This window comes from Nonomuraea sp. NPDC005983 (assembly GCF_040614375.1).
Classification (GTDB): domain Bacteria; phylum Actinomycetota; class Actinomycetes; order Streptosporangiales; family Streptosporangiaceae; genus Nonomuraea.
Genome location: NZ_JBEXUP010000052.1, coordinates 1 through 55,551, shown reverse-complemented (window position 1 = coordinate 55,551; position 55,551 = coordinate 1). Strand labels below are relative to the sequence as shown.

General features: G+C 68.5%; 59 protein-coding genes and 1 pseudogene (1 of these 60 only partly in view). 26 read left to right on the top strand and 34 right to left on the bottom strand.

Annotation, left to right across the window (positions count from 1 at the left end; all coding sequences use genetic code 11):
- Positions 1-39, top strand: partial view of an NADP-dependent oxidoreductase gene (locus ABZ297_RS23025; protein WP_355349597.1) — the end only. Its footprint begins 1,014 nt before the window's first position; 39 of the gene's 1,053 nt are visible here — the last part of the coding sequence; its start codon lies beyond the left edge, outside the window; the stop codon is at positions 37-39.
- A gap of 145 nt (positions 40-184) precedes the next feature.
- On the opposite strand, the gene ABZ297_RS23020 is transcribed toward ABZ297_RS23025, so the two are convergent.
- The 11 genes from ABZ297_RS23020 to ABZ297_RS22970 form a co-directional block, all read right to left on the bottom strand.
- Positions 185-874: an alpha/beta hydrolase gene (locus ABZ297_RS23020; protein WP_355349615.1), complete on the bottom strand. Its 690-nt coding sequence runs from the start codon at positions 872-874 to the stop codon at positions 185-187.
- Positions 875-1,048: 174 nt separating this feature from the next.
- Complete coding sequence (locus ABZ297_RS23015; protein WP_355349594.1) at positions 1,049-1,381, bottom strand: gamma-glutamylcyclotransferase family protein; 333 nt, start codon at positions 1,379-1,381, stop codon at positions 1,049-1,051.
- 218 nt (positions 1,382-1,599) lie between these two features.
- Positions 1,600-2,367: an HAD family hydrolase gene (locus ABZ297_RS23010; protein ID WP_355349591.1), complete on the bottom strand. Its 768-nt coding sequence runs from the start codon at positions 2,365-2,367 to the stop codon at positions 1,600-1,602.
- 918 nt (positions 2,368-3,285) lie between these two features.
- Positions 3,286-4,488 (bottom strand): alpha/beta hydrolase, encoded by a 1,203-nt coding sequence (locus tag ABZ297_RS23005; RefSeq protein WP_355349588.1) that lies wholly within the window; start codon positions 4,486-4,488, stop codon positions 3,286-3,288.
- 191 nt (positions 4,489-4,679) lie between these two features.
- The gene (locus ABZ297_RS23000) at positions 4,680-5,633 is read right to left on the bottom strand and encodes a LysR family transcriptional regulator (protein WP_355349585.1); all 954 of its coding nucleotides are present in this window, start codon (positions 5,631-5,633) and stop codon (positions 4,680-4,682) included.
- 179 nt (positions 5,634-5,812) lie between these two features.
- A complete protein-coding gene (locus ABZ297_RS22995) occupies positions 5,813-6,046 on the bottom strand; it encodes a hypothetical protein (protein WP_355349582.1) in 234 nt (77 codons plus the stop codon).
- 398 nt (positions 6,047-6,444) lie between these two features.
- A complete protein-coding gene (locus ABZ297_RS22990; RefSeq protein ID WP_355349579.1) occupies positions 6,445-6,996 on the bottom strand; it encodes a hypothetical protein in 552 nt (183 codons plus the stop codon).
- A 200-nt stretch (positions 6,997-7,196) separates the two neighbouring features.
- Positions 7,197-7,760: a hypothetical protein gene (locus tag ABZ297_RS22985; RefSeq protein WP_355349576.1), complete on the bottom strand. Its 564-nt coding sequence runs from the start codon at positions 7,758-7,760 to the stop codon at positions 7,197-7,199.
- A 483-nt stretch (positions 7,761-8,243) separates the two neighbouring features.
- A complete protein-coding gene (locus ABZ297_RS22980) occupies positions 8,244-8,843 on the bottom strand; it encodes a hypothetical protein (protein ID WP_355349573.1) in 600 nt (199 codons plus the stop codon).
- A gap of 333 nt (positions 8,844-9,176) precedes the next feature.
- Positions 9,177-9,653 (bottom strand): DUF1801 domain-containing protein, encoded by a 477-nt coding sequence (locus ABZ297_RS22975; RefSeq protein WP_355349571.1) that lies wholly within the window; start codon positions 9,651-9,653, stop codon positions 9,177-9,179.
- Between the two features lie 141 nt (positions 9,654-9,794).
- A complete protein-coding gene (locus ABZ297_RS22970) occupies positions 9,795-12,074 on the bottom strand; it encodes a helix-turn-helix domain-containing protein (protein ID WP_355349568.1) in 2,280 nt (759 codons plus the stop codon).
- A gap of 162 nt (positions 12,075-12,236) precedes the next feature.
- Between ABZ297_RS22970 and ABZ297_RS22965 the strand changes: the two genes are divergently transcribed.
- Positions 12,237-12,695 (top strand): carboxymuconolactone decarboxylase family protein, encoded by a 459-nt coding sequence (locus tag ABZ297_RS22965; protein WP_355349565.1) that lies wholly within the window; start codon positions 12,237-12,239, stop codon positions 12,693-12,695.
- Positions 12,696-13,023: 328 nt separating this feature from the next.
- On the opposite strand, the gene ABZ297_RS22960 is transcribed toward ABZ297_RS22965, so the two are convergent.
- The 3 genes from ABZ297_RS22960 to ABZ297_RS22950 all read right to left on the bottom strand — a co-directional run bounded on the left by ABZ297_RS22960 (position 13,024) and on the right by ABZ297_RS22950 (position 17,034).
- Positions 13,024-14,496: an Ig-like domain-containing protein gene (locus ABZ297_RS22960; RefSeq protein ID WP_355349562.1), complete on the bottom strand. Its 1,473-nt coding sequence runs from the start codon at positions 14,494-14,496 to the stop codon at positions 13,024-13,026.
- A gap of 366 nt (positions 14,497-14,862) precedes the next feature.
- Positions 14,863-16,200, bottom strand: a complete 1,338-nt coding sequence (locus ABZ297_RS22955) for a serine/threonine-protein kinase (RefSeq protein WP_355349612.1) — start codon at positions 16,198-16,200, stop codon at positions 14,863-14,865.
- A gap of 381 nt (positions 16,201-16,581) precedes the next feature.
- A complete protein-coding gene (locus ABZ297_RS22950) occupies positions 16,582-17,034 on the bottom strand; it encodes a MarR family transcriptional regulator (protein WP_355349559.1) in 453 nt (150 codons plus the stop codon).
- A gap of 62 nt (positions 17,035-17,096) precedes the next feature.
- Between ABZ297_RS22950 and ABZ297_RS22945 the strand changes: the two genes are divergently transcribed.
- Complete coding sequence (locus ABZ297_RS22945) at positions 17,097-18,221, top strand: FAD-dependent monooxygenase (protein WP_355349556.1); 1,125 nt, start codon at positions 17,097-17,099, stop codon at positions 18,219-18,221.
- Between the two features lie 55 nt (positions 18,222-18,276).
- On the opposite strand, the gene ABZ297_RS22940 is transcribed toward ABZ297_RS22945, so the two are convergent.
- A complete protein-coding gene (locus tag ABZ297_RS22940) occupies positions 18,277-18,708 on the bottom strand; it encodes a hypothetical protein (protein WP_355349553.1) in 432 nt (143 codons plus the stop codon).
- A gap of 254 nt (positions 18,709-18,962) precedes the next feature.
- Between ABZ297_RS22940 and ABZ297_RS22935 the strand changes: the two genes are divergently transcribed.
- The 5 genes from ABZ297_RS22935 (at position 18,963) to ABZ297_RS22915 (ending at position 22,581) form a co-directional block, all read left to right on the top strand.
- Complete coding sequence (locus ABZ297_RS22935; protein WP_355349609.1) at positions 18,963-19,133, top strand: PadR family transcriptional regulator; 171 nt, start codon at positions 18,963-18,965, stop codon at positions 19,131-19,133.
- A 2-nt stretch (positions 19,134-19,135) separates the two neighbouring features.
- A complete protein-coding gene (locus ABZ297_RS22930; protein WP_355349550.1) occupies positions 19,136-19,549 on the top strand; it encodes a DUF1048 domain-containing protein in 414 nt (137 codons plus the stop codon).
- A complete protein-coding gene (locus tag ABZ297_RS22925) occupies positions 19,549-20,373 on the top strand; it encodes an ATP-binding cassette domain-containing protein (RefSeq protein ID WP_355349547.1) in 825 nt (274 codons plus the stop codon). Before ABZ297_RS22930 ends, ABZ297_RS22925 begins: the two co-directional genes overlap by 1 nt.
- The gene (locus ABZ297_RS22920) at positions 20,370-21,131 is read left to right on the top strand and encodes an ABC transporter permease (RefSeq protein WP_355349544.1); all 762 of its coding nucleotides are present in this window, start codon (positions 20,370-20,372) and stop codon (positions 21,129-21,131) included. The genes ABZ297_RS22925 and ABZ297_RS22920 overlap by 4 nt, the downstream gene beginning before the upstream one ends.
- Before the next feature lie 253 nt (positions 21,132-21,384).
- Positions 21,385-22,581: a cytochrome P450 gene (locus ABZ297_RS22915; RefSeq protein ID WP_355349542.1), complete on the top strand. Its 1,197-nt coding sequence runs from the start codon at positions 21,385-21,387 to the stop codon at positions 22,579-22,581.
- Between the two features lie 163 nt (positions 22,582-22,744).
- Here ABZ297_RS22915 and ABZ297_RS22910 read toward each other — a convergent pair whose 3' ends face one another.
- Positions 22,745-23,731 (bottom strand): NAD-dependent epimerase/dehydratase family protein, encoded by a 987-nt coding sequence (locus ABZ297_RS22910; RefSeq protein ID WP_355349606.1) that lies wholly within the window; start codon positions 23,729-23,731, stop codon positions 22,745-22,747.
- A 345-nt stretch (positions 23,732-24,076) separates the two neighbouring features.
- Here ABZ297_RS22910 and ABZ297_RS22905 point away from each other — a divergent pair, with 345 nt between their 5' ends.
- From ABZ297_RS22905 to ABZ297_RS22885, 5 genes are all read left to right on the top strand, one after another.
- Positions 24,077-24,610, top strand: coding sequence for a sigma-70 family RNA polymerase sigma factor (locus tag ABZ297_RS22905; protein WP_355349539.1), 534 nt, complete (start codon positions 24,077-24,079; stop codon positions 24,608-24,610).
- Complete coding sequence (locus tag ABZ297_RS22900; RefSeq protein ID WP_355349536.1) at positions 24,607-25,776, top strand: CU044_5270 family protein; 1,170 nt, start codon at positions 24,607-24,609, stop codon at positions 25,774-25,776. The genes ABZ297_RS22905 and ABZ297_RS22900 overlap by 4 nt, the downstream gene beginning before the upstream one ends.
- Before the next feature lie 52 nt (positions 25,777-25,828).
- On the top strand, positions 25,829-26,908 hold the full coding sequence (locus ABZ297_RS22895; RefSeq protein ID WP_355349533.1) for a dihydrodipicolinate reductase: 1,080 nt from the start codon (positions 25,829-25,831) through the stop codon (positions 26,906-26,908).
- Entirely contained in the window at positions 26,905-27,414 is a 510-nt protein-coding gene (locus tag ABZ297_RS22890) for a carboxymuconolactone decarboxylase family protein (RefSeq protein ID WP_355349530.1), read from the top strand. The genes ABZ297_RS22895 and ABZ297_RS22890 overlap by 4 nt, the downstream gene beginning before the upstream one ends.
- A gap of 273 nt (positions 27,415-27,687) precedes the next feature.
- Complete coding sequence (locus ABZ297_RS22885) at positions 27,688-29,166, top strand: GMC oxidoreductase (protein WP_355349528.1); 1,479 nt, start codon at positions 27,688-27,690, stop codon at positions 29,164-29,166.
- 3 nt (positions 29,167-29,169) lie between these two features.
- Here the strand turns inward: ABZ297_RS22885 and ABZ297_RS22880 are convergent, their stop codons facing one another.
- Together ABZ297_RS22880 and ABZ297_RS22875 are read right to left on the bottom strand one after the other, a co-directional pair.
- Positions 29,170-29,649, bottom strand: coding sequence for a YcxB family protein (locus ABZ297_RS22880; protein ID WP_355349525.1), 480 nt, complete (start codon positions 29,647-29,649; stop codon positions 29,170-29,172).
- 201 nt (positions 29,650-29,850) lie between these two features.
- A complete protein-coding gene (locus ABZ297_RS22875; protein WP_355349522.1) occupies positions 29,851-31,827 on the bottom strand; it encodes a sugar transferase in 1,977 nt (658 codons plus the stop codon).
- Positions 31,828-32,122: 295 nt separating this feature from the next.
- Here ABZ297_RS22875 and ABZ297_RS22870 point away from each other — a divergent pair, with 295 nt between their 5' ends.
- Genes ABZ297_RS22870 through ABZ297_RS22860 form a run of 3 tightly spaced genes read left to right on the top strand, consistent with a single transcriptional unit; the run spans position 32,123 to position 34,143 of the window.
- A complete protein-coding gene (locus ABZ297_RS22870; protein WP_355349603.1) occupies positions 32,123-32,971 on the top strand; it encodes a S41 family peptidase in 849 nt (282 codons plus the stop codon).
- 14 nt (positions 32,972-32,985) lie between these two features.
- Positions 32,986-33,399, top strand: coding sequence for a DUF4190 domain-containing protein (locus tag ABZ297_RS22865; protein ID WP_355349519.1), 414 nt, complete (start codon positions 32,986-32,988; stop codon positions 33,397-33,399).
- Between the two features lie 18 nt (positions 33,400-33,417).
- Positions 33,418-34,143, top strand: a complete 726-nt coding sequence (locus ABZ297_RS22860) for a S8 family serine peptidase (protein WP_355349516.1) — start codon at positions 33,418-33,420, stop codon at positions 34,141-34,143.
- Here ABZ297_RS22860 and ABZ297_RS22855 read toward each other — a convergent pair.
- From ABZ297_RS22855 to ABZ297_RS22815, 9 genes are all read right to left on the bottom strand, one after another.
- Positions 34,029-34,457 (bottom strand): hypothetical protein, encoded by a 429-nt coding sequence (locus tag ABZ297_RS22855; RefSeq protein ID WP_355349513.1) that lies wholly within the window; start codon positions 34,455-34,457, stop codon positions 34,029-34,031. The two genes, ABZ297_RS22860 and ABZ297_RS22855, sit on opposite strands and share 115 nt — an antisense overlap.
- A 331-nt stretch (positions 34,458-34,788) precedes the next feature.
- Entirely contained in the window at positions 34,789-36,036 is a 1,248-nt protein-coding gene (fmdA, locus tag ABZ297_RS22850) for a formamidase (protein ID WP_355349510.1), read from the bottom strand.
- Positions 36,037-36,111: 75 nt separating this feature from the next.
- On the bottom strand, positions 36,112-36,768 hold the full coding sequence (locus ABZ297_RS22845; protein ID WP_355349507.1) for an AmiS/UreI family transporter: 657 nt from the start codon (positions 36,766-36,768) through the stop codon (positions 36,112-36,114).
- Positions 36,769-36,938: 170 nt separating this feature from the next.
- A complete protein-coding gene (locus ABZ297_RS22840) occupies positions 36,939-37,214 on the bottom strand; it encodes an FmdB family zinc ribbon protein (RefSeq protein WP_355349504.1) in 276 nt (91 codons plus the stop codon).
- Positions 37,215-37,640: 426 nt separating this feature from the next.
- A complete protein-coding gene (locus ABZ297_RS22835; protein ID WP_355349501.1) occupies positions 37,641-38,132 on the bottom strand; it encodes a hypothetical protein in 492 nt (163 codons plus the stop codon).
- A gap of 91 nt (positions 38,133-38,223) precedes the next feature.
- On the bottom strand, positions 38,224-39,312 hold the full coding sequence (locus tag ABZ297_RS22830) for a hypothetical protein (protein ID WP_355349498.1): 1,089 nt from the start codon (positions 39,310-39,312) through the stop codon (positions 38,224-38,226).
- A complete protein-coding gene (locus tag ABZ297_RS22825) occupies positions 39,309-39,641 on the bottom strand; it encodes a hypothetical protein (protein ID WP_355349495.1) in 333 nt (110 codons plus the stop codon). The genes ABZ297_RS22830 and ABZ297_RS22825 overlap by 4 nt, the downstream gene beginning before the upstream one ends.
- 33 nt (positions 39,642-39,674) lie before the next feature.
- Positions 39,675-40,058 carry a YbaB/EbfC family nucleoid-associated protein gene (locus ABZ297_RS22820; RefSeq protein ID WP_355349492.1) on the bottom strand — a complete coding sequence of 128 codons (384 nt, stop codon included), beginning with the start codon at positions 40,056-40,058 and terminating at the stop codon, positions 39,675-39,677.
- A 181-nt stretch (positions 40,059-40,239) separates the two neighbouring features.
- A complete protein-coding gene (locus tag ABZ297_RS22815) occupies positions 40,240-41,229 on the bottom strand; it encodes an LLM class flavin-dependent oxidoreductase (protein WP_355349489.1) in 990 nt (329 codons plus the stop codon).
- A 198-nt stretch (positions 41,230-41,427) separates the two neighbouring features.
- Here ABZ297_RS22815 and ABZ297_RS22810 point away from each other — a divergent pair, with 198 nt between their 5' ends.
- From ABZ297_RS22810 to ABZ297_RS22795, 4 genes are all read left to right on the top strand, one after another.
- Entirely contained in the window at positions 41,428-41,661 is a 234-nt protein-coding gene (locus ABZ297_RS22810; protein ID WP_355349486.1) for a hypothetical protein, read from the top strand.
- A 225-nt stretch (positions 41,662-41,886) separates the two neighbouring features.
- Complete coding sequence (locus ABZ297_RS22805; RefSeq protein WP_355349483.1) at positions 41,887-43,458, top strand: hypothetical protein; 1,572 nt, start codon at positions 41,887-41,889, stop codon at positions 43,456-43,458.
- A gap of 150 nt (positions 43,459-43,608) precedes the next feature.
- A complete protein-coding gene (locus tag ABZ297_RS22800; RefSeq protein WP_355349480.1) occupies positions 43,609-43,974 on the top strand; it encodes a DUF4345 family protein in 366 nt (121 codons plus the stop codon).
- Between the two features lie 93 nt (positions 43,975-44,067).
- A complete protein-coding gene (locus ABZ297_RS22795; protein WP_355349477.1) occupies positions 44,068-45,597 on the top strand; it encodes a hypothetical protein in 1,530 nt (509 codons plus the stop codon).
- A 9-nt stretch (positions 45,598-45,606) separates the two neighbouring features.
- Here ABZ297_RS22795 and ABZ297_RS22790 read toward each other — a convergent pair whose 3' ends face one another.
- The 4 genes from ABZ297_RS22790 to ABZ297_RS22775 all read right to left on the bottom strand — a co-directional run bounded on the left by ABZ297_RS22790 (position 45,607) and on the right by ABZ297_RS22775 (position 48,983).
- Entirely contained in the window at positions 45,607-46,845 is a 1,239-nt protein-coding gene (locus ABZ297_RS22790) for a histidine kinase (RefSeq protein ID WP_355349474.1), read from the bottom strand.
- Complete coding sequence (locus ABZ297_RS22785; RefSeq protein WP_355349472.1) at positions 46,842-47,507, bottom strand: response regulator transcription factor; 666 nt, start codon at positions 47,505-47,507, stop codon at positions 46,842-46,844. Before ABZ297_RS22785 ends, ABZ297_RS22790 begins: the two co-directional genes overlap by 4 nt.
- Positions 47,508-47,604: 97 nt before the next feature.
- Positions 47,605-48,324, bottom strand: coding sequence for a DUF998 domain-containing protein (locus ABZ297_RS22780; protein WP_355349469.1), 720 nt, complete (start codon positions 48,322-48,324; stop codon positions 47,605-47,607).
- A 179-nt stretch (positions 48,325-48,503) separates the two neighbouring features.
- The gene (locus tag ABZ297_RS22775; RefSeq protein WP_355349466.1) at positions 48,504-48,983 is read right to left on the bottom strand and encodes a MarR family transcriptional regulator; all 480 of its coding nucleotides are present in this window, start codon (positions 48,981-48,983) and stop codon (positions 48,504-48,506) included.
- Positions 48,984-49,020: 37 nt separating this feature from the next.
- Here ABZ297_RS22775 and pip point away from each other — a divergent pair, with 37 nt between their 5' ends.
- Positions 49,021-49,980: a prolyl aminopeptidase gene (pip, locus tag ABZ297_RS22770; RefSeq protein WP_355349463.1), complete on the top strand. Its 960-nt coding sequence runs from the start codon at positions 49,021-49,023 to the stop codon at positions 49,978-49,980.
- Positions 49,981-50,026: 46 nt separating this feature from the next.
- Here pip and ABZ297_RS22765 read toward each other — a convergent pair whose 3' ends face one another.
- Positions 50,027-50,359 carry a helix-turn-helix domain-containing protein gene (locus tag ABZ297_RS22765; protein WP_355349460.1) on the bottom strand — a complete coding sequence of 111 codons (333 nt, stop codon included), beginning with the start codon at positions 50,357-50,359 and terminating at the stop codon, positions 50,027-50,029.
- Between the two features lie 104 nt (positions 50,360-50,463).
- On the opposite strand from ABZ297_RS22765, the gene ABZ297_RS22760 reads away from it, so the two are divergent.
- The gene (locus ABZ297_RS22760) at positions 50,464-51,042 is read left to right on the top strand and encodes an NAD(P)H-dependent oxidoreductase (protein ID WP_355349457.1); all 579 of its coding nucleotides are present in this window, start codon (positions 50,464-50,466) and stop codon (positions 51,040-51,042) included.
- A 15-nt stretch (positions 51,043-51,057) separates the two neighbouring features.
- Positions 51,058-51,669, top strand: a complete 612-nt coding sequence (locus tag ABZ297_RS22755; RefSeq protein WP_355349454.1) for a cobalamin-dependent protein — start codon at positions 51,058-51,060, stop codon at positions 51,667-51,669.
- Here ABZ297_RS22755 and ABZ297_RS22750 read toward each other — a convergent pair.
- Complete coding sequence (locus ABZ297_RS22750) at positions 51,593-51,829, bottom strand: hypothetical protein (protein ID WP_355349452.1); 237 nt, start codon at positions 51,827-51,829, stop codon at positions 51,593-51,595. The two genes, ABZ297_RS22755 and ABZ297_RS22750, sit on opposite strands and share 77 nt — an antisense overlap.
- Before the next feature lie 380 nt (positions 51,830-52,209).
- Here ABZ297_RS22750 and ABZ297_RS22745 point away from each other — a divergent pair, with 380 nt between their 5' ends.
- On the top strand, positions 52,210-52,845 hold the full coding sequence (locus ABZ297_RS22745; protein ID WP_355349450.1) for an alpha/beta hydrolase: 636 nt from the start codon (positions 52,210-52,212) through the stop codon (positions 52,843-52,845).
- A 152-nt stretch (positions 52,846-52,997) separates the two neighbouring features.
- On the opposite strand, the gene ABZ297_RS22740 is transcribed toward ABZ297_RS22745, so the two are convergent.
- Complete coding sequence (locus ABZ297_RS22740; RefSeq protein WP_355349447.1) at positions 52,998-53,885, bottom strand: LysR family transcriptional regulator; 888 nt, start codon at positions 53,883-53,885, stop codon at positions 52,998-53,000.
- Between the two features lie 101 nt (positions 53,886-53,986).
- On the opposite strand from ABZ297_RS22740, the gene ABZ297_RS22735 reads away from it, so the two are divergent.
- Both ABZ297_RS22735 and ABZ297_RS22730 read left to right on the top strand, forming a co-directional pair.
- Complete coding sequence (locus ABZ297_RS22735) at positions 53,987-55,159, top strand: alpha/beta hydrolase (RefSeq protein WP_355349444.1); 1,173 nt, start codon at positions 53,987-53,989, stop codon at positions 55,157-55,159.
- A gap of 131 nt (positions 55,160-55,290) precedes the next feature.
- A pseudogene (locus ABZ297_RS22730) lies at positions 55,291-55,407 on the top strand (NmrA family NAD(P)-binding protein); the annotation flags it as partial.
- Between the last annotated feature and the right edge of the window lie 144 nt (positions 55,408-55,551).

The window sequence follows — 55,551 nt, the reverse complement described above, 5'->3', positions numbered from 1 at the left end:
GCAAACTTGGGCAAGCTACTTGTGCGGGTAGCAGATTGAGATGTCGCTTGGGAGGCCTCTTTAAAGGGCTATGAAGTGCTCCGCTTCGGTGGGTAGGACATAGTCGAGGCGTGGTCCGCTATCGAGAATATCAACCTCGGTAGCGGGTCGTACAGCTGTCCGCACCTTGGTGGGTCAAGGGCGCCTACGACGTCGCTACGCGATCCAATGCCGCGTAGTGAGGTGGAGGCCGGTCAGTAGCGTGGTGTCTATATGAGACACACTCATAAGGGCAGACCCAGCGGCCAACTACGGGACAGGTACGGGATGATCTTGCAAGCGATACTGCCTGTGCTAAGCATTCGTGCAGGTATTCGTAGTTGTAGGTGCCGGGGGCCGGGTACGGGGCCTTGGAGATGACCGTCAGCGGCATGCTGCCGAAGTGCGTGCGCTCGGCCTCCAGTGCCGTGACGACTCCTGTCCGGCCGAGGCCCTCCTGGACCTCCGCGCGGCGCTGCCCGCTGGTCAGTTCCAGGGCCAAGCCCAGCTCGACCATCTCGGGCGGGAGCTGGCGCCGCATCCGGCGCAGCAGGTCCGGTTCCTGGCCTCGCCGGATCGCCAGACGCAGCCGGGCGCGGATCAGGCCGCACGGCGTCAGGGCGTAGGTGAGGGCCTTCTGCCAGTGCCGCAGGGGCCCGTACTGCCACCGGCCGAACTCCTCGGCCATCCAGGTCATGCGCTCGGAGGGCGCGTCGACCAGCACCATCCCCGCGACCTGGTCGCGGTGGCGGGCCGCGTAGAGCCGGGCGATCTCCTCGCCCATCGAGTGGCCGACGATCAGGTAGGGGCCGGGCTCTCCGGACACCTCCAGGACCTCGTGCAGTTCGTCGGCCAGCGCCGAGGCGCCGCGCCACTCTCACCACGGCGCGGGCTGGCTCCAGCCGAGTCCCGCCCGGTCGTACTGCCACACCCGCTGGCCGGGCACCAGCCCCCGCCGGACGTTCACCAAGCCCAGACCGTTATCGGTCATGCCGGGCAGGATGACGACGAAGGTGGTTGATCCCTGGGCTCAGCTGAGCGCGTAAACCCAGGCAGTGCGCCCAGACCGCAGCGGTACCTCGACGCGGCGGTATGCATCCACCTCGTAGTCATCGGCCTGGGCCAACTGGTCGTCGGTGAGTGTGAAGACGGTGCCCATCACCTCTGCCTCAGGGCTGTTGTCGGTAATGAGAGCAGGGTGGATCGCTGATCCGCTGACCTCGATCACGTGAGGGTCCTCAATGATGACCTCGCCGAGACGGTGGCCGACGACGGCGTCGGCCTCGCCTGCAATTTCGGCTCCGAAAACCGTTCGCTGGACCTCGGGCTGCTGGAGTGTTCCGTACGAGAAGAGCAGGTGCATGATCCAAGTCAATCAGTTGCGTGTCCGCGACTAACGAGCGGCTCCGGGTGCGGGCGGCCACGGGATCAGGCACTCGCGATCGGCGGTTGGCGCAGCGTCCGGTTCAGCCTCGGGCGTCCCGGAACGGTTGGGCAGCAGGGTGGGACGGGCGCCCTGCCGCTTCGGCTGTGCGCCGTCCGCGCCCGTCTTCTTGGATTCGCAGCTGACCGGAGACCTACTCAGGCCGCGGGCGTCGCTGCGGCCAGCCTGGAGATCTCGGCGGCGACGGCGTCCGGGGCGGGCGCGACGGTGACACGGGCGACGCCGTCCAGGCTCGGGTGGGCACCGACACGGACCCCGTGCCGCGCGTTGCGCAGCAGGTCGATGTCGTTGATGTCGTTGCCGAAGGCGTTGTACTCGTCGATGCCCAGCGAGGTCAGGGCCTCCCACTTGTTCGTGGTGCCCTGGGTGAAGTCGATGATCGCCTCGTCGAGGTGATGGTTGACGGTCATCCCTAGCACGCGGCCGGCCTCGGCGAGGGCTGCCATGTCGGTCGCGTTGACCACGAGGAACTTCACGACAGAGGGAAGGTCGGCGAGGTCGACCCGACGGGCGAGGCGGCCTTGGTCGACGCGGCTGAGAATCGGGTGGTCGGCCGGCCCGGTGTAGGCGTAGTCCCAGGGGCCGTCGGCGAGGTAGCCCGCCTGGTACCGCTCGGCCTCGACCAGCAGCTTGTCGAGTTCGCTGGCACTGAACGCGGCGCGCGCCCGGACCTGGCCGCCGATCGAGACGAGGCTGCCGTTCCCGCCGATCAGCGTGGCGGCGGGGAAAGCCCCGTCGAGGACAGGCAGGAGGTCGCGGACCGGCCTGGCGGAGGCGAAGACCAGCTGGTGACCGGCGTGTTCACAGGCCTCGATGGCGGCGAGGATCCGGCTGTCGATCGCCCGTCCGTCGAAGCAGAGCGTGCCGTCGATGTCGAAGACCGTGGTGCGGGCGCTGGAAATCACGGTGAGATGGTATCGAGCCGACGCCGTACCGACCGACCTACCGCCCGCCGAGTGCGTGGCTCCCCACGGTTGCTTACAGGCACGCGAGGCACAAAGGAGACACGACCTATAGGCCACAGGAGCATGGCGGGTCGGCGCAGTGCAGGGGGCGACGTACGGCTTAGTCCGGTCGTTGTAGCGGAGTCGTTCGCGAGTGATGCGGTAGCGGGCGCACGTCTCGGGCTCGTCCGGTGAGCGGCGCGGGACGGGGACGGTCAGGGTGCCGATGTCCTGGTCGATGTGGGTGAGCAGGCCGTGGCAGGGCCCGCCGAGGCAGACGGCGTTGCGGTCGTGTCGCCCACTGCGTGAGTGTCGGCCTCATCTACCACCACCAGGTGGACAACGCCCGGCGCGTGCGGGTGGTCGCCGCGCAGCCGCATCGGCGAGCACCAGCTCCTGGCCGATGTCTTGGCGCATCGGCGCTATGCCATCACCGGGGACCGGCGCTGCCTGGAGGGCGTCCTGTGAAGGGAGTCCGCCCGGCGAGTGAGCTGCGGACCGGCTCCGTGCACGCCGGATGTGACGGTATGCCGTCGTGCCGTCAACACCGCCGCGACCTGCCCTCTCACCTCACCGGCCCCGGGCGGATGGCGTCAGCGCGTCCTGGCGGCGTCGAGGATCACGCAGCCGATACGAGCGTGGGGCGTATCCAGGAGTCCGAGGTGACGGGCGCTGCCTGGTACCCGCTCGCCGAGGCCGAGAGCCTTGTCGGGCACCGCATTGCGCGAGCGGTACCGGCCCGGATCCGTTGACCGGACCCGCGACTCATCCCCGAAACGCCTCAATCTCGATCTCGACCAGCATCCGCTTGTCGATCAGCCCCGCCACCCTGACGCCTGTGCACGCCGGCCTGACGTGCCCAAGCACCTCCGACAGCGTCTAAGGATTCTGGAAGGTGACTTCGGGGTTGGCGGGGGACGGACCGTCCAGCAGCGGCTGGTGTTCGCCGCGTAGGTGTTGGTCGAAGAAGGCGCCCACGTACGCCGTGGTGATCTCGCCGGACCGCTTTCCGGAGAGCGGCGCGGAGGGGTTGGTGATCCCGGCCTGCTCGCCCAGAATGGGCAGGTCGATGAAGGTGAAGTGGCCGGAGTCGGCAACGGTCAGCCAGCGCTTCCAGCCGTCCAGGCGTCTCCAGTCTCGCGCCCAGGTTGTGTCAGCGGAGTCGGGCGAGTGCTGGGCCTTGGTGCCGAGCATGAGGAACGGCCGTTCGCCGAGGCCGGAAGCCGGGACTGGTGCGAAGAACGTGCCGTCCATGTTCACCCCGGCGCGCACGCGGCGGTCGGTGGCCATGACGCTCGCCGCGGCGTTGCCACCGAGCGAGTGACCGGCGGCGCCGATCCGTCGCGGGTCGATCATCTTCCAGCGCTTCCAGACGGGTGCATGCCCGGCAGTGTGGGTCAGCTGGTCGATGACGAAGGAGATGTCGGCTGCCCGGCCGGCCGCGGCAATGCCCAGCAGCTTCTTCTCCGCCTCATCGGAGGGAGCCTTCTCCACCGTCTCGCATGCGACGCAGGTCAGGGTGCGGCCGCCTGGGAAAGCGGTGCCGAACGACTCGTAGGCGTGATCCACGAGCGCGACGACGTAGCCCTTGGAAGCGAGCTCCTCGGCGAGCGTGGTCAGCGTGGCGCGGCTGAGGGTGAAACCCGGGGACAGCACCACCAGGGGGTGCTTGCCGCCGACGGGACGGGCACCGACGCGTGCGTTCGTGCGGACGCCGGCGAGTTGTTCGGCCTTGAAGAGACTGTCGAGCTTCTGCCCTTTGAGCAGGAGACGGGCCTCGTCGGTGGTCATGTATGGAGCGGCGCTCCCGCCGACACGGGCCGGGTAGTACATCGACACCATCAGCTCACGCACGCTCGCTCCAGGCATCCACGGGTCGTGGCGCTTGCCGTCGACGAGATGCAGGGTGTCGCGCCCGACCTTGTACGGACCGGTGGGGTGCGGGATCGCGGGGCGCACGTCGGAATTGTCCGCAGCGGAGATCGCGGCTGCCGGAAACGACATCGAGGCCGCCGTCGCGACGGACAGAGGCAGGGTCAAGGTGAGGAGGACCGCAGCGGCGTTGCGGCGAGTTCTGATCATGAGCAGCACCGTAGAAGTGACCTCGCGGTGCTCGACATTCCCGAAAGCCAAGTCCGTGCTCTTACTTTCGTAAGGCCTCCCTGCCTCTCAAGCTCTGCACGTCTACCCGTACGCGGCTCTGCACAGGAAGCTGTACGCCGACAAACTGGCAAGAGTCCATCCCGGAGGCGGTCGTCCCCGTGACCATGTCCCTACCGCCTCAGCAGCGCCTCGTCGGTTTCGGGCAGCCAGGAGTGTGGCGGCCGGCACAGCCAGCGCCGCATCCTCCGGGTCTCCGTCACGGCCTGGAGTAGCGCGTCCAGACCTGGATGGCGCAGGCGCTCGGGGAAGACGAGGTTCTCCAGAGTGAGCGGCACGGGATCGACCAGGGGTCGCACCACGGCGCCGGGGATCCCTCCGATCTTCGCCGTGGCCAGCACGGGCTCTCGGTGCCGTTGCAGGTAGAGGCCCATTTCGTGGGATCCGACCGGCGGCGCGTGTGGCGTGGCCAGGGTGAGCCCGAACTCTTCTGCCAGGCGCTCGCCCAGGTCTGTCCACTCGGTGGTGGCGGGGTTGCCCGCCATGGCGTCCAGAGGGAAGTCGGTTAGCACGCTGAGCGGCACCTCCTCCAGTGCGGCCAGCGGATGGTCCTCGGGCACCAGTACGGCGAGCGGATCCAGCCGCACGGGCACCTGGGCCAGCCCCTTGCGCATGTAAGCGGGCAGCCCGGCGAGCCGGCCGAACGACACGTCGAGACGCCCCTCGCGCATGGCGGCGACCCCGGAGGCCAGCCCGCCGTGGAAGCGGGCGAGTATCTCCACTCCCGGCGCCAGCTCTCTGGCCCTGACCAGCGGCTGCGGCGGCTCGTGCCCCTGCATGTTGACGTCCACGAGCAGCGGCCTTCGAGCGCCGGAGACCTCCGCGACCAGCTCGTCGTGCAGCGCGAGCAGCCGCCTGGCCCCGGGCAGCAGCAGGGCTCCCGCCTGGGTCAGCTCCACCCGCCGGGTGGACCTGGTGAACAGCGCCGCCCCGAGCTGCTCCTCCAGCCGCCGCACGTGGCGGCTGAGCGCCTGCTGGGCCATGTACAGGCGGGTGGCGGCGCGGCCGAAGTGCAGCTCCTCGGCGACGGTCACGAACACCCTGAGTAGCCGGGGATGCAGGTCCACTCGGCAACATTAACAACAGATCCGCGTTAATCCCGACATTTCCGGTGTTGGACCCCGCGTCGCGATCTCCATCAGGCTGAACCTGTGATCCCCATGAAAGAGCTGATCAGCGGCGTGCCGCTGTCGCCCGCCCAGATCGGCGTCCTCCTGAGCCTGGTCCACCCGCCGGGGCTGACGGCTCAGAACGTCACGAGCGGGTCGCCCACGAAGCCGGCGATGAAGTTGACGAAGAAGAAGCCGAAGACCAGGAAGTCCAGCCCCAGCACGACGTAGTGCCAGGGCCGCGGGCGCATGGGCCGGGGCAGCCTGCTGTTCAGGTACATGAGCATGAACGGGTAGATCAGGGCGCCCAGGTTCGACATCTTGGCCGACCACTCCACCTGTCCAACGCGCAGCGCCAGATAGATGACCACCGCTTAATGATCTCCCTGCCGGTCTGCCGCAGGGGAGCGTGGTCGTCCCCGATCGTCCATAGACGAACATGGCACGTGGCATCAACGAAGAGACCCGACACTGGCGTCGAGCCTGGCCGGATGAGCACTTTCTTCACGTCTTGAACGCCGGACAAAGCGACGCGGGTAGATACCTCCAGGCCGGACGGGCTATCGCGCGTGAAGGCCGAATCCCCCGCAGGCCGGCTGCCATGGGCTCAAGCCCGGCCGTGCGCTGGCGTCCGAAGATCAATGACCAGGGCTGGCTCGGTGCACGCGAGGCCGAGCCTGCGCCTTCGTCTCCAGTCCGCTGCCGCTCCGCGGTGGGTCGACCATACGAGGTGGCCACAGGAGAGCGCTGCGGGACTGTAGCAACATGACTAGCCAGGCCAGACTCGTTCTTCCCTCGGGATGTTCCGACAGTTGCCCCCTGTCGGAGAGAATGAGATCTCGACCCAGTAACGTTTGGTGGACGGATCTTCTTGCGCATCCAAGGACCAGTAGTCGAACGCGAGCTCAAAATCTGCAGTGAATTCGCCGAGGTCTTTCGAAAAGCACGAGTTGGATGGCCACTTCTCTGTTGATCCGGGACGACGAACAAAATGTTCAGCCCCATCCTCGGTAAGGTGCCAGCCTGCCGCCTGCGCCTTCCGCTTGTAATAAGCAGTAATGTCGGTCGGTGGTCCGGTGAATTTATAAAGACGCCCAACCTCGGCAATACGGTTGTCATCCATGCAGGCTGCCGATACGTACGGTCCTTCATCGACGTCAGTGTTGTCCGGGGTGGCGCTAACGGGGGGAGTGTGCAGGACGGACTCACGCTGGACTGCTTTCCCCCAATCGCCCTCTGCTGGATCACCGATGCAATCCAGGCCCGTTACATGGGTGATGGCCGAGCATCCGGCGAGTGAGGCCGCCAATGTAATGATCACGGCTATTTGGGCTGATAAGCAGCGTCTGCTGCGGGAATGAGCTGGGCCCTGAGAATGCTGGACCATCGTTGCCTCAGTCTTGGAGGCAGGGCGCACAGTGGTGAGATGCAAGGGGTGGAATAGAGGCATGGATTGAGGGTAGATCATCATGGGACCGCCCCTGGAGAATGTTAGGGAACCGGCTGTGAGGTGTCGTCAGGTCAGACGGATCCGCACAGCCTATTGAGCTCCGCGACGTCTGTATTGATATCCGCGATCACCTGGTTGGGATCGCCGCCGGTCATGCCGGTCAAGCGGAAGTTCAGTTCCTGGAATTCGGCGGCCAGCCGACTGATCTTCGCCCCCACCACTCCTTGCGCGTCGAGGACTGCGCCCATCAGGTCGAGGTGCGTCTGCTGAGCCGCGGCTGCCTGGCTGCTGCGGGTGGTCCCGGCGTTTCGGCGGTACGCGGTCAGCGCCGCCGTCGCCTCGTCGCAGCCGCCGGGCCGGACCGGTGGCAGCAGTGCGGAGGAAACCGGGACCGCTCGCGTGGAGCTTGGCGTTGGTGGCTGGGGCGTGCTGGACTCAGGCGATGGACTCGGGGTCGGCGGCGCGGGCCGGGTGGTGACCGGATCTGGTGACGCTGACTGCGGGGCCGGGGTGGGGACTACCCCGTCGGACTGGGGCTGCGGAGGCGGGGCCGGCGGCGCCAGGTAGGCGACCAGCGCGACCACGGCGGCAACCGCAGCCGCCAGAGCGCTCACTGCCGCCCAGTTCAGGCGCAAGCCTGCTCCTCCGCCCGCCGTCGGCGGCTGCGCTGATCCGTTCCGCGTCATGCCCTCATCGTGGCGGAGCCGCCGAGCTCGGTCCAGAACGCCTCCTGCTGATGTTCTTGAACAGAACTCGCCTATAGAGGCGGGGGCGGCGAAGCGGCTTCGGCGGCCGGAAGGGGTCGGCGGGAAAACGACGACGCCCTGTAAAACCATGGCCGATGACCCTGGGCAGTGGAACACCCTTCACTTCGCGATCGAGGGCTTGGGCCAGGCAGACGTCCCGCCGCTTGTGAATGCGCTCGTTGCCGTAGAGGAGCGATTCCCCATCCTGGGACGCGGATGAGTGCTTCCGGGAGCCGCCTCAGGAGCCACCCGAACGGACGATCATGAACTTAGCCGGACGGATCTGAACGGCTGAAGCTCCGGCGAGCAGCAGCGCGAACGGCTCCGGCTGGGTCCGCTTCCCTGCCGGGTGGGACGACGGTGACAGGAAGATCAGGCAGGGGAGGCACTTGTGAGGCGATCTTGGATCATCCGCTGGCGCTCCGCTGGAAGGTGGCGGGCAGTCATTGCCGTCTGCAGAAGATCAGAATCGAATCCGTGGACGCTCATGTGGTCGAGGAGAGGTTCATAGCGATCAGGTCGATCCCGTAGAACCTCCGTGGCCAACCGGAGTTCCAGGCGAACCACGGGGACGCGATGAGAGCCGCACGTGACCACGACATAGTGCCGCCATGGGCCAGGGCCAACACATTCCATCCCGTCCGAGTCGACTTGCCACTCGACGGTGCTGATCTCTAGCTGCACTCCGTTGATCTCGTACCTGGCGAAGTACTGCGCAGCCTCTGGGAGCCAGGATGCCGGGTAAAGGCACGGAAACGCTGAGAGGGCCGTGGCAAAGGTGTCCACATCCTCTCGTCGGGTCATCAAGAGGTCGATGTCCCCAGCCGGGAGACGGACACCCTGCAGGAGAGCAGCGCTGGTGCCACCCACCCGATAATCGAGGTCGGTGTCTACGGCTCTCAGGGCCGTAAGTGCCGTGTCCAGCGTGGTTGTGACGTCCGTCAGCCGCAGGGATGGTTCGCCGTCGCCCATGGGGCCAGAGTATCGATCATGGCACGAGACCTGAAGTCCCACAGGCTCAACTGGGAGCCATCCGCGTGTACGGTGGCGGATTTCTGCGAACGGCGGTATTGCCGGAGCGGATGAAGGGCTTACAGCACCGTGACGGCAACGTTGACGGCAACGTCCACTGACCGTGGCGGGTGCCGGTGGGCCCTTCTGCCAGGGACGTCGCCATTCCGCGTGGACGGCGCCGGTTGCCCAGCGCCGGATGTAGATCCGGTCCATGAGCGATGACGTCACCCAGCTACCCAACCCCAGGTCAACGCTCCACGGACCGACGTTCCGGCAACCTACACCGGCTCCTCAGCCCGCCGCCCTCTTCACGAGCTCGCCGATCCGTGCCTCGTCCTCGGCGGTCAACGTCGTCAGGGCGAAGGCGCTCGGCCACATGGTGCCGTCGTCGAGGTGCGCCGTGTCGTTGAAGCCGAACGTCGAGTACCTCGTCTTGAACTTCTGCGCGGGCTGGAAGAAGCAGACGATCTTGCCGTCCCTGGCATAGGCCGGCATTCCGTACCACAGCTTCGGCGACAGCGCCGGCGCGTTGGCCTTGACGATGGCGTGGAGCCGCTCGCCGGTGGAGCGGTCCAGCTCCGACATCTCGGCGAGCTTCGCGAGCACCTCGCTCTCCCCGTCCGCCTTGGCCGAGCGCGAGCCGCGGCGGGCGGTCGCCTTCAGCTCCCGGGAGCGCTCCTTCATCGCGGCCCGCTCCTCATCGGTGAACCCCTCGTACTTCTTGTCGGCCTCGGTGGTGGTCTTGGCGGGCTGCTTGGTGGCGCTCATGGCGGGCTTCCTTCCGTGTGGGTGATCCTCATGCCGAGGATCGTTTCCGTTCGTCGGTGCGTTCTGACAGGAGTTATCCGACCATTGGCGCGTCAAGGCCGGCACCGTCCGTGGGACACGGTGGGACACCGGGAACGCGGTCTAGCTGCGGAAACGAGAGCCCGTTCCATGGTCGCGGGCTGGGACGCCACCCACGGTGACTTGATACGCCGCACGCGCGAGCTTCTCGTCGTGCGGCCGCCCGAGCTTGCGCGCCAGTTCGATGGTGCGCTCATGCAACGCCAGTGCCTCGTCGTAACGGCCCGCCGCGCGGCACGTCTCGGCGTACGTGGGCAGGAAGTCGATCTCCAGTTGCGCCTCGGCCAGCGGTTCCAGCAGATCGAAGGCGTGTCGATGGTGTTCGAGCGCCTCGTCGAGTGAACCCATGATGCGCAGCGCGACACCGAGATAGTTGTGACACCATGCCTTGTTGTGCTGAACCTCGGCGAGCCGCAACGCCTCATGCAGTGCTTGTAGCGACTCTGCTGGGTTGTCTGATGCCAGTGCGACACCGAGCGTGACCAGCCCGGTTATCTGGGCAGGCCCCTCGGCCAGAGTGAGTGATGCGCGGGCGAGTTCGGCGGCTTCGCTGCGCCGTCCGAGGTGGAGGGTCACCCATCCGTCGAAGGCCAGCGCCTGAGACTGCCCGGAGCGATGCCCGGTCTTCTCGAACAGCGTGCGCGCCAGCCGGAATTGAGCCTGTGCCACTTCGAAGTCGCCGAGATCCCGGCGGACGAAGCCGGTGCGCAGCGCCAGCGCACCGGCCAGCTCGTCATCGTCCACATCGGACTGTGCGGCTAGTTCGTAGGCGGTGAGCGCCTCGGCGAGACGTCCAGCGGCAGCGCGGGCGAAACCGAGATCCACGAGCAGTGAGGCGCGGTGCTGGTCGCGCCCGAGACGTTCCGCGGCGGCTGCGGCCGCTTCGAGCAGGCGTACCTGGTCGTCGGTTCCGCGATGCCGGAGGAACCAGACTCGCATGGCCTGCGGCAGCTCAGTCACCACATCGTCCGCGCCGAGCCGAACGGCGGTGTCGAAGCAGGCGATCAGGTTGGCGTACTCGGTGTCGAACCAGGCCATGGCCTTGGCCGGATCGCCCGGCACGGTCTCCTTGCGGTGCGCCAGGGGCAGCGTCCGAGCGTAGGCGGTCGCCTGCTCCAGATAGTGGTTCACGACACGGTGCACGGCGGCATCCGCCTGCGGCTCCTCAACGGCGGCGATGTCTGCCGCGTACTGCCGGATCAGGTCGTGCAGCCGGTACCGTCCAGGTGAGGGCTCCTGGACCAGATGCGCGTCCACCAGCTCTTCCAGTACCGCATTGACGCGGTTCGGCGTCATGTCGGCAAGCGCGCCCGCCGCTGGTGCGTCGAAGTCGTCGCCGGGCAGCACGCCCAGCAGCCGGAACATGTGGCGCTGGACCGCGTCGAGCTGCTGTAGCGACATGCCGAACACGGAGTCGAAGCGACTGGCGTTGTCGCGCAGCCGCTCGGCCAGCACCGCCACCGTCCAACCTGGACGGTGCCGTAGCCGCGCGCCCGCCATCCGCAGCGCCAACGGAAGGCCACCGCACTGCCGCAGCACCTGGGCGACCGCCTCCCCTTCGGTCAGGTCTACCCCGGCCGCCCGGCCGAACAGCGACTCCGCGTCCGCAGGGGGGAGCGCCTCAAGGGACACCGGCGGCACCCCGTCCAGGCTCACCAGCCGATTGCGACTGGTGACCAGCACCGCGGACTTACCCGCGCCAGGAAGGAGCGGACGCACGTGCTCCGCGTCGACCGCGTTGTCGAGCACGACGAGCGCTCGACGCCGGGACAGTTCCGACCGCCAGAGGGCCGCGCGTTCGACCGTATCGGCCGGAGGATGCGTGACACCCAGGGCGCCCAGTAGCCGACCGAGCGCGGCCGACGGCTCCAACGGTTCCTGGCCCGGAGTGAAGCCGTGCAGGTCGAGATAGAGCCCACCGTCAGGAAAGGACGGCGCGAGCCGGTGCGCCACGTGCACGGCGAGGCTGGTCTTCCCGACGCCCGCCATGCCGTCGATCGCGACCGCGCCCGCGGTACGCAGCAGCTCCTCGACCAGCGCCGCCTCCGTCTCGCGTCCGGTGAAGTCGGCGAGGTCGGCCGGAAGGTCGTTCCGGCGTGGGCTGGGTGCCGGTCCGGCCTTGGACGCTTCAGCCCACAACGCGCGCAGTGGACGGGGATCGCGGGCCACGACCCGGCACAGCGCCACGACGGCTTCCCAGGGCGGCACCAGCTGGCCGGTCAGATACCGGGACAGTGAGGAGCTGCTGAGGCCCGCCTGGCGGGCGAGGGCGCGCACGCTGAGCCCGCTCAACTCCTTGATCCGGGTCAGCTGGGCAATCAGGTGCTCAGGTCCGCTCGACACTCGCACACGCTACCCGTCCCAGCCCGCGGCAACGGAACAGAGGGTCATTTCCGCAGCTAGGCCGCATCCCGGGTGTCCCACACTGTCCCACGGACGAGGCGGGTTCCGACGCGCCGGTGGTCAGATGACTCCCGTCAGAGCACGACGACGAAGGAGAAAGCGATGCCGACCGAACGCATGCCGAACCCGGCGACCCTGATCCCCGAGGCGATGCAGGCGCTGATGGCCGTCAACAAGGCCATCCTGGGCGCCGGACTGGATGCGAAGCTGCTGGCGCTGAGCCACCTGCGAGCCAGCCAGATCAACGGCTGCAGCCCCTGCGTGGCCGGGGGCGCCCAGCAGCTCCGCCACCACGGCGCCACCGACGAACAGGCCCACGCCGTCGTCGCATGGCGTGAGACGCCCTGGTTCAGCGATGCGGAACGCGCCACGCTGGCCCTGACCGAGGCCATCACCCGGCTCGCCGACCAGCCCAACCCGGTGCCCGACGAGGTGTGGGACATGGCCGCCAAACACTTCGACCAGAAGGAGCTCGCCGCACTGGTACTCAACATCGCCATCACCAACGCCTTCAACCGCCTCAACGCGCCGACCCGCCAGCAGGCGGGCGGCAAGTGGTGAGCACGTCGCGCGCCGACGAGGAGTCGTGGCCAGGTGTCGTATGAGCCGTCCCAGGGCTCGTAGAAGCCGAGGTCATTCGGGTAGAGGCGGCGACGACGTGAACGGGGGACGTCCCATTTGCCATCGGGCAACGGGGCTGCGCTCCCAGCGGTGTAGCCGACGATGGGGGCCGCCCGGGTGTGCCTGACTGTGCTGCTCCTGTGCAGCAGGGGTGGTGATGATCGCTGCACAGGAGCTTTGGCAGCTAGTCCGTTTCTGTCCGCGCGGCCCTCGGCCGGGTGTTGTGCGTGATCGTCAAGGATCTGGTCGGTAGCGGGTCACTGGCCGGTCATTCTGCACTGTGTGCAGCCAGGGATCTGCCCCCCTTCGCCGCGTTCGTCGTCATCGGCAGGCAGGGCGGTGTTGCGAATGCCACGCCATCCAGGAAGTTGCCGGCCGTCGGGCTGCCCCCCGCAGCCGACACCGACTCGAAAGCGAATCGTGTGACGGTCTGTCCCGGAGGGACGACGTACACCCCGGTGTAGTAGCCCCAGGCGGTGTTGTCGTCGGAGATGTCCGGGGAGGAGGCCCCGGCAGGGATCTGAGCCACGGTCGAGCCTGGTGCGCCGATGAGCACCCGCATCACGTCGGTACCGAGGCGGCCTCGGTGGTACAGCGACCAGGTCATCGGTGTTCCCGGAACGGTGGGCACATCTTGGTAGAGCGTGGAGACCTGATTGGCGTTGAGTTCGGCGAACTGCCGGCCGTCTGCTGCCGGGACCCCGCTCGCGCCGCCCTGCCAGAACTCCAGCTTGTTGTCGCTGGCGGTGGTGTGCCAGCCGACGCTCGGGTTGGTGGAGGCGTCAGGGATGTTCCAGTCGGCTACGGACACGGGCGGTGTCTCGAAGCTGCCGTTGATCAGGTTGACCGGTTTGTAGGCGCAGGTGACGGTGACGGTGACCGTGGCGGTGCTGGTTCCGCAGGCGGTGGTGATGGTGTATGTGAAGGTGTCGGTGCCGCTGAGGCCTGCGGCGGGTGTGTAGATCACGTTGTTGCCGGAGATCGTCGCGGTGCCGTTGCCGGGCTGGGTGACGCTGCTGATCGTCGGTGCGGTGGCGGTGTCGTTGGCCAGCACGGGCACGCTGACGGCTGTGTCCTGCTTGGTGGTGGCGGTGTCGTCGGCAGCCCTGGTGGGCGAGATGGACTGCCCGCTGACGATCTGGATCGGGGGGGCTGGCGTGTTGTTTCCGAGCTGGCCCGGGGCGGCGATGACGCTGCTGATTCCGGTCGGCCGGATGGTCATGCTGTTCCCGATGGTGCCCTGCCTGACCCGGAAGGTGATGACCTTCGAGGGTGGGTCGGTCTTGGTGCCTGACGAGGGGATCGTCAGGGTGTTGCCGCTGATGCTGCCGGCTCCGGACTCGCTGACGACGTCAGCGTTGGCCAGCAGCGACGACAGGTCCCAGGTGGTGGTGTAGCGGGTGACCAGCAGCGGCCACCGGGTCGTGCGGTGCGTCAGCGTGAGGGTGAAGGTGCTGCCCGGCGCGATCTGTCCGCCCCACAGGGATGGGGAGGTGTCGACCGAGACGGACCCGCTGCCCAGCTGCATGCCGAGTGCGTTCTTCCAGTAGTAGCTGACAGGGTAGGTCGTCTGCCCCTGCCGGACACACGGCGTGACGGCGGCTCGCGTGACGGCCTGTCGTGCGGTGGAGGCGGCGTGCGCAGCGGTACCGGTCGCCAACTGCGTCCCCGATGCGGCCAGCAGCGCCGACAGGGCACAGGTTAGGGCGGTGAGGGCGGATCTGGATCGTTGCGAAATCAACACTGACTCCCACTCAGTCATGAGGGACGGCCTCGTAGATCGACTCCAGAGGGACGCTACTCTGTGCATCCGGTCGACTGCGCTACGTGTTGTCTCGCGTGATCTTCGTGTCGCGCCGCACCGAGCCTTGGTTCGGACGGGTTCGGGTGGAGTCGTTCAGGATTTCCTGTCGATGAGTAGGTGCTCAGCGTCCAGGGTGGTCGGCCCTCCGCTCGGGGCGCTGCGATCACCCGAAAGGTGCTGATGCTCGACGGTGCGCGGTGGCGAGGAACCCGTCGAGTCTGGCTGGGAGGCCGCCGCGGTGTGCGTCCGCGCAAGGCCCCTGAGCGCCGCCGAATGGGAGCGTTACGGGACCGGCGAGATTTGTTACTGCCGGGCTTCCGTCGAGTCGAGACTCGGACGTCGCGACTTCCAGGACTCCCAGGCCCAGCCGGCCGAGATGAGAACGATGATGGTGATCACGAGCAGCGAGATCGACGCAGCGGACTTTCGTTCCTGGGGCATCACCGAGTGCAGGAGAATCTGGGCGACGCCGTCAAAGGCGAAACCGGTGGCGCCGCCACCGAAGAGGAATCCGACCACACCGACGATGACGGTGACGGTTTGGCCGGCGACCGGCGGTACGAAGCGAGCGATTGCGGCACACAGTAAACCGACGAGACAGACGTCAACGACGAGGACGGCTAACACGGCGAAACCGCTGAGGTCGCCGTGGTCCACATAATTCAAGAGGCGGTCCGAGGCGACGCCGACGTTCGTGAGGCCGGCGACACCGAGTGCGGCGATGATCGCGATCATCACCGCGACGGCCTTTTGCTGCCACGTCGTCGGGGTTTCCCGGGTTGCGAGGAGCTTGGTGTCGCGCTGCATGTGGACATGAATGGGCGGCTGCTCACCGGTCATGGTCAGCGCCTCTGCGGCCGTCGGCCGCTGGTCCGGGTCCTTGTCCAGCAGCCGGGTGATGAGCTGAGTGAGCCGCCCGGCTCGTTGCGGCGCCGGGGCCTCCTCCAGCAGAACCGCGGTCAGCGTCGCGGGCTGGGTGTGGCGGCGGAACGGCGAGACGCCCTCGACGGCCTGGTAGAGGGTCGCGCCGAGGGAGAACAGGTCACTGGTCGGGAGTCCGTCGGTGCCGTGCAGCCGTTCGGGGGCCATGTACTCCGGCGAGCCGACGAACATCCCGGTGGCGGTCAGAGTGGTGTCGGTGTTGTGGACCGCGATCCCGAAATCGGTGAGCAGGACCTTCCCGTTCGTGGCCAGCATGACATTGGCCGGCTTGATGTCGCGGTGCACGATTCCTTCCTGGTGCGCCGCGCCGATCGCCGTCAGCAGCGCCACGGCGACGTTCGCTGCCCTGTCCACCGGCAGCGGTCCGTGCGCCTTGATGTGCTCGTCCAGCGAGCAGCCGTCGATCAGCTCCATGACGATCCAGGGGAGGCCGCCCTCGACGACGACGTCGTGGATGGCGACGATGTTCTCGTGCTTGCGCAACCGGGCGGCGTTGCGGGCCTCACGCGTGGCGCGCGCCAGCCGGTCGGCCTGCTCGGCCTGTGACATCCCCGGCAGCAGCCGCAGTTCCTTGACGGCCACGTCGACGTCCAGGGTCTCGTCACGGGCCTGCCAGACCCGTCCGAAACCGCCGGACCCCAGTTCGGCGACCAGTCGATACCGTCCGCCCACCACGTGACCGGCCCGCGCCGATGTCATGTCCACCCCGCTCGCCTCGCCAGCACGACAGTTGATCAAAGTAAACCACCGGCATGAGCACTGTGCCCGCTCGCTTGACAGGATGGGTAACAGGCGCGGCCTCCGTGGGTTACCCGCCCGAAAGCACACCGATGGCGGCGCGGGCCCTACCACGCGCCACCGTGACCACCGCACTCGTTTCACATCGGAGACCTGTCGGTGATCGGTCCTCCCGGTCGGGGTGCTGCTGGTCGCGGTGACGGTGGCGTCGTGGGCGGTGGCGATGGCTTGGACGATGGAGAGGGCGACGGCTGACGGCTCGTGGGCGTCGCTTCCGAACGTGACCGCGTCGCCACCTTCCTCGTGGCACCACCTGACGAGGTGGAGAGGCGTCGGGGTGGGTCAGGTCGCGTTCTCTCGTAGTTCCTTGGTGGCCGATCGGTAGGCCTCGCCGACGCGGCTGAACAGGCCCAATAGCATCGGCACCTGTTCCGGCGCGTAGTGCGCGCTGATCGCCTCCAAGTGCCGCCTGGACGCCCCGGAGGCGGCGTAGTAACCGTCCATGCCGCCTTCGACCAGCTCCACGGTGACCGTGCGGCGATCACGTTCGCCGCGCACCCGTCGGGCGTAGCCCGCCTTCTCCAGCCTGTCGATCAGGCGGGTGGTCGAGGCGGAGGGCAGTCCAAGCTCCTCGGAGATCGCCCCTACGGCGAGTGGTCCGCGCATCTCCAACAGGATGGTGGCGGCGACGTCGACGGGTTGCAGGCCGAGCCGGTCGGCGACCGTCTCGTTGTGCAGAAGGACCGCGATCAGGAACTCGCGGTAGATGTCCTCTTCCGGGTGCTTGTTGGCCACTTTTCCAACCTACTCCACTACGATGTATCTTCAAATCGGAGATACTCCGAATTGGAGGAGATATGGAGATTCTTGTCATTGGCGCCGGGGTGGGTGGTCTGGCTGCCGCGCGCAGCCTGCTGGCCGCCGGTCACCGGGTGCGGGTTTTCGAGCAGGCTCCGGCCCGGCGGACAGGCGGTGCGGCGGTGACCATCTTCAGCAACGGCGCCGCCGTACTGAGTGATCTCGGCGTCAGCCTGGACGGTGTCGGCGGGCGCATCGACCGGATCGACGCGCTCACCTCCGACGGCCGGCTGCGTACCAGCATGAACCTGGCCCACGCGGCCGACCGTTTCGGCTTCGCGACCAAGGCGATCTCCCGCCGCGACCTGCTGGGCCGCCTGGCCGACGGGCTGCCCGACGACCTCGTCCGCTACGGCATGAGCTGCCAGAGCGTGACTCAGGACCGTGGCCGGGTCACGGCGACCTTCAGCGACGGGACGACGGCCACGGGAGACCTGCTCATCGGAGCTGACGGCCACCACTCGGTGGTGCGGCGCTGCCTGTGGGGCGAGGGTGCGGTCCGGCCGGCGACCTTCGGCACGTGGCAGGGGCTCAGCCCGATCGACATCGATCTCGCCCGCTCGACTCTCCATCTCATGATCACCGGGCGAGAGGGCGCGTGCGGGCTGATGTCCGCCGGAGACGGCCTGCTGCAGTGGTGGTTCGACGTGCGCTGGTCACCCGCCGATCCGCGGCCCGCCGCACCGCTGGCCGAGCTGAGGCGCCGGTTCGGGCACTGGGCGTCGCCCGTCCCCGAGGTGCTCGCCGGCGCGTCCGAGGACGACCTCGGCTTCTTCGGGCACCACTGGAACAAGGTCCGCCAGGTGTGGGGGGAGGGCCGCATCACCCTGGTCGGCGACGCCGCCCACACCATGCCGCCCACGCTGGGGCAGGGCGCCAACCAGACCCTCGAGGACGTGTGGGTGCTCGGACGCGAGCTCGCCAAGGGCGGCGACGATCCGGTGGTATGGCTGCGCGCCTACGAGAAGGCCCGCTATCCGCACATATCTCTGGTTTCCCGGCTGGCCAGGCGCAGTCCCGCCAACTGGCGCATCCCGCCGGTGATCGGCCGACTGTTCCCCGAAACGTCCCAGACCACCATGCTCGCCCGCTTCAGCAACCGCCTTACGGCGTCCGCCGTGTAATCCCGCTGCCCCACGCCGTCTCCCCGGGGCCGTCGCCCTCGCTGGAAGGCTTCCATCAGCCCACGATCATGACCAGCGCGCCGTACTCAAGCGGCCCTCCGATCGCGATCGCGGTCGCACCGGGCAGCCACATGGAGCCGTGGTCACCCCGGAAGAACATCCGGCTCTCCAGGTCGTACGGCTTCTGCTCTCCCAGTTGGACGACGTGGACTGCCAGGCGAAGCGACAACGACAGCACCACCGCGAGATGCGGCCCCACCGGCAGACTCGTGGCCGAAACGACGTCGCAAAGCAGCCCGAGAAGCCCGGCGCCGGCAATGGCCGCCCTGCCCTGCGTTGGCACGCCCAGCCGGGCGGCGTTGATCAGCGCGATGGCTGTGGCGGCGGCCAGTCCTCCCAGGAGCAGTACGTAGCCCTGCGATTGGAGCCGCCATGGCCGGGCCTGCCTGGATATCGCGCGGGGCTGTGGTTGTGAATCGGCCGACATCGCAGGGGGACCTCCAGAGCTGATCCGGATAGTTCTATCCCAACCGGGTTCTGGGCGGCCAACGTTTCGAACTCTTCGGTGGGTTGACGCAGCTCGTCGTCCCCTGAGGGGATGGTGGCGGGCTCGCCTACGAGCAGTGATCAGGTCGCCTGCATCCACACGCTTGCGGTCTCGGCTTGCGCCTCAGCTACTCGTTGTTGCTATGTACTGGTAGTCAGTGTTACTTTGTACCGGTAGTCAGCAACACCGAGTAGCTGAAAAAACAGCGCGGCCTCGTCGATGTGGAGAAGGTCCCGTCCGAGAAGGGGCCGCCGCGCAAGGTGTACTCCCTCAACGCTCAGGGGCGGGAGTGCCTCGAAGAGTTCTGGAGGACCTGGAGCTTCCTGGCCGAGAGGCTCGAACAGCTCCGCAAAGGAGGTAAGTAGACATGCCCACAGGGTCGAACGAGTCGAAGAGCCGCTATTCGCAGTACCTGGAGATCGTCACCGGGCCGCTCGAGGACAAACGGCGCTACCGGCAGCACAAGGCGCGCATCAGCCAGCTTCCCGAGAACTATCGCACGGCGGCCGAGGCGCTGGAGCGGTATCTGATGCTCCTCGGGCCGGCGGACGGCGCCGGCGCGATGTCGATGTACGAGGACCTTGCCGATCTGTTCGAACAGAGCGCGGCGGACGGAACCCCGATCCGCGAGATCTTCGGGGCGGACCCCGTGGAGTTTGTCGAGGCGTTCGCGCAGAACTACCCGGTGGGGCAGTGGAGAACCCGGGAGCGGAACCGATTCATCGGCGCCATCGAGCGCGCTGCCGGCGAAGACACCGGAGAAGAAGACAGGACCATCTGATGACGGCACAGCAAGCCCAGGCGATCCAGGTGCAAGGTCTGGAGAAGTCGTACAAGGAGCTGCGGGTGCTGCGCGGCGTGGACTTCGCCGTGGCGCGAGGCAGCATCTTCGCCCTGCTCGGCTCGAACGGGGCGGGCAAGACCACGGTCGTGAGAATCCTGTCCACGCTGCTCAAGGCCGACGCGGGGACTGCCCGCGTCAACGGCTTCGACGTCGCCACGCAGGCGACGGACGTGCGGGAGTCCATCAGCCTCACCGGACAGTTCGCGGCCGTCGACGAGATCCTCAGCGGGCGGGAGAACCTCGTGCTGGTCGCCCGGCTGAGGCACCTCAAGAATCCGGGCAAGATCGCGGATGATCTGCTCCGCCGTTTCTCGCTGACCGATGCGGGCGGGCGGAAGGCGTCGACGTATTCGGGTGGCATGCGCCGCCGCCTCGACATCGCCATGAGCCTGGTCGGCAATCCACCGGTCATCTTCCTCGACGAGCCGACGACCGGGCTGGACCCCCAGGCGCGCATCGAGGTGTGGCAGGCCGTCAAGGAACTCGCCCAGCAGGGTACGACGGTGCTGCTCACGACGCAGTATCTGGACGAGGCCGAACAGCTCGCCGACCGGATCGCGATCCTGCACGAGGGGCGGATCATCGTGAACGGCACCCTGACCGAGCTCAAGCAGCTGCTCCCGCCCGCCAAGGTCGAATACGTCGAGAAGCAGCCGACCCTCGAGGACGTCTTTCTCACGCTCGTCGGTGCCGGCGGCAAGAACGGCGAACACCCGGCTGCGACCGCGGCGTCGCCGCGGAGGAGTAAGGAACAACGATGAGCAAGCATTTCTTCAGCGACACCGCCGTCCTGCTGGGACGATCCCTGCGCCACATCGCGCGCAGCCCGGACACCATCATCACGACCGCGATCATGCCGATCGCCATGATGCTGATGTTCGTCTACGTGTTCGGCGGCGCGATCAACACAGGGTCGGATTCGTATGTGAACTACCTGCTGCCCGGCATCCTGCTCATCACGATCGCCTCGGGCATCGCCTACACCGCATTCCGGCTGTTCATGGATATGAAGGGCGGCATCTTCGAGCGCTTCCAGTCCATGCCGACCGCGCGCTCGTCGGTGCTGTGGGCGCACGTGCTGACCTCGCTGGTCGCCAATCTGATCTCGCTCGTGGTCGTCGTGCTCGTCGCCCTGCTCATGGGCTTCCGCTCGGGGGCGGGGGTGCAGGCGTGGCTCGCGGTCGCCGGCATCCTGATCCTGTTCACCCTGGCGTTGACGTGGATCGCCGTGATCCCTGGTCTGTCCGCGAAGACCATGGAAGGCGCGAGCGCGTTCTCCTACCCGCTCATCTTCCTGCCGTTCCTCAGCTCGGCCTTCGTACCCACCGCCACCATGCCCGGCCCGCTGCGCCTCTTCGCCGAGCACCAGCCGGTGACCTCCATCGTCAACGCCGTCCGCGCCCTGTTCACCCAGCAGCCGGTCGGCACCGACATCTGGACCGCCCTCGCCTGGTGTGTCGGCATCCTCATCGTCGCCTACGCCTTCGCCATGGCCACTTACCGCCGCAAGATCTCCTAGGGCCGTGTTGATGGAGTCTGTCTTGATCCAGATCAGCGTGGCGGAGAGACAGATCGCGGCCGGGTAGTTGCGTGCGAGCTTGTCGGCGCGCATCGCGACTCCGCCGCATGCGGCGTCACTGCCCATCCAGCCCTGATTGTCGGCCTAAGTGCACTTCCTTCGGCTGACAGAAGTTCTGAATGCCTCGTAGCTTTCGAGCCGCGACAAACACGTAATATCGCGAATTGAATCCAGGTCAACGAGAGGAATGACCATGGAACACACCATCAACGCGCTGCCGACCGCGCGTCAGCCTGGCTGCCCCTTCGACCCGCCCAAGGAACTGCTCGAGGCCCGCGAGCACGGCCCCATCAGCCGGCTGCCCTTCGCCGGCGGGAGGGAAGGCTGGCTGATCACCGGCTATGACCTGGTCCGGTCGGTCCTGGCCGACCCGCGGTTCAGCTCGCGCAAGGAGCTCATGAGCCACCCGACCATCGACGTCACCGGCATGGAGATCCCCCCGGCGCCGCCCGGCGAGTTCCTCATGATGGACGAGCCGCAGCACAGCCGCTACCGCAAACCGCTGGTGGGCAAGTTCACCGTACGGCGGATGCGGCTGCTCACCGAGCGCGTCGAGCAGATCGCCGCCGAGCACCTGGACGCCATGGAGAAGGCCGGACCTCCCACCGACCTGGTGACCGCGTTCGCCAAGCCCATCCCGGCCATCGTGATCTGTGAGCTGCTGGGCGTGCCGTACGAGGACCGGGGCCGTTTTCAGGAGCAGATCGACACCTTCCTCAGCGGGGAGACCAGCGACGAGGACCTGATCGCGGCCTACACCGCCACCCAGCAGTACCTGGCCGAGCTGGTCGCGGCCAAGCGCGCCAACCCCACCGACGACGTGCTCAGCGACCTGCTGGACAGCGACCTGACCGACGAGGAACTGCGGGGGATGGCTCTGATCCTGCTGTCGGCCGGGTTCGACACCACCGCGAACATGCTCGGGCTGGGCACCTTCGCGCTGCTGCAGAACCCGGCGCAGCTGGCCGCGCTGCGCGCCGATCCCGCGCTCACCGAACCGGCCGTGGAGGAGCTGCTGCGGTACCTGAGCGTCCTCAAGGGCTTCTTCAGGACGGCGCTGGAGGACGTCGAGCTGGGCGGCCAGACCATCAAGGCCGGCACCACGGTCGCCCTGTCCTACAATACCGCCAACCGCGACCCCGAGCGCTTCACCGACCCCCACGTGCTCGACCTGCGTAGGCAGGAGGGCGGGCACCTGGCCTTCGGCCACGGCATCCACCAGTGCCTGGGCCAGCAGCTGGCCCGCGTCGAGATGCGGGTCGCGCTTCCCGCGCTGCTCAACCGCTTCCCCACACTACGGCTGGCCGTACCGGCTGAAGAGGTTGCCCTGCGCCCGGAGATCGCGGACATCTACGGGGTCAAGAGCCTCCCGGTCACCTGGGACGTGTGACCGCCGTCCGGGTGGCGCCGGGGCGCGGTTCCGGAAGGGGGCACGGCCACGCGCGTGCCGCTTCTTGAAAGCGCTTGTCGGTTGCAGGGGCAGATGTCGGTGTTCAGGGTGAGTTGACGGAATCCGCCCTGTTCCTGGTCTTGGTCGTGTCAGGCCACGACCGTCAGCCGAGAGCGTCCAGCAACTCGCGTTCGCGCTGGGTGCTGAGGCCGGCACGTCGTGGCCGATCCAGACCCTGCTCGCGTTCCCAGACCAGCGTGTCGGCCAGCAGCTCCGCCCGGGGTCGATGACGGAGCCCCGCAGCGCGCGCAGCAGCCCCGTTCCGGGCCGAGAACCCCTCCCAGCCCGGCTCGACCAGCCACATCGGCAGCGACTCGACCCCCATGTACTCGGCCACACCATTCACCAGCAGCCACGGCGACCCGGCGGTGACCACCGGACCGACGTGCCCACCAACAACACGGGACAACTCGATCCACTCTCCGAACGGAACCACCGGACCGACAGCGTCGAATGTGCCGATGCTCCCGATCTCGGCGGCGTCGAGCAGCCAGGCGGCGAGGTCCCGCACGTCGACCGCCTGTGTCGGCCTGGCCGGCGCGTCGGGAACCAGCATCGGCCCGTGCGGATCGCGTGCGGCGCGTGCCACCCAGTAGCCGGAGCGTCCGCTGTGATCGCCCGGACCGCCGATGAGACCAGCGCGCGCGATGAGCAGGCGGTCGCCCACCACCGCCGTCGACGCCTGCTCGCAGGCCACCTTGGCCTCGCCGTACAACGCGCGGTCGACCTCGCTTCGGTCGGTCGGAGCAAGCAGAGATGTGGACTCGTCCGCACCAGGCGTGGCATGGGAGGCGTAGGCGCTGACAGAGGAGACATAGGCCCAGTGCCTGGCCCTGCCGCCCAGTGCATCGAGCGCCCCGCGAACGAAGCCGGGCTGCCAGGACACCTCGATGACCGCATCCCATTCGCGGTCGAGCAGTGGTCGGTACGCCGAAGGCTCTCGCCGGTCGGCGACCACCAGCCTCGCTCCGTCCGCGACTTGTCCGCTTTCGCCGCGGGCCAGGCACGTCACCTGGTGACCGCGCTCAATCGCCTGCCTCGACAGCTCCCGGCCCACCCATGCTGTCCCACCCAGAATCAAGATCTCCATCCCGGCACCCAAGCACGCGAACACCGAGCGCCCAAGGCGGGTTCACCGACAGCGGACCCGATTCGCTGACAGCGGACCGATGTGACTGGTTCGAGTTCGCTCGGTCGCGCACCGGCTCGGCCGAAGAGGACGGGCAGGACCTCGCCGGAACAACTGGGGCAGCTGGGGGCAGTCACCTCTCCATGGTGCAGGAATCGACAGCGGTCTGTGGGGCACGGCTCTTCCGCTGCTGGGGTCTTCTTCGTCGAGGTGCAGGGTTGTCGGGGTGGCTGAGCTGCGGTCAGTAATGCTGCCGGAATTCCGGACATGGGATGGGGTGACCGATGATCCAAGTGAGGAGGCCGCATGGGTTCAGACCCCCACGGCCGGTTCGTGCAGATATACGAACACGCTTACCGCCCAATCCTCGGGTACGTCCTGCGGCGCTGCGAGGATCCCGATGACGCGGCCGACGTGGTGGCCGAGACGTTCGCCACCGCGTGGCGGCGCATCGACGAGGTTCCGCCGGGCGACGAGGCCAGGCTCTGGCTGTACGGCGTGGCACGCAGGGCCCTCGCCAACCACCGCCGCGGCGAGCGACGGCACGAGCAGCGCACCGCCGCGCTGCGCGAGCAGCTGAACGCCTCCAACGCGCTCACCGGCCCGTCGGCGGCCGAGTACACGCAGCTCGGCCGGGCCTTCAGGAGTCTGTCTGACGACGACAGGGAGCTGCTGTCGCTGGTCGCGTGGGAGCAGCTCGACACCAAGCAGGTGGCGCGCACGCTCGGCATCACGCGCAACGCCGTACGCGTCCGGCTGCACCGGGCGCGCAGGCGGTTCGCGCGTGCCCTGGCCGACGCCGGCATCGACATTCCGCTCTTCGAGAGGACCGCGCTGTGAACCTGACCGATCTCGCGAGAGTGCACGACGACGACCTGGGCGGCGACCCCGCTGGGCAGGCGTCCGGAGCGGGGGCCCGGGCGCTGCTGGACTCGATCATGTCCGAGCCGCCGGGGCGGGGCGGCAGGCGGTGGACGGGGAGGTTGCGCGGGCCGGTGCCGTGGCTGGCGGTGGCGGCGAGCCTGGCCGCCGTCACCGCGCTGGTGGCCACGGCGGCGACGACACCGGACGGGCAGGTCACGCACCCCACGTCGACCTCGGCTCTGCCGACAGCGGAGCCGTCGGCGCAGCGGATCCTGCTCGCCGCCGCGTCCGCCGTGCTGAAGGCGCCCACGTCGGGCGCGTACTGGCGGACGTCCACGATCTCCGGCAGGGACGCGATCTCGCCTGATCGCGGCTACGTCATCAGGCGGCGCTTCTCCAAGGAGGAGTGGCTGGCGCGCCGGCCAGGGGCGCAGAGCTGGTGGGTCACGCGGTATCTCGGCGCGAAGCCGCTCACGGACGAGGACGAGGCCGCCTGGCGCAAGGCGGGCGCGCCCACCCGGTGGAAGTACCCGATGAACATGACCGGGTACGAAGGGGTCAACTCGGGGGAGGTGGTGCGGGCCGCCGCGGAGGAGAAGGTGGGCTCGCGGTTGCGCGGCAAGTGGAAGAACTCGGGAGGGTCGCTGACGAAGGAGCTCGTCACCTGGGACGAGATCTCCCGCATCCCGAGCGGCGAGCAGGAGCTGCGCGCCTACCTCGAACAGCGCATCACCGACCGGGCCAACGGCCGCTGGGGGAACGATCCGCAATGGCGGGAGGCGGCCCTGCAGGGGGGCTGCATGGAGATCGTCTTCGGCCTGCCCGTCTCGCCCGCCGTCCGCGCCTCCGCCTATCGCATCCTGGCCGGCCTGCCCGGGATGAAGTCCCTGGGCAGGGTGACGGATCCGCTGGGCCGTACGGGCGAGGCGATCGGCTACCAGGTGGACGCTGACAGCGCACGGCAGAACGTCTACGACGTCATACACGTGATCGACCCGGAGACGGGTCTGCCGCTCGCGAGCTGGTCGGCGACCACGGTCGAGCTCGTCGGCGGTCGTAGCGCGAAGGTCACCTCCTTCACCGCCTACCAGGAGATGGGCTGGACGGACGCCAAGCCGTCGCTGCCCGCCAGGCGTGAGTGATCGCGGCAGAATGGAGCTATGCAGTTAACCAAGCGCTTGCTACGCTCCGGTCATGGTGTCCACCGTGGTCTGGGGTACCGGCAACGTCGGCCGCGCGGCCATCCGCGCGGTCGAGGCCCACCCGGTGCTGGAACTCGCGGCCGTGCTCGTCCACAACCCCGACAAGGTGGGACGAGACGCGGGCGATCTCGGCGGCCTCGGCCACGAGCTGGGAGTCGCGGCGACCGGCGACGTCGACGCGGTGCTGGCCGCCGGGCCCCGAGCCGTGGTGTACGCGGCGTCCGGCGACATCCGCCCCGACGAGGCGCTCGCCGACATCGTCAGGGCGATCCGCGCCGGGGCCGTGGTCGTCACCCCCTCGCTGTACGCGCTCTACGACCACCGCAACGCCCCGCCTGAGCTGCGCGAACCGGTGCTGGCCGCCATCGCGGACGGCGGCGGCTCGCTGTTCGTCTCCGGCGTGGACCCCGGCTGGGGCAACGACGTCCTGCCACTGCTGATCAGCGGACTCGGCGCCACCGTGGACGTGATCCGCTGCCAGGAGATCTTCGACTACTCCACCTACGACCAGGCCGACTCGGTCCGGTACCTGGTCGGCATGGGCCAGCCGATGGACTACGAGCCGCCGATGATCGCGCCGACGGTCCCGTCCATGGTGTGGGGCGGGCAGGTGCGGCTGATGGCCAGGGCCCTCGGCGTCGAGCTGGACGAGATCCGCGAGACCGTGGACCGGCGCGCGCTCGACTCCACCGTGAGCACGCCGACGATGGGTGAGTTCGAGGCCGGCACCCAGGGCGCGGTGCGGTTCGAGGTGCAGGGCGTTGTCGAGGGCGAACCCCGCATCGTCATCGAGCACGTCACGCGCGTCCACCCGTCCTGCGCGCCTGACTGGCCGGTGTCACCCAACGGCGAGGGGGCGCACCGGGTGATCATCGAGGGGCGTCCGCGCATCGAGGTCACCGTCGAGGCCACCGACGAGGGCGGCAACCGGTCCGCGGGCGGGAACGCCACCGCGGTCGGGCGGCTGGTGGGCGCCATCGACTGGCTCGTGGACGCCGAACCCGGGCTCTACGACGCGCTGGACGTCCCCCTGCGGCCCGCAGTCGGCAAACTCGGAAGGAGACGACCATGAAGATCGACATCCCCGAGGGCAGGGACGCGATCGAGTACGTGTGGGGCGAGATGGTCCCCGGCATCGGGGTCGCCGCCTCGACGTTCTCGCTGTCGGTGTACGCCCACACGACCCTCGGGCTCCGCGAGTTCGAGGCGGCGCGGCTGCGTGTCGCGCAGATCAACGGGTGCGCCTTCTGCCTCGACTGGCGGACCGAACGGGACGGGCAGAAGGTCGAGGACGGGTTCGCCGACGCGGTCACCCACTGGCGCACCACCGACTCCTTCGACGACCGCACCCGGTTGGCCGCCGAGTACGCCGAGCGGTACGTCCTGGACCACCACGGCCTCGACGACGAGTTCTGGACCCGGATGACCGCGCACTACAGCCAGCTCGAGATCGTGGAGCTGAGCATGAGCATCGGCGCCTGGCTGGCCTTCGGCCGGCTCAACCACGTACTGGGCCTGGACACCGTGTGCGTGCTGTCCAGCGGCCCAACCCCCTCCGTCAGGCGGACCGACGCGTAGCGAGCACGTTTCTCATATCGCTAAGTCTCATATCGCTGAGCCTCATGTCGCTAAGTCTCATATCGCTAAGTCTCATGTCGCTGAGTCTCATGTCGTCGAGAGCGAGGAAACTCCATGAGCACCTCGGGCGGTACTGGCAGCAAAGGCGTTTCACGCCGTGGATTCATCACTGGAACCGGTTCTCTCCTCGGAGTCGCGGCCCTCGGAGGTCGCGCCACGGCGGCCCAGGCGCGGGCCGTCCCCGCGGCCGCTCCGATCGCCACGGGGGCCCACGTGCCCGCCCTGGTGATCGGCACCGGATACGGCGGCTCCGTCGCCGCGTTACGTCTCGCCCAGGCGGGCGTCGACGTGCACATGATCGAGATGGGCATGGCCTGGGACACCCCCGGATCCGACGGCAAGATCTTCTGCAACACCCGCGAGCCGGACTACCGCTCCTACTGGCTGCGTACCAGGACCAAGGCGCCGCTCAACTACTTCCTCGGCTTCCCGATCGACAGGGACATCCCCCGCTACACCGGCATCCTGGACGCCGAGGAGTTCAGCGGCATCACGGTCTACCAGGGTCGTGGCGTCGGCGGCGGTTCGCTGGTCAACGGCGGCATGGCCGTCACCCCCAAGCGGGAGAACTTCGGCGCCATCCTCCCGTCGGTGAACGCCGACGAGATGTACAACGTCTACTACCCGCGCGCCAACGCCGGCCTCGGAGTCGGCACCATCGACCCGGCCTGGTTCGAGACCACCTCCTGCTACCAGTACGCCCGGGTCGGCCGCAAGCACGCCCAGCGCTCCGGCTTCCCGTTCGTCTTCGTGCCCGACGTGTACGACTGGAACTACATGAAGCAGGAGGAAGCCGGAGCCGTCGCCAAGTCGGCGCTGGCCGGCGAGATCCTCTACGGCAACAACTACGGCAAGAAGTCCCTGCAGAAGACGTATCTCGCCCAGGCCGGGGCCACCGGCAAGGTCGCCATCTCGCCGCTGCACAAGGTCACCTCGGTCGCTCCGGCGTCCGGTGGCGGCTACACCGTCGTCATCGACCAGATCAACACCAACGGCGACACCACGGCCACCAAGACCGTGACCGCGGACAGGGTGTTCTTCGCCGCCGGCAGTGTCGGCACCAGCAAGCTGCTGGTCAGGCTGAAGGCCACCGGCGCGCTCCCCAACCTGAACGACGAGGTCGGCAAGGGGTGGGGCGACAACGGCAACGTCATGTGCGGCCGCGCCAACCACCTGTGGGACCCGACCGGCAGCCTCCAGTCGGCCATCCCCTGCTCCGGCATCGACAACTGGGCCGCCGGGGGCGCGTTCGCCGAGGTCGCGCCGCTGCCCACCGGGATCGAGACCTTCGCCTCGTTCTACCTGTCGATCACCAAGAACCCGAACCGCGCCCAGTTCTCCTGGAACGCCGCGACGGGCGCGGTCGAGCTGAGCTGGCAGACGTCCTGGAAGCAGCCGTCCATCGACATGGCGAAGTCGATCTTCGACAAGATCAACGCGAAGGAGGGGACGATCTATCGGACCGACCTCTTCGGCATCTACAAGATCTGGGGCGACCACCTCACGTACCACCCGCTCGGCGGCGCCGTCCTGAACAAGGCCACCGACAACTACGGCCGCCTCGCCGGCTACCCCGGCCTGTACGTCATCGACGGCGCGCTGATCCCCGGCAACACCAGCGTCAACCCGTTCGTCACCATCACGGCGCTCGCCGAACGGAACATCGAAAAGATCATAGCCACCGACCTGTGACGATCAAGCGACCTCTGTCTTCTGGCGGGACGTGAGGAAGGCGTCGAGTTCGGCCTGCTGCTCACTGTTGAAGGCGCGCCTGGGGAGGAAGCCCGCGCACTGCTTGTTCACGTAGAACAGCCAGAACTCGGGGCCGATCACAATACGTCCGAACAACGGCCATCGCATCGTCGTGCTGGACTGCTCGGTTCGGCACTCGTAGCCGTCGTCGGTCACCCGGATCGTGGTGGGCACGCAGAGGTAGGTGAGCTGTCGCTTGGCGGCCCGGCCGATCGACCAGGTGAGTACGAGCGGGAACGCGACCGCGCCGGCGAACATGCCGACACCCAGGCCGATGGAGTCCACCAGGATGCAGACGAGACCCGACACCACCAGGACCGCCGGCAGCGCCAGATAGAAGACCTTCAGTTGCCGCTTCGTGCCCTGTTGAAGTGCCCGTGCCACTTCGTCGGGAGTGGGTCGATAGCTGACCGTGAAGTCCACTGTGCCGCCTTCGTCTGATGTGCCGTCCATCATGCAGGGCGCCGCACCCCCTCGCAACGCCGCGCACGAGCGGCTTGCGAGGGGCTCGCGGTGCGCCTGCGGACGGCGAGCGGCCGCCCTGGACGGTTCAGGTGGCTGCCGTACTGGGCCAGGGCGCCGATGTCGCAGCCGGCTCCAACCGAACCCACCGGTTGTCGTAGATCAGTCTTTCCCTCTCCCCGTCATCACGGAACCCCAGGCCTTCATCATCTTCCGAAACTCCTTCCGGAAATGCTCCCGGTCGATCGTTTCATCGGCGTGCTTGAAATACCAGTTATCCAGCCTCCCCCGTAGTCTGTTGAACTCTGGCGAAGCCGCCTCGAAGCCGAAGTATTCTTTGTAGAAACCGAAGTGGCTCCACATCCCCGGAACGGACGAATTCTTGCCGTCTGTCCATGTGCGGTTGACTTGCGGGTTCAGATCGCGCGCCATTTCGTCATGTGTCGCCTGCACCAGGGAACGGGGTCCGATGAACGTCATCTTCCCGCCGATGACTTGCGGCAACTGCGGAAGTTCGTCCCATCCGGCTGCTCGCATGTGCTTGCCAAATTTTGTGACCCGGACATCGGAGGAGCCCTTGCTGGAATCCATGCCATCGGCGCTCTTCATCGAGCGAAATTTCCACATCTTGAAAAGTTCGCCATCTTTGCCGCGTCGTAGTTGCGTCATGAAGGGGCTCTTGCCGTCCTCGGCGAACTTCAGCAACGCTGTGAAGCTGGCCACGGGTGCGGCGAGCGGCATGAACGCCATGGCCCATTTGAATTCCATCCATCTTTTCTCGGGACTTTGGAGCCACTGCAGTCCCTTTTTGGGGAAAGGTTCCCATGGCAGGCGCAGCGCCACCTCGGGGGTCCAACGCTGCCGACCGGCTCGGAATACCTTGCCAGCCAGTTCCGTCCCGGTGCCGAGGAAAGCCATGCCGAAGCCGGCCTGCGCGGCATGCTTCCAGTCCCAGCCGTCCCCGCTCGTGAATCCGGCCGTCGCCATGGCGGTGGTGCCCACCGCCCCACCGACGAGGAGGCGGGAGAAGACCCCTTCCCAGCCAGGTTTCTCCATCGCCGCAGCCAGACCGGTCAGCAGCGGCCCGCCCTTGCGCAGAAGTGAGGGCAGGGCGCCGTGCGCGCCGCCCATGAGGCCGCCGGCGACCGCCCCGTGCCATGACGCCTGGAGCAGCTCCTTCAGATCGACATTACCGGTGGCGAACAGCTGGTCGATCACGTCCAGCCCACCGGTGAACGCCATGCCCAGCGCCGCCTCGCGAATGATCCGCAAGGTGATCTGCAGTGCCCGCCCCTCCAGCCGGATGATCGCCGCCACCCCGGCGTCGAGATGGGGGCCGAGAACGGTCGCCGCGTACCACAAGGCCACCACGAAGGCGGCGGCCGCCCGGTAGTGCCGCTCCGCCTTGGAGATCGCGTCCATCCCCGTCTGGCAGTAGTCGGCGAGCTGAGCCGACTGCCGCTTCAGCTCCTCCAGCAGCCCTTTTGGGCCGGAAACCATTCTTACGGCCTCCATGAACCCTTCCGTGCCTGGTCCGAGCCCTGACGAGCCCACCCGCCCCCCATGGTGATCGACCTGATCTGTCACATGATCGATCACGCGGCCGATCGTCAGCGCGGCCTCGCGGAGCTGGTTCACCTTGCCGATGTCGCCGTCAGGGTAGGCGCACCCGAAACCAATGGCTTCGAAGAACCACGCCGCCTGCTGCACGAAATTGGGCGGCTGGATCGTCGAGGGCAGCTTGCCGCCCTCGATCACCGGCCGATATTCCTTGATATCCGCCAACGTCGCGGGTGATGAGAGCTGAAGGGACCGTCGGCCTTCCAGGCCATCCATGGTCGCGCTGTTCGCCCTGTGGTAGGTGACACCGGCGTCGACCATCCCGGCGGCCATGCCCTGGAGCAGATTCACCGTCCCGACCAGATCGTCGAGCAGGGCGTCGCGCAGCCCCACGAAGCCCGGTGCCTTCCGCGCCCGGTCGCCCTCGTACAGGGCTCGGCCCAGATCGTCACGCCCGAACGGCCGCTCGCTCATCGCCTCGCAGAACGCGTCCACGCCGAGCCTCAGGGTATTCGCCGCGTCCTGGACGCCACTCCCGGCTCCCGTCCAGAGTTTGGCTGTGAAACCGGTTTCCAGCATGGTTGGCGACCCCAGCGAGCGTTGCCGACGATGGTGTTGATCTGTCAGAAAAACCGTCAAGATCATACAAGGTTCGCCGAAGGCTGCAATGGGGGCGCCGTCCTCGAACGCAAGGGGCCCAGACCGCGTGAATCTGTCAGGTGTGGCGGGCGGCTAGCACCACAGCCTGGGTCGGTCGCTGCGACCTGGAGGCATGGCTTCCAACGGCAGGTCGTGTGCGGTGGCGACGTCTTCGCCGTACCGGCGCCATCCGGGCGGCTGTGGTGTCGACGAGCCACGTTCCGGCTTGAGCGAGGTGTCGGCCGGGGCTGGAGTCCAGTCCGAGCCGCGACAGGACCCCGGACAGGTCGCGGCCGGTCATAGCAGCCCCGCCGCCAAGGCCGACGTCAGACCCGGCGACATCGTCGTCAAGGCCGACGGCGTGCCGGCCTTCATCGGCGACACCGTGATTCAGGCGGTGGCCGACGCCCTCGCCTCCGACACGGTGAACCTCACGCTCAAGCGTCCCACGGCGGGACGGACCCGCACCGTCGAGCTCAAGGCGGGCCCCCTCACGCTGCAGCCCCCGGCGGTGACGTCGAAGACACTCCCCGGCGGCGTCGCCTACATCCAGCTGCCCGGCTTCTTCGACGGAGCCGCCGACCAGGTCATCGCCGAGCTGCAGGACAAGCCGAAGACGGTCGTCCTCGACCTGCGCGGCAACGGCGGCGGGTCGCCTCGCGAGGTGACGCGGCTGCTCGGCGCGTTCGCGCACGGCAAGATCACCAGCTACTTCTGCCCGCTTAAGGGCGAGTGCGTGCCCAACCGGACCGACGACAGCGTGCCGCTGCTCGGCCTCCCGCTGGTCGTCCTCACCGATCGTGCGTGCGCGTCGGCCTGCGAGGACTTCAGCGCCGCCGTCAGGGACAACGGCCTGGGCACTCTCGTCGGGACCCGCACCGCCGGAGCGGTCTCCGGCCCGTCCCGGGGGTACCTCCTGGACGACGGCAGCGTCCTGCTGCTGCCCATGGTCCGGCACCTCGGCCCCGCCCGCGAGATCATCGACACCATCGGCGTGCCGGTCGACCACTACGCCCCCATGACCGCCCTCGATCTGGCCACCGGACGGGACCCGGGCGTGGCCAGGGCGCTCGAACTGCTGTAGGCCTGCGCGGGAACGTGTTGTGGTCTCGGCGCCGCACAAGTGGGGACTTGATCGCGTACGTTTCCTGGCCTATAGCTGTTCGGGTGACCCATCCCCCTTCTCAGCCCGAGGAACCAGGGACCGTGCCGTACGGTTTCCCCTATGAGGGGGCTCCGCCGCGGCCGGTTCCTCGTCCTCCAGTGCCCTCCGGGCTCGCCAAGGCCAGCTTGGCGTTCGGGATAGTGGCAGTGGTCCTGTCCTGTGTACTCCTGCCCCTTGGGGGCTTCAGTTCCTACGGAATATTCGGCGTCGCGGCCATTGTCACGGGACACAAGGCAAGGAAGGAGATCAAGACCGGGGTCTACAGCGGCAACAAGATCGCGACGGTCGGTCTGCTTCTCGGCTGCGTCGGGCTGCTGGTCACGATCTATTGGCTGATCAGCAGTTAGGGCGCTGGGTGGGGGAGCGTGCGTCACGTCCACCCACCCGGCGCGCCGCCGATGACACCTGCGCGGCACGGTGAGGCGGACGCCATGCCGCTGATCGCCCAGGGAGCGCTGGACCGGCGGCTGTTCGACGTCACCCAGCTGCTGGCCTGGAGGTACGGCGACGCCGACAGGTCAGACATCCCCGTCCTGTCTCAGGGGACCGCCGGGCAGGCGGCCTTCGCGCCGCAGGGCGCCCAAGGGGTCCGGCAGCTCTCCAGTCTCGGGATGGGTGCGGCGCGCGTGCCGAAGGCGAACGCCGCTCAGACGTGGAAGGACCTGACAGGCGGCGGCGCCCGCGCCCTGGTCGCGGGCCGTACCAAGCTTGGGCTGGACGGCCGCAGGTCCTACTCGCTGGACCAGAGCGTCAAGCAGATCGGCGCCCCGCAGGCCTGGGACCAGGGCCTGACAGGCAAGGGCGTCACCGTCGCGGTCCTCGACTCCGGCATCGACGTCAACCATCCGGACCTGAAGGACGCGGTGGCGCAGACGCGGAACTTCAGCGACGACCCCGACATCCGCGACACCCTCGGCCATGGCACCCACGTCGCCTCGATCGTGGCGGGCAGGGGAGACCGGGTCTGCGGTGCGTCTTACGGTGCGCCGCCGATGACGCACGCGCGGCACGGGGGCTGCCCGCAGGTGCACTGCATGATGGCGTCCAGGACGTCGTGGTCGTGGTACAGGCACTGGTCCTGGCAGGTGTGACGCGGGACGAACCCCGCCTGGATCTCGTCGGGCCAGGGCTCTTCGCCTTCGCGGCAGCGGACGAACTGCTCGGGATCGGCCGAGTGCAGCCCGTGCATGCGCGCCCGGGCCTGGGACTCCAGCGTCCGCGTCTCCGCCGCCATGGTCTTGAGCTGGGCGGCGAGGTCGGAGTAGCGGTCGTCGCCGGTTCGGACGTGCGCGGCGCGCAGCGCCATCAGCGCGTTGCCCAGGAATCGGCTGGCGTCCTGGAGGTCTGTGGTGTGGTGCAGTTGGATGCCTGTCACGCCTCGGACCCACACGGCGTCGTTGTTCATTGATCAACCTTTCGAACTGGAGCGCCCCTTGTTCTGCGGGTGCCACGGTTCGCGACGTCAGAGTTTGTGGGGATACATGCGAGGATAACTGTTCTTTTGCTGGTTCTTCGTACTCGGTGGGCCGGTTGGCCGTTGACGCAGTGACAGGCGGTGCGCCGGTAAAAGCCGCCTGCGGAGCGGAACGCCGCTCAGGCCTGAATTTCTGGGCGATCGGCGCGCATTTCGGCGGGAGCGAAGAAGCGTGGGGCAGTTTTTGTAGAAATATTAAGACCCTGCCCGGTTGGTCCCCGGGCAGGGCTTCCCACGCCGGCTGGTCGTCACGTTGCGGCGGTCAGCTCGACATGGCGCACTGTCCACGCTCCTTCCTGACCGGTCCCTCCGGGTTGGGACGTACGTCGAAGTCGAAGATCGCTGTGGGCAGGTAGAGCGAGCAGCATGCGTTGGGAATGTCGACGATCCCGCTGACACGCCCCTCGATCGGGGCCGAGCCGAGCAGCAGGTACGCCTGCTCTCCGCTGTAGCCCCACCTCTTGAGGTACTCGACGGCGTTGAGGCAGGCCCTGCGGTAGGCCACCGTCGCGTCGAGGTAGTAGTTGGTGTCGGTGTCGTGGTCGACCGAGATCCCGATGAACGAGAGGAACTCGGAGTACCGGGGCTCGACGTTCCCCGGCATGAAGACCGGGTTGGTGGTGATGCCGTACTTCTCCATGCCGCCCTTGATGAGGTCGACGTGGAGGTCGATGAAACCGCCCATCTCGATCGCGCCGCAGAAGGTGATCTCGCCGTCACCCTGGCTGAAGTGCAGGTCACCTCCGGAAAGCTTGGCGTCCTTCACGAGAACCGGGAAGAAGACCCTGGATCCGCGGGTGAAGTTCTTGATGTCCTGGTTTCCGCCGTTCTCCCGTGCCGGGACGGTGCGGGCGCCCTCGGCGGCGACCCGCTGCATCACCTCGGCGCTCGCGGTGCCGGCCATGACGTTGTCGGCCACCGGCGGCAGGCCGAGCGGCGGGACCCGTTGCGGGTCGGTGTCGATGAGAGCCCGCTCCCGCCGGTTCCAGGCGGCGAGCAGGTCGGCCGACGGCGCGGTGCCGAAGAGCCCGGGGTGGGTGATGCCGGTGTACCGCACACCTGGCAGGTGGCGGGAGGTGGCGGCCATCCCGTGGAAGTCCCAGACCGCCTTGTAGGCGTCAGGGAAGTAGTCCGTCAGGAAACCGCCGCCGTTCGCCTTGGCGAACACGCCGGTGTAGCCCCAACCCTGTCCTGACACCTGCCCGACCTGCTGCGGAACCGGGCCGAGGTCGAGGATGTCGACGACCAGGAGGTCGCCTGGTTCGGCCCCTTCCACCCCGATGGGCCCGCTCAGTACGTGCGGGACGGTCAGGTCGACGTCCCGTACGTCGTTCGCGGAGTCGTTGTTGCCGATCTGGGCGTCGGTCCAGTCTCTGCACTCGATTCGGAACTCGTCTCCGGGACGGACCATGTCGGCCACCGGAATGTCCGGGTGCCACCGGTTGTGACCTGGTATTTTCTGGTCGCGCATGGACACCGATTGGTCGATGCTGAATACCACATGCGGCATGATGAATGCCCTTCTCTGATCGTGGTCCCCTCAGGCGTTCGACGTGTCGCATCACCTCCTTCACGTCCAGCGGCTTCACGTCCAGCGGGGGCGATGCGTACGGTCGCGGCCGCCCAACTCCTCGTCCGGCGTCGCCGCCGCGGGTTCGCGTTCGCGTGTCAGCGGCCACAGCCCGGCGAAGACGACCACGCCGAACACGGCGAGGATGATCGCGTAGAGGCTCGGGTTCCGCCAGTTGCCGGTGAGGATCAGGAAGGCGGGGATCGCCCCCGTCACCCATCCCTGGATCGCCGTGACCCAGCCGGTGTACCTGGTGATCTGCGTCCGCTTCAGGCCCAGCAGCACGAAGAAGAGGAACCACAGGAAGGACCAGTAGAGCCAGATGACGCCGAACGCGGGGTCACCGAGGAGGCGGAAGTTCGCGTACGAATATCCGAGCGCCATGATCGCCACGAACAGGGAGAAGTAGCCCACCCCGGTGGAGTCGAACCCGCCCAGCAGGTTGACCCCGACATAGAGGTAGGTGAAACCGAAGAGGTAGATTCCCGACGCGCTGAGGATCTCGGCCGGCCTGCTGAGGTTGGCGATGATCAGCACGGTGGGCGTGACCACCTGCATGCCTCCGACGAAGAGGTTGAAGACGCCCGCCGCGCGCGGTTCAACCTTCTTCAGGAGCATCATCCCGTTCAGGAAGAGGACTGCGCCGACGTACAGCAGTCCGACGGCCCCCATCAGCGACGCACCTCCTCATGCTTCCGGCTCACGCTTCCGGCGCTCATGTTTCCGGTTGGCGGCATCGTCCACGCCGGGTGAGTGGCGGCCCGCGACAGGAGGCCCGCATCCGGACAGCGCGGAGCCCTCCTCGCACGTGGACGCGTTGTTCTGTTGATCAGGGGTGCTGATCAGGGCCGGGGCAGGCGGGGCAGCGCCGGGTGCGGCGGCTGCGGGCGGTGCTGGGCGGGCACGCCCGTGACGACGTCAGGCGCCTCCTGGCTCTGCTCCTCCCGGGCGAGCGCGGCAGAGACCGCCGAGGGCACCTGGCTGAGGTAGGGAGGGGAGAAGACACGATGGGCCGCGTAGTGACACTGGGGGCAGTCATGCACCGCCGTGGCGGTTCCTATCGGCAGGTGCACCTCGAACCGCCCGCACTCGGGGCAGCGATACTCGTAGGTCGCCATAGGTTTCTCCGCCAGAGGTAAAGCCCACTGTCTTCGGCATGCGGCAACTCAGGTCGTTTATCAGACAACCCCTACCTCAACTGTGTGTCAAGGCGGGCGACAGGGCCTCGACGCCACCGGAGAACACCGGTCCTGAGCCGGAAATCGGTGTCGGTGGCGGCGTCGCGCGTGGCCGTATTTTTAGCGCTCCGCACCCATGATCTCCGATGACCCCGGAGAACTTGCCGGACGTTTGACGGTCCGCACGGTCGAGTCGAACCTTCTCCGGTGACGGCTCGTCGCGCTGTGTGATGGGGCTCGGCGCAGGCCATCCGGCCGACCACCGATGTGTAACCTCCGTGCAAAGCGATCTTTCCGGATCGCCCGCACGGAGGAAGACGCCGCGTCCACCAGGAGATCCCCCGGTCGCGGACTGATTCCGGGCGGTTACTTCGACAGGTAGAGGGTCTTCCAGGTGCCCTCGTACAGGCAGTTGATCGACGGCTTGGCGCCCTTGCCCTCGGCGCAGACCTTCAGCTCGACCTGGTACACGTCGTGGTAGGTGAACGAGAACGGCTTGGCCACGCGGTACGAGCAGGCGCGGACACCGTGGTGCTTGAAGGGCAGGTTGTTCGTGGAGTCGCGGTAGGTGATGCGGAAGACCGCCCAGCCGCAGGTGGAGGTGGCGCGGGTGTAGTCGTACGCCTTGCCGGAGACCTTCACGGTGTCGGCGGCCGGGATGTCCGCGTGGTCCTCGCCGGTGGCCGTCAGGGTGCCCGCCGCCTTGGCCTTGTTTCCGGGGGCGTAGTACGGGCCCCACGGGCCGGCCGCCGTCTGGCCGGCGCCGGAGGCGGGCGTCGCGGCCTGGGCGGCGGCGGGCGCGATCGAGACGAGGGCGGCGGCGATGGCCAGACCGGTCAGGGTGCGGGTGATCATCATCGGGGCGGTCCCTTCTTGTGAGTTGACCGAACTGTCCGATGAGTCGCTTTCAACCGCCTTGCCGGGAATTGCAAGGCTCTAAACGCGGAGCTCAGGTGAAGTCGAGCGGGCCGTCGTTGAAGAGCCTGAAGGGAACCTCCAGCATCGACTCCCGCTGCCCCTTGTCGTACTCCTGCCGGTGCCGGTGGTAGCTGCCTCCGTCGTCCTCGAGGTAGGTCTCACGGGCGGCCTGCTCGTGGCCGAGCTGGCTGCCCATGCGATAGGCCGCCTGGTCGGCCGCCTTCTCCTCCTTGTCCCTCGCCTCGCTGTATTCGGCGAAGTCCTTGGTGACCGGGCTCGGGCCCCAACGGGTCCTGGCCATGTGCACCTGGCGGACGAACTCCCCGGCGAGCGCTTCGGGGGTGGCGGTGTCGGACCCCTGGATGCGGATGACGTTGAGGTTCCGGTCGTAGTCGGACCAGGTCATGTTGTAGCGGCTCTGGTAGAGCGTGGTGATGCCGTGCTCCTTGGCGTAGGCGAGCGCCGCCCGTCCTTCGGGGGTCTGCGTCAGGATCGCCTCGGCGTCCTCCCGCGCCTGCGAGTTGTCGTCCCAGGGTTTGAGCGACACGGTCTTGATCGCCACCAGGGCCGTGGGCGCGGCGGTGGCGATCGCGGCGAGGGCCAGGATGCGCTTCGCCCGCCGGAGGGCATCTACCGAGCGGGTGGCGATGCCGCGCTCCACCTGGCCGAGGGCCGAGCCGAGCGCCTTGCGCCTCCCCAGGATCCGCAGCCTGGCGATCAGGGCTCCGAGCCCCGGGCCGCTCCGGAACGCCGCGACGAGCTCGACCAGCAGCAACAGGAGGGTGACGAAGACGAAGTACTTCCATGCCGTCCTGATCACCACCATCGTGGTCGTTCCGGTGCCGACCAGGGCGCTGGCCAGGAAACCGTCGTCCATCCGCTTCTGTTCGTCGCCGAGCGAGCTTTCGAACAGGTAGAGGTCGTCGCTGTGGTTGCCGGCGGCCCGCACATGCTCGGCGGCGGGGGCCGCCTGGGCCCGGCCCTCCTGGGCGGCGGACGCGAGCTCCATCCACGAGCCGGCCCCTTGCAGCCGTGGCAGCTCGTCCGATCGCGGCCACGGGGCGTCGCCGGCGACGAGGTTGTGCACCACGCGCAGCTCGGGCGGCAGCTCCCAGCTCATGGCGCCTCGCCGATGGCACGCGGCCGGTTCACGGCCTCCTCGTTGGCCTGCTCGGCCAGGGCGAAGGTCGTCTCCGACCGCGCCGTGCGCGCCGCGATGTCACGCAGACGCTCGGCGGTGGCGCCGAACGCGCCCTGCACCAGGTCGGTCAGTCCCGCGAACTCGGCGTCGAACTCCGCGCCCGGCCGGTCGGGGCTGCCGGTGGCCGCCGCCTGACCGGCGCCGCCGAGCGCCCCCCGCATGGCGTGTTCGAGCCTGTCGGCGGTCTCCGACAGCGAGCTCGCCGAGGCGAGCCGGCTGCCGAAGACGACCCGCAGGTCGTCATGCACGTCCTCCACTCCCACCACTCCGCTGCCGTCCGCTCACGAGGACGGACGCATCAGTCGGTCCAGCCTCATGGACAACTCGTTCGCGACGACGAGGATCTCGTTCATGCTGGTCTGGGCGTCGGCCCTGATCTCCCGGAGCATGGCGTCCAGCTCGGGCGAGTCCTGCTGCAGGGCGGCGGGGATGGCGTCCGTCGCCCGTTCCTGGGCCGCGAACCGGGCCTGGCCGAAGGCCGCCATGATCGCGGCGGCGAGCTCGTCCGACGACAGGCGCATCGCCCGCGGGTCGATCTTCAGCTGGACGAGGTTGCTGGTGCCGTCGACCTCCACCTTGACCAGGCCGTCCGCGGCCGTGCCGGTCTCCCGCACGGCGGCGAACCGGTCCAGGAAGTCCGGCTGTTCCGAGGGCTGGTCCTTCATCCGCGGCGGCCTCCCGCTCTCAGCACGACAGGTCGTCGATGGCGCTGTCAGGAGCCTAGTGAGGAGGCGCCGACGATCTCCACACGTGATCATGAGAGTTCATCGACGATTTACCGCGAGTTGGTCGGGGCCGCCCGCCGAGCTCTCCGAGCTCACGGGCCACGGCGCTGTCAGCCGGGGGTCAGGCGGGGGTCAGGCCGTGGGCGGTTGCCAGGAGTTCGAGGGAGCGGATCCAGGCCTTCCTGTCGGGGGCCGCGGAGGCGACGATCAGCTCGTCGGCCTGGGCGTGCCCGGCGAACCGGTCGAGGTACTCCGCCACCTCGCCGGGGGTGCCGACGGCCGAGTACTTCATCATGTGCAGGACCTGCTGGCCGGCGGGGGAGGCGAGGATGAGGTCGGCCTCCTCCTGGGTGAGCTTCCTGTCGCGGGCGAGGAAGCGGGCCACCCTGGTGCGCTTCGCCGCGAGGAACTGCTCCTGGGCCTCGTCCGCGGTGTCGGCGGCGATGACGTTGACGCCCGCGATGACGTACGGGCGCTCCAGCTGCGCGGACGGCTTGAACTCGCGCCGGTAGACGGCGACGGCCTCTTCCAGGGCGTCCGGGGCGAAGTGGGAGGCGAAGGCGTACGGGAGGCCGAGCGCGGCGGCGAGCTGGGCGCCGAACAGCGAGGAGCCGAGGATGTACAGCGGCACGTCGGTGCCCTTCCCCGGTGTCGCGTCGACGCCCGGGATCCGCGACTCGCCCGTCAGGTACCCCTGCAGTTCCAGGACGTCCTGCGGGAAGCTGTCGGCGGACATCGGGGTGCGGCGCAGCGCCCGCATGGTCTGCTGGTCGCTGCCCGGGGCCCGGCCGAGGCCCAGGTCGATGCGCCCCGGGTGCAGCGTTTCCAGGGTGCCGAACTGTTCCGCGATGGTCAGCGGGGAGTGGTTGGGGAGCATGACGCCGCCGGATCCGAGGCGGATCGTCCGGGTGTGCGCGGCCACGTGGGCGATGAGGACGCTCGTCGCCGACGACGCGATGCCGGCCATGTTGTGGTGTTCGGCGTACCAGATGCGCTGGTAGCCGAGTTCCTCGGCGCGCTGGGCCATGACCAGGCTGTGGCTCAGGCTGTCGCCTGCCGTCTCTCCGTCGCCGATGTGCGCCAGGTCAAGGATGGAGAGGGGGAAGGTCATGGGGAACAGCCTTTCGTTGCGGGCAACGAGCAGGGGACCGACCTGGTTGTCGGGTCATTGCGTGGCAACAGCGGCGGAGCTGCGGTTATTTCACCCGTGCTACCACTCTGCGAGCGGTGAGTCGCCGCTCGCAGAGCTGCAACCGCACGTCGATCAGTTGACGGCGGTCATGGGACGACTGATCTACACTCGTCGCGCATGCGATTAAGGGTGGTCACCGCCCTTCTCGCCGTTTACGCCGTCACGGCGGCCGCCGAGTCCCCGCCGGGGGAGTCGCGGGTGATCCTGCAGCCCGCGACCCGTGACGCGGTCGAGGTCTACTACCAACTGGCGAGCCCCAGGTACGAGCTGCGCCGCAGGCTGGCCAGGAACTACGGCGGGCGCGTCGCCCTCGAATGGAACCCCTTCGACGGGCCATGGACCAACCTGTGAGCCCTTGATGGGCGCCGGTTCGGCGAGGCTCGTGGGCCGTCGGTTAGATCTTGATCTCCTCTCCAGAGCGTCCATGCGGAGCAATGTCGTGCCAAGTCTTGGAACGGCGGCTCGTGTCGCGCGCTGTCATCCGATCCGTCAGGCAAATCTGCCGTTCAGCACCAGCCGATCTTCACGGCCTGGTGGATGGAGGCAGTTCGCTGCCAGACGAGAGGAACCATGCCCATGAGGCACATCCCCCGGATGTGTTACCCGGCCACCGCACTGGCGATGGTGGCCGTCCCGCTGACGCTGTTCGGCGCCACCAGGGCCGACGCCGCGCAGGCGGAACCTGTCCGGACGGCCGTACGGGCCGCGCCGAACCCGGCGACCTGCCCGGAGCAGGTGGCGCTGGTCAACGGCGGCTTCGAACAGCCGGGCGTCACCGGTGGCTCGGTGAACTTCTTCCCCGACGCCTCGCAGAACAGCCCGAACGCCGTACAGGGCTGGCGGACGACCGCGACCGACCACATGATCGAGCTCTGGAACGGCCCGCCCAACCCCACCGGCACCCCGCCCGTGAGCGGCAAGCAGTTCGCCGAGCTGAACGCGAACCAGGTCTCGACCCTCTACCAGGATCACCCGACCACCCCCGGCGCCAAGCTCTACTGGCGGCTGTCGCACCGTGGCCGCCTCGGCACCGACACGATGACCCTGGACATCGGCGCACCCGCGTCGCCCGTCCGGCAGGCGACCATGTCCGATGGCACCGGGAGTTGGGGCACCTACACCGGCACCTACACCGTCCCGGCGAACCAGACGACCACCAGGTTCGCCTTCCGTTCGCTCTCGGCGGCCGGTGGGAGCAGGGGCATCGGCAACTTCCTGGACGACGTCTTCTTCGGCACCGCGCCCTGCGTCATCGTCACCAAGACCGCGATCCCCCAGGGGCCCGTCGACGTCGGGGACATCGTCACCTACCGGCTGACCGCCACCAACAAGGGCGGCGGCGTCGCGGAGAACGTGCGGCTCACCGACGCCATTCCGGCGGGGTCCACCTACGTGCCCGGCTCGCTCCGCGTCCTGGACGGCCCCAACGCCGGCGTCAAGACCGACCAGCCCGGCGACGACCAGGGCGGTTTCGACCCCGCGACCGGCAAGGTGTCCTTCACGCTCGGGAACGGCGCGACCGCCACGGCGGGAGGCCGGCTGCCCAACTCCACGAACCTGCCGGACGGCACCACGGTGGAGTTCCGGGTGAAGGTCGGCCGGGACGTCGCGGGCAAGCAGCTCAGCAACCAGGGCTCGGTCACCTACGAGAACCAGCTCGGCCCGACCCCTGAGCCGCTGACCTCGACGTCCGGTGACGCCGTCACCAAGGTCAACCCGGCGGTCGACCTGAGCGTGGTCAAGTCCGCCGACCAGACCAAGACCACCGTCGGCCAGACCGTCACCTACCGCCTCGCCGTCCGCAACGCCGGGCCCAACGACGCCACCGGCGTCGCCGTCAAGGACCTGCTGCCGCCCGGTCTCGCCTTCGTCTCGGCGACGCCGTCCGTCGGCGGCTACGACGCGGTCGGCGGGACGTGGAAGGTGGGCGCGCTCGCCAGCGGCGGCACGGCCACGCTGACCATCCACGCCAAGGCCACGACGGTCGGAGAGAAGATCAACACCGCCACGGTCGGTGGGAACGAGCTGGATCTCGACCCGGCCAACAACGCCGACGGCGTCAAGGTCTGCGTCGATCCCGCGCCGTCCTGCCCGAAGTGCACCACCGGTAGCTGCGAGAACTGCCCGTCAGGGACAGCCGCGCGCTGACCTCCGGGCGGCGGCCGGCCTGACCCTGCGCCGGCCGCCGCCCCGAACACGGGGGCCGTCATGCTTACCTGACAGGTAATCGACGACGGATGGCTGAGCGGCGACGATCTCTGACGTGGAACGCCCACCGGAACCCCGAACGGAGCGCCCGTGGACCAGGTGATCATCGGCGCGGTGGCGGTGCTGTTCGCCGGGATGGGGATCTACGGCCTGGTCGCACCGGCGTCCCTGGTGGCCCCCTTCGGCGGCACAGCGCCGTCCGCCGACAGCCGCAACGAGATCAGGGCCGTGTACGGAGGGTTCGGACTGGCGACGGCCCTGGCGCTCACCCTGGCCGTGCTCGACATCGGGCAGCTGCGTGACGGCGTGCTGGTCGCGGTGGCGCTCGCGCTGGCAGGCATGGCCGCGGGCCGGATCGTCTCGATGGTCGTCGAGCGTCCGTCGCGGTTCTACCCCACGGTCTTCTACCTGATCGTCGAGGCGATCCTCGCCGCCGCCCTCCTGGCCGTCCGCTGAGTGCGGTAGTCAGGGAGGTGGCGCCAGTTGCGGGAAGTACCGGCGTGAGCCGGGTTGGGACGGTTAGTGTCACTCCGAACACAAGGAGTGATGATGAGCAAGCTGGCACGGGCCGTCGAGCTGAAGGCCGAGCTGGTCCACTACGCCACCTCCGGACGGTTCGCGCGCGAGCTGGGTGAGGTGCTCGACCGGTTCTACGGCGGCCGGCCCCCGTCCGACGAGGCCGCCGCCTTCCTGCCCGTCGACTACTTCGCCCACCAGCACCGGCTGGCGGGCGGCAGCACGGTCATCGACCGGTTCCTGGCCGAGCGGGCCGGGCTCGACCGGCTCGACGTCGAGCTCCTGCAGAGCTGGAAGGACGTCGTCGAGGGCGTGTTCGAGGTGCGGGTCGTCGACCGTGACGCCGTGCTGCTGTTCAACCTCGTGGACGAGCTGGTCTACCGGGTGTTCTCCAACCTCGGGGAGCGCGCGTTCGAGCCGCTGGGCCAGGGCATGTTCGTGGTCGGGCGGCTGGTTCCGCTCGGGGCCGACTGGCTGATCAGCGGCACGCCCGCCGTCCACCCCGCCGACGCCCGCGACACCCTGGTGCCCGTCGCGGCCCACCTGACGTTGCGCAACCCCGCCTGGGCGTTCCGCAACCCGCAGCTGCTGGCCCAGGCGAGGGAGGCGCAGCAGGCGCAGCGGCTCTGCTTCGTCGCCTACTTCGGGTCGGACCTGGTCGTGCTGGAAGGCCGGGACGTGCAGGAGCGGATCCGGGGGCTGCTCGCCTACCAGTCGGGCAGGCTGGGCGGGCCGCCGCCGGACGGTCTCGAACCGCCCGAGCACGTGACGGCGGCCGAGACGGTGGGGCTGATCTTCGACGAGGACGCCGGGCTGGGCTACTACGTCGACTTCGGGCCGCTGCAGGAGGTGTTCGACGATCCGCGGCTGATCGCGAGAGGGCGCTACCGCGATCTGGTCAGCGCCTACCTGCGGGGTGACGCGGTGTCTCCGGTGCCGATCCGGCGGCTGGCCGAGCGCGATCCGGAGAAGGCGGGCGCGGTGTTCGCGGGCCTGCTGAACAGGAAGGGCTTCCTGTGGGAGCGCAGCGGCGAGCTGCTGCTTCGTACCCACAAGCCGGGGTATTTCGCCCAGCCGCCGCCCCCACCGCCACCCCGCACACCGCCGCGATCGCGGAGCATCTGGGCATCCCGTACTAGCCTAGGACCCTCGCATATCGGTCGCGCGGCCGTCTCGAAGGACCTTGACACCGCGCGGCACCTCCACGCGAAAGCGGGCGTCGCAGAACGCCAGACCGGTGCAGCCCGCCTCCAGATCGAGGGTCTCGTCCCGCAGTTCCCAGCGCAGGGTGGTGGAACTGCCTGGTTTGTGGTCGAACCACCGGGTGACCTTGATGTCATGGCGATCCGCGGTGACCAGGTCGGTCGGGATCTCGTGCGACTTCACATTCAGCGTCTGCCCGCTGAAGGGGAAGGTTTTCTCCTCCGGGGCGGCGCTCTTCGCCGAGACCGAGCAGCCAACGAGCCCGCCGGCCATGATGACGGCGGCGCAGGCGATCCGCAGGCGTGGCCGGCTTCGCGGCTGGGGCATGAACGTCCTCCCATGCGTAACGGCACCGGTTGATGCGCACGCTCATGATCGGCCACGCTCGCAGCGGGGCACATCTGCCGTTCGGCGGATATCGGTTGACGAACTGCCCGCCACCAGTGCGCGCACCTGCCAGCCCGTCCCGTACGGCCCCCACCCCAGCGTCCCGCCGAGCGCCTCGATCCGTGTCCGTAGCCCGGCGAGGCCGGAGCCCCCGCCGGCCCGGGAGGCGGTCAGCGTTCCCGCCGTGCCGCCGCCGTTGGTGACCGTCACGCTCACTCCCCCGCCCGCGGCGGGCACCACCGATACCAACGCCCACGTCGCCCCGGTGGCGTGCCGCCGCACGTTCGTCAGCGCCTCCACGACCACGCGGTGGACGGCGTCCTGGACGACGTGTGGCACCGTGGCGGCCAGGCCGGGCGGCATGTCCAGTTCGCAACGGGCGGCGCCGCTCGCCGCGGTGAAACGTCGCACAGTCTCGGGCAGATCCGCGAGCCCGTGCATGCGGGCGGCCGAGGCCGGACCGCCCGCCCCATGCTCATCGGAGATCCGCAACGACTGAACGGTATGGTCCATCGACTCCAGGGCGCGCAGCCCGGACGCCTCCATCCGCTCCAGGTACTGCCTCAAGGGTTCGGGCAGCGAATCGTCGTCGAGGCGTACGGCCTGGGTCTCCAGCACGATGCCGGTCAGCTCGTGCGCCACGTAGTCGTGCAGATCGGCGGCCACCCGCAGGCGCTGCTCGCGCAGCGCCTGCCGCACGGCCCTGGCCCGCCGGTCGTCCAGCATCCGCTGGTACAGCCCGACACCCACCGCGCCCGCGCAGGGGAAGATCGACAGCGAGCAGGCCACCGCCACCGCCTTCCAGTCCGCAGCGGGGGCGGCGAAAAGGAACCGGGCCGGCAGGAGCACGATCGCCGCCACCGCCGCCGGCCCGAGCAGCGCCGCCTGCCGGTCGGGCGCCCGCCGGATCACCCGTGCGGCTAGCAGGAGCAGGGCAGGGTACTCGGCCAGGGCCCAGAAGGTGACATACGCTTTCGGCACGTGGAAAGCCGCGTCTGCCACGAGGGAAAGCGCGAACGTCACACCCGCCGCCGATGCGATCGTGACCCGCCGCCACGGCCAGCGCGCCATCGCGGCCAGCACCGCCACCGCGGCGGGGACCGCGACCAGGCCCGACGGCAGCCGCCACGCCGCCGGGGCCAGCACCAGTAGCGCGACGATCACGCTCCACACCAGCCGCGGCGAGAGCCGTCGGTCGTCGTGTCGCGTGGCGGCGTTCATACGGGCCGATAGTGGGTCGTGTAGCCCATCTCCCAGGCGTGGACAGCGATACCCACCCGGTTCCGCACGCCAAGCTTTCGCTGGATGCTGGCGATGTGGGTCTTCACCGTGCCCGGCGAGATGAAGAGCTCCCGGGCGATGTCGGCGTTGGTCTTGCCCGCGCCCACCTCCGTGGCGATCTCGACCTCCCGTTCGGTCAGCGTGTCCTGGGGCGGCGCCGGAGCCGGCCGAGGTCCTCCGGTGATGTGCTTCAGCAACCGCACCGTGATCTGCGGGCTGATGAGGCTGTCGCCCGCCATGGCGGCCCGCACGGCCTCGACCAGCAGGGCGGGCCCCGAACGTTTGAGGACGAAGCCGGAGGCGCCATAGCGCAGCGCGGGGTAGACGTACTCGTCGAGATCGAAGGTCGTCACCACGACCACCCTTACGCCCGCCGTCTCCGGGCCTCCGGCCAGCCGCCTTGTCAGCTCCAGGCCGTCCATGCACGGCATCCGGATGTCCACGACGGCCACGTCCGGATGCAGGGAGCGCGCGGCCTCCAGCGCCGCCACACCGTCCCCGGCCTCGCCGACCACCTCGATGTCCGGTTGGTTGCCCAGAATCCGTCTCAGGGCCCCGCGCACCATCTCCTGGTCGTCGGCGATCAGCACTCTGATCGTCATGATCGCTCATCCTGCCGCGGCATCGAACCAAGCCCCCATGTGCCGGGGCGATGTGCTCGCCCGCCGATGTCCCAGCGTAGATGCGGCGATGCCCCGCTTATCTGGGCCTCGTAGCCGGTGCGGACGTCAGGGGCGCGCCCGTCCCGGGATGTGGGCGGCGGCGCACGCGCAGGACGGCGACGGCCATCACCAGCGTCCACGCCTCGAGCGTGAAGACCGCCACTCGTTCCGTGCCGCCCAGCCCGATGCCGGGATCGTGCTGGGTGAAGAACAGTGCGGCACCGGCCACGGCGACCAGACCGATCGCCAGTGTCGCCGTCCGGAGGTCGCGGAACAGACCGGACCTCGGCACGAACGCGGCGAGGAGAAGCCCGATGTTGCCGGCGCCCATGATGAGCAGCGCGCCCAGCAGGTGAAGGTTCTCGTCGAGGTCCGCCGGGACCAATCCCACCAGGACGTAGCCGCCGGCGTCGATCGCGAGCAGGGTTCTGGCGATTCCCTGAAGCCACCCCTTGCCCCAGCAGGCCCCGCCCGTCAACAGCAGACCGGCCAGGAGGAACACCCCCTGGACGACGAAGGACGTGTTCATGAGAGCGTGCAGGGGTGAGCAGACGTATCGGGGACGGCTGTCATCCCACATCTGGCAATGCACATTGCCGAGGTCGCTGATGTTGTTCGCCGCCCAGCTGTAGCCCGAGGGCCAGGCGGAACCCACGATCACCTGGACGATCAAGAACTGCGCGTTCCCCGCCAGCCAGACGGCCGCGCCGATTCTCGCCGTCACGGGCATGCCGGTCGCGGGCCGCGACACCGCCATCACTTCCACCGCCTCGACGGGTAGGTCACTTCCGCGTCCCTTCTGCCACTGGGATGGTCGTCGGAATCGATCCGAGACGCGCCGGTTGACGCGCCCCAACAGGATCGGGCGCCCGCGAGCCCCCGCACATCTACCGTTCGGCAGATATCGGGCGACTCCCGGCGGCAGACGAGCGCGGTTTACCTAGGGCGACGTTCGTCCGGTATGGCGGCCTCGATGCGGTCGCGGAACCCCTGACGCTTCAGCGCCTCGACGGCGGCCCGGAGCACCTCTTCCAGCGGCATCGGCAGCTCGGCGTCGAGCGCCTGGACGGCCCGCTCGGCCGCCTCCCACTCCGCCTCGATGGCGGGCAGGGCCGCGCGGGCCTTGTCAGTCAGGTGGACGATGCGCCGGCGGGCGTCCGCCCCCTTCGACAGGGTGACGAACCCGGCGCGCCGCATCTGTTCGACGCTCTGGCTGGCCGCGGAGTGCGTCACGCCGACCGCGGACGCCAGGTCGCGGATGGCCAGCGGCCCCTCGGTCAGCAGCGCCCGCACCACGGGGGAGAACCGGGGCCGGTACTCGGGCAGCCCCCAGTCGGCGTAGATCCCGGCGATGGCGCCGTCCATGAGCTCGTGGACGTGCCGCAGCAAGGTTCCAAGTCCCGTATATCCAGGCATAGGGTGAAATATAACAGTGCTGTTAGATTGACGGGAGATGCGCATGTACCCAGTGGGCGAGCCGTACGACCAGGGCGTCCTGGACGTGGGCGACGGCAACCACGTGTACTGGGAGGTGAGCGGCAATCCGCGCGGCAAACCGGTCGTCGTGGTGCACGGCGGGCCGGGCTCGGGCGCCTCGGCCCGGGCACGGAGGTTCTTCGACCAGGACGCCTACCGGATCGTCCAGTTCGACCAGCGCGGATGTGGCCGGAGCACCCCGCACGCCGCGGACCCGGCCACGGACCTCGGCGTCAACACCACCCACCACCTGATCGCGGACATGGAGCTGCTCCGCGAGCACCTCGGCGTCGAACGCTGGCAGCTCTTCGGCGGCTCCTGGGGGACGACGCTGGGCCTGGCCTACGCCGTCCGGCACCCGGAGCGCGTCTCAGAGGTGATCATGAGCGGGATCGGGACGACGACCCGGCGCGAGGTCGACTGGATCACCCGCGGCGTGGGCCGGATATTTCCGGAAGAGTGGGCACGGTTCCGCGACGGGGTCCCGGAGGCCGACCGTGACGGCAGCCTCGTCGCGGCCTACAGCAGGCTGCTGGAAGGCCCCGACCCGGACGTCCGTGAGCAGGCCGCCCGCGACTGGTGCGCATGGGAGGACGCGCACGTCGCGGTGCACGCCGGCAGCCGTTCCGACCCCCGCTACGACGACCCCCGCTTCCGGCTGATGTTCGCCCGCCTCGTCACCCACTACTGGCGCCACGCCGCCTGGCTGGAGGACGGTGAGCTGCTGCGCGGCGTGGCGGGGCTGGGGGACGTCCCGGGCGTGCTGGTGCACGGCCGGATCGACGTCAGCACCCCGCTCGAGACCGCCTGGGAACTGGCCGCCGGCTGGCCGGGCTGCGAGCTGGTGGTGGTGGAAGGGGCGGGGCACTTCGCCGGGGAGCCGGGCACTGCGGAGGCCCTGCTGGCCGCCACGGACCGGTTCGCAAGCCGCACCTGAACGACGCAGCCGTCACGACCCGGCCCGCGGTCGCCGCGGACGAAGGTCAGGAGGCCTTCTCCGCGGGGAGCGGGATCCACTTGTGCGACCAGGCGACGAGCTCCTCGAAGGCCGGGTGCAGCTCGCGCCCCATCTCGGTCAGGTGGTACTCGACCCGCACCGGCGAGCTGTCGAGCACGCGCCGCTCGATGAGCCCGGCGCTCTCCAGCTCGCGCAGCCGCCGCGCCAGCATCGTGTCGTTGACGCCAGGGATGGCCGCCTTGATCTCGGCGTAGCGGTGCGCCCCCTTGAAGATCATGTGCAGCACGGCTCCCGACCACCGCGCGCCGATCAGCTCGAGGGCGGTGTGGAAGCGGACGCAGACGGAATGGACGCTCACAACGCGAATCCTAGCCGACCACACCCTCCAAGTTGCTAAGGAATGTGTAGCTACTCAATAATGTTTAGCGGACAAGGCCCTTCCGCCATCCCTGAGGAGCAACCATGGACAAGCCCGTCCTCCAGGTCATCGTCGCCAGCACCCGTCCAGGCCGCGCGGGCCGGGCCATCGGCGAGTGGTTTCATGACCACGCCGTCGGCCAGGGCGACTTCGAGGTAGAGCTGGTCGACCTCGCCGAAGTCGGGCTGCCGTTCCTGGACGAGCCCAACCACCCGAGGCTCAAGCAGTACGTGAACGCGCACACCAAGGAGTGGAGCGCCACCATCGAGCGCGGCGACGCCTTCGTCTTCGTGACGCCCGAGTACAACCACAGCTTCACCGCCGTGCTCAAGAACGCCCTCGACTACCTGCACCACGAGTGGCAGCACAAGGCCGCCGGGTTCGTGAGCTACGGCGGCGTCTCCGGCGGCACCCGCGCGGTCAACAGCCTGCGCCAGGTGACCAGTACGTTGAAGATGATCCCGGTCGTCGAGGCCGTGAACATCCCCTTCTACACCCAGTTCGTCGGCGACGACGGCACGTTCCAGCCCAACGAGGTCACGGTCGGAGCCGCCGACGCGCTCCTGGCCGAGCTGTCCAAGCTGACCGGCGCGCTGCGTCCCATGCGCCTGGCGGCCGCCTGAGCTACGCTGCCGGTCGTGGCGCTGGCAGTGAACGTGGTGGTCCGTTACCGCAAGGCGGTGACGTACGGCGTGCACGCGCTGCTCGCCGCCCTGGATACAGCGGGGCTGGAGTACGAGCTGAGCCTCGGCACCACTGCGGAGGAGACCGCCGCGCACATCGAGGCGAGCCGCGCAGACCGGGTGCTCGTGCTCTGGTCGTTCTACTCGCCCGACGCCGACGCCATGGCGTCCGAGCTGGCCACGGTCCGCTCGTCCACCGGCAGACCGGACGTCCTGCACATCGCGGGCGGCGTGCACGCGACCGCCGAGCCGCAGCAGGTCCTCGACGCGGGCTGGGACGTGGCCGCGATCGGCGAGGGCGAGTCCACCATCGTCGCGCTGGTCAGGGCGACGCCGAGCCCGCGTTCATCCCCCTCGCGACCATGCGCGAACTCGACAGGCTGGCCCAGCGCGGCGACGCCTACGGGCACTGGCGCAAGCAGGCCGAGCACTCGGCGCGGCTGGCGGAGACGGCCAACTACCCCAGGCGTGTCAGGCGCCGCCGTACGAGCTAAGGGTCGTCGCCGTCCACCAGGCGGTCGAGGACGCGCGTCACGGCGTCGCCCAGCGGGCGGAACGCCTGGGTGAGCGCGTTCGCAAGGGGGCCGAAGATCTCGCTCACCTCGGTGAGGAGGTCGTCGCCCTTCTTCTCCGGAGGCGCCCAGCGCATCGCGTCGGCGCTCAGCGTCTCCCATTCGTCGACGACGCCGTCGATGGCGTCGAGCACGTGGTCAGGATCGCTCGGCATGACCGTTCTCCAAGGCGCGGGAGTCGGATAATCCCACGGTAACCCGCATATAGCTCCGCACGGGAGCCCCGCAGGCCTCAAGCGGCACGCTCGCTGCTACCCTTGCCCCGTCGCTGTAAACAGGCCTACCGAGGAGGTGAGACCCATTACCGCTGTATCAGCCCGGGTGCTCTCCTCGCGTGGCAGTGCGGTCTGCCCGGCGTAGGTGATCGAGGGAGCACCCATCAGCATCGCGAAAGGCGAGGCGGATGCGCTTCATCTCGGAAACGACGTCCCATGGTGTTTCTGAACGATCGTTCGAATTGACTGTCGCCGGAGAGCTTGTTCCCGGCGTGCTCTGGTCTCCCGCCGGCGCTGCCGGGAGCCGTCCCCTGGTGTTGATGGGCCATGGTGGCTCCCAGCACAAGAAGGCCCCCGGTCTGGTGGCCCGCGCCCGAAAGTACGTGACGTCACTCGGGTTCGCCGCGGCGGCCATCGACGCGCCGAGCCAGGGCGACAGGCCGACGTCGGCGCAGGCCGCGCGGTTCGCCACCGAGATCAGGCAGCGGATCACGGAAGGCGGCAGCGTCGGCGCGCTGGTGGCGCACGAGATGGCCAGGCGCGCGGTGCAGGCCGTCCCGGAGTGGCGGGCCACCCTGGACACGCTCCAGACCCTGGACTTCGTGGGCGAAGGCGGCCCGGTCGGCTACTGGGGCCTGTCGATGGGCAGCGCGATCGGGCTGCCCTTGGTCGCCGCGGAACCGCGGATCACCGCGGCCGTCCTCGGGCTCGTCGGGCTCCTCCCGGGTGACGGCGCTCTCGCCGGAACGGCCGCAAAGGTCACCGTTCCGGTGCAGTTCGTCCTTCAGTGGGACGACGAGCTGGTGCCGCGGGAGTCGGGGCTGGCGCTGTTCGACGCTCTCGCGTCCCGGGAGAAGACCCTGCACGCCAACCCCGGCAGGCACGCGGCGGTGCCGCCGTTCGAGCTGGCCGAGGCCTTCTTCGCCCGCCATCTCGCTGAGGGCGGCGCGCGTTAGCCGTACTTGGCCCGAGATCTTGGTGACACCTGGTCACAGAAGATTGATCATTACGAAGACCTCCGGGCGTAGTGGAGTTAGCCGCTTCACCGACGCACGGAGGTCTTGATGGTCACGCTGACGTCCGGCGAAGCGGTGCCCGACGGCGTCGCCTAAGTCGCCATCAGCGAGGCGGTCAGGTGGTCGCGGAAGCGGTGGGCCGCCTCGGACACGTAGGCCCCCTCCCGCCAGAACAGCCGCAGTACCCGCTCGGCGCCGGGAGCGTTCAGCCGTACGGGAGAGAACGGCAGCCCCGATGCCGCCATCGGCGAGCGGAGATACCATGCGGGCCCGAACCCCACGCCGAGCCCGGCGCTGACCATCTGGATGCCCGTGGTGGCCTCGTCGATCTCACAGGCGACCACCAGCTCCAGCCCGGCCTCGGAAAACAGCCGCTCGGCCAGCGTGCGCTGCCAAATCCCCGGCCGGGTGGTGACGACGGGTTCGCCCGCGAGGTCGGCCATGGTCACCTCTCGCCGGCCAGCGAGCCGGTGCCCGAGCGGCACGGCGAGCAGGACTTCCTCGCGCACCAGCTCCTCATGGACCAGTCCCGGTCCCTCGAGCACCTCGGAGACCAGACAGAAGTCGACCTGTCCCTCGCTCAGCCGCTCGGCCATGACCTCCGGGGTGGCCTGGAAGAGGCGTACGGCGACGCCTGGATGCTCGGCGATGAAGCTCTTGACCGGTTCGGTGATCGTGAGCAGCGTCTCCGAGGCGAGCGAGACGCTGCCGTGGGTAATGCCGGCGGCGTCGGTGAGTTCGCGCCTGGCGTCGTCCAACTCGGCCAGGGCTCTGTCCACCCGGCGCAGGAATGCGGCGCCGAACCGGTTGAGGCGGATCCGCCTGCCGTGCCGGTCGAACAGTGGCACGCCCAGGTCGGCCTCCAGCCGCGCGATGGTCCGGCTGAGCGAGGGCTGGGCGACGTGGAGCTCCTCAGCCGCCCTGCTGATGTGCTCATGGCGTGCCACGGCCTGGAAATAGCGCAGCGACAGCAGATCCATTATGCCTCTGTAGCTATGAATATATGGAAAAACTAGTCTTGGACAGCATATAGCGGTCCTTCCTAGGCTCATCCGCGAGGATGCGATCTTTTGGAGGTTCCGTGCCCGTCGGGTATCTGTTCACTGTGGCGCTCGTCGCGATCGGCACGCTGTTCGCGCTACGGCCGGTGCCGTTCTCACGCCCGCTCGGCCGTCCGAGCTACTACTCCGGCCTGGCCGCCAACGAACTGCCGTTCGCGGCCTTCTTCTGGATGCTGCTGCTCCCGACGGCGCTGGCGTTCGCCGAAGGTGACATCCACTCGGCGGGCGGTTGGGCGATCGTCGCCCTGGCCGCCGTGACCGCGATCGGGCTCGCGGTCATCGCCTACCGCGCGATGGGCGAGCGGGCCAGGATCGAGCGCGTCATGACAGAAGGGCTGGGCGCGGGGTGGCGTGCCGCCATCGACGCCGACCTCGCCCAAGGGCTACGGCGCCGTCCCCCGCTGGCTCGCATCCTGTTCCTGCCCATCTTCCGGCGCCGCCTGGACGTCCGGCGTGTGGCCAACCTCTCCTACGGCGACGCGGGCCGCCGCAACCTGCTCGACCTCTACCACCACCGCTCGCGCCCGCAAGGCGCACCCGTCATGATCCACATGCACGGCGGCCACTACGAGGGGGGCCACAAGAACAGCCAGTCACTGCCGCTGCTCTACCGGCTGGCCAGCCAGGGATGGGTGTGCATCAGCGCCAACTACCGGCTGAAGCCACAAGCCCAGCACCCGGACCACCTGATCGACCTCAAGAAGGTGATCGCCTGGGTACGGGAGCACGCTCACGAGTACGGGGCCGATCCGGCGACGCTGTTCGTCGCGGGCAGCTCGGCGGGCGGGCACATGGCGGCGCTGGCCGCGCTCACCCCAAACGATCCTGCCTACCAGCCGGGTTTCGAGGACGCCGACACCTCCGTTACCGGCGCCATCTACCTGAACGGCTGGTACGGCACCTACTGGGACCAAGGTGCCAAGTCCTCGCCGCTGGCCCACATCACCGCGGACGCACCGCCGTTCTTCGTGGCCCACGGCGACCTGGACCCGGTGGTACCCGTGGCGGATGCCCGGCACTTCGCCGACCGCCTACGCCAGACCTCGGCCGCCCCCGTCGTCTACGCCGAGCTGCGCGGCGGGAACCACGCCTTCGACCTGTACCACTCGGTCCGCTTCGAGGCGGTCGTCGACGCGATCGAGGGCTTCACCGCCTGGGTGAGATCACGGGAAAGAAAAGCCGTAGCCGGCTAGCCGGGACGTCCGCTACTGGGACTTCTGTCGGGTGCGCGTCGTGCGCCGTGGTCACGACGACTCATCCCGACCACGCCCGTCACCTAAGGCAGCGGCACTACCTGCGACAGGAGCGAGGCATGAACACCACCATGGACACTCACGACAAGACCGTCCTGGTCACCGGCGCCACCGGGAACCAGGGCGGTGCCACCGCCCGCCACCTGCTTGCCGCCGGCTGGCACGTTCGCGCCCTCGTCCGAGGTCCTCGGTCGGCGGCTGCCGGCTGCGTTGCCGAGGGCGTAGGTGAAGATGGCGGCGGCGGCTTGTACAAAGTTCAAGAAGGGGCTTGCACAAAGTTCAAGTCGTGGGTTAGCGTTCTTCTCGTCGCCCAGTTGAACTAAGTGCAAGTC

Bases quoted from the DNA above. Each gene is read 5' to 3' on its own strand.
- ABZ297_RS22940 (WP_355349553.1), bottom strand. From the start codon at position 18,708: ATGTCGGCCGATTCACAACCACAGCCCCGCGCGATATCCAGGCAGGCC.
- ABZ297_RS22895 (WP_355349533.1), top strand. From the start codon at position 25,829: ATGGTGTCCACCGTGGTCTGGGGTACCGGCAACGTCGGCCGCGCGGCC.
- ABZ297_RS22965 (WP_355349565.1), top strand. From the start codon at position 12,237: ATGCCGACCGAACGCATGCCGAACCCGGCGACCCTGATCCCCGAGGCG.
- ABZ297_RS22890 (WP_355349530.1), top strand. From the start codon at position 26,905: ATGAAGATCGACATCCCCGAGGGCAGGGACGCGATCGAGTACGTGTGG.
- ABZ297_RS22795 (WP_355349477.1), top strand. From the start codon at position 44,068: ATGAGCAAGCTGGCACGGGCCGTCGAGCTGAAGGCCGAGCTGGTCCAC.
- ABZ297_RS22930 (WP_355349550.1), top strand. From the start codon at position 19,136: ATGCCCACAGGGTCGAACGAGTCGAAGAGCCGCTATTCGCAGTACCTG.
- ABZ297_RS22745 (WP_355349450.1), top strand. From the start codon at position 52,210: ATGGGCCATGGTGGCTCCCAGCACAAGAAGGCCCCCGGTCTGGTGGCC.
- fmdA (WP_355349510.1), bottom strand. From the start codon at position 36,036: ATGCCGCATGTGGTATTCAGCATCGACCAATCGGTGTCCATGCGCGAC.
- ABZ297_RS22855 (WP_355349513.1), bottom strand. From the start codon at position 34,457: ATGAACAACGACGCCGTGTGGGTCCGAGGCGTGACAGGCATCCAACTG.
- ABZ297_RS22920 (WP_355349544.1), top strand. From the start codon at position 20,370: ATGAGCAAGCATTTCTTCAGCGACACCGCCGTCCTGCTGGGACGATCC.
- ABZ297_RS22975 (WP_355349571.1), bottom strand. From the start codon at position 9,653: ATGAGCGCCACCAAGCAGCCCGCCAAGACCACCACCGAGGCCGACAAG.
- ABZ297_RS22760 (WP_355349457.1), top strand. From the start codon at position 50,464: ATGGACAAGCCCGTCCTCCAGGTCATCGTCGCCAGCACCCGTCCAGGC.
- ABZ297_RS22750 (WP_355349452.1), bottom strand. From the start codon at position 51,829: ATGCCGAGCGATCCTGACCACGTGCTCGACGCCATCGACGGCGTCGTC.
- ABZ297_RS22775 (WP_355349466.1), bottom strand. From the start codon at position 48,983: ATGCCTGGATATACGGGACTTGGAACCTTGCTGCGGCACGTCCACGAG.
- ABZ297_RS22785 (WP_355349472.1), bottom strand. From the start codon at position 47,507: ATGACGATCAGAGTGCTGATCGCCGACGACCAGGAGATGGTGCGCGGG.
- ABZ297_RS22875 (WP_355349522.1), bottom strand. From the start codon at position 31,827: ATGCTGGAAACCGGTTTCACAGCCAAACTCTGGACGGGAGCCGGGAGT.
- ABZ297_RS22820 (WP_355349492.1), bottom strand. From the start codon at position 40,058: ATGAAGGACCAGCCCTCGGAACAGCCGGACTTCCTGGACCGGTTCGCC.
- pip (WP_355349463.1), top strand. From the start codon at position 49,021: ATGCGCATGTACCCAGTGGGCGAGCCGTACGACCAGGGCGTCCTGGAC.
- ABZ297_RS23005 (WP_355349588.1), bottom strand. From the start codon at position 4,488: ATGATCAGAACTCGCCGCAACGCCGCTGCGGTCCTCCTCACCTTGACC.
- ABZ297_RS22845 (WP_355349507.1), bottom strand. From the start codon at position 36,768: ATGGGGGCCGTCGGACTGCTGTACGTCGGCGCAGTCCTCTTCCTGAAC.
- ABZ297_RS22805 (WP_355349483.1), top strand. From the start codon at position 41,887: ATGAGGCACATCCCCCGGATGTGTTACCCGGCCACCGCACTGGCGATG.
- ABZ297_RS22980 (WP_355349573.1), bottom strand. From the start codon at position 8,843: ATGGGCGACGGCGAACCATCCCTGCGGCTGACGGACGTCACAACCACG.
- ABZ297_RS22835 (WP_355349501.1), bottom strand. From the start codon at position 38,132: ATGATGATCACCCGCACCCTGACCGGTCTGGCCATCGCCGCCGCCCTC.
- ABZ297_RS22905 (WP_355349539.1), top strand. From the start codon at position 24,077: ATGGGTTCAGACCCCCACGGCCGGTTCGTGCAGATATACGAACACGCT.
- ABZ297_RS22915 (WP_355349542.1), top strand. From the start codon at position 21,385: ATGGAACACACCATCAACGCGCTGCCGACCGCGCGTCAGCCTGGCTGC.
- ABZ297_RS22945 (WP_355349556.1), top strand. From the start codon at position 17,097: ATGGAGATTCTTGTCATTGGCGCCGGGGTGGGTGGTCTGGCTGCCGCG.
- ABZ297_RS22810 (WP_355349486.1), top strand. From the start codon at position 41,428: ATGCGATTAAGGGTGGTCACCGCCCTTCTCGCCGTTTACGCCGTCACG.
- ABZ297_RS22790 (WP_355349474.1), bottom strand. From the start codon at position 46,845: ATGAACGCCGCCACGCGACACGACGACCGACGGCTCTCGCCGCGGCTG.
- ABZ297_RS22815 (WP_355349489.1), bottom strand. From the start codon at position 41,229: ATGACCTTCCCCCTCTCCATCCTTGACCTGGCGCACATCGGCGACGGA.
- ABZ297_RS22830 (WP_355349498.1), bottom strand. From the start codon at position 39,312: ATGAGCTGGGAGCTGCCGCCCGAGCTGCGCGTGGTGCACAACCTCGTC.
- ABZ297_RS22910 (WP_355349606.1), bottom strand. From the start codon at position 23,731: ATGGAGATCTTGATTCTGGGTGGGACAGCATGGGTGGGCCGGGAGCTG.
- ABZ297_RS22840 (WP_355349504.1), bottom strand. From the start codon at position 37,214: ATGGCGACCTACGAGTATCGCTGCCCCGAGTGCGGGCGGTTCGAGGTG.
- ABZ297_RS22925 (WP_355349547.1), top strand. From the start codon at position 19,549: ATGACGGCACAGCAAGCCCAGGCGATCCAGGTGCAAGGTCTGGAGAAG.
- ABZ297_RS22955 (WP_355349612.1), bottom strand. From the start codon at position 16,200: ATGACATCGGCGCGGGCCGGTCACGTGGTGGGCGGACGGTATCGACTG.
- ABZ297_RS22780 (WP_355349469.1), bottom strand. From the start codon at position 48,324: ATGGCGGTGTCGCGGCCCGCGACCGGCATGCCCGTGACGGCGAGAATC.
- ABZ297_RS23015 (WP_355349594.1), bottom strand. From the start codon at position 1,381: ATGCACCTGCTCTTCTCGTACGGAACACTCCAGCAGCCCGAGGTCCAG.
- ABZ297_RS22740 (WP_355349447.1), bottom strand. From the start codon at position 53,885: ATGGATCTGCTGTCGCTGCGCTATTTCCAGGCCGTGGCACGCCATGAG.